Raw genomic sequence first — 57671 nt, 5'->3', positions numbered from 1 at the left:
TTCTGAGCCAGTTCGAAGCCGACTGGTTTTCGGGGCGAAATTCGAGGGCTGACCTCGGCTTGACGTTCAGGCCGTTTTCCGTGTTGTGGGCAGGCGTCGTCCGGGCGTGGAGAAGGCGGCTGTCCGCGAGATCCGCCGGCACGCGGGCGGGGTCCAGGTGCACCACGTCCGCACACTCAAAGAGCTCAGCACACCCGGGCCGCCTCGGTTCCAGTGGGCCACGGCCAGATCCACCCTGGGCAGCCGGCCCCACCACTCACGCATTAGCCACCGGAGAGCCGGATGATCGGGAAACCATCACGTCTGGTTCGGCGGGAGGCCGAGCGGGAAAGGACCGGCCCCGCAGCCGGCCCCTCGCCGCTTGGGCCGACCCAACCGCCTGGCCGGGCACCTGCCGCCGACCCTTCAAGGACTACGAGGACCTGGGAGCGACCTCGGAGAACGTCCTCTACTTCGCGATGGACCCGCCCCTGCTCCACAGGCTGGCCCAAACGCCCCCGTGCCTCTTTTCGGATTCCCTCTGGTACTCGGGGTACCAAGTGTGCGAGTGTATAAACGTACGTTCATCTACTGGTAATCCGGGGGCAAAAAAGTAAGGAGAGATCCCGCTATGTCCCCCCTGAAGTCCGGGCGCGCGCGATGGCCACGCCTCGCCGTACTCCTGCTCTCCTTGGCTGGCCTCTTCGCCGTTAACACCGCGCCGGCCGCGTACGCCTCGGAACCCAACCCGGTGGCCGAGGCCCAGGAGCTCGCCGCCCCCGATGTGCCGGGCGCCAACGACTGGGAATGTGAACCGACTGCGGAGCACCCCAACCCCGTGGTGCTGGTGCACGGCCTGTTGTTCGATGCCGCGCTTAGCTGGTTCTACATGTCACCCCGGCTCGCCGGTGCCGGCTACTGCGTTTTCGCGCTGAATTACGGAGAGGAAAACGGGGTGGCCGGTGTGTCGCCGATGGAGGAGTCCGCCGTGGAGCTCGCCAGTTTCGTCACCGGAGTCAAGGCCGCGACGGGCGCGGAGGAGGTCGATCTCGTCGGTCACAGCCAGGGCGGGCTGATGCCGCGCTGGTACCTGCGTTTCGAGGACGGCGCGGCGCACGTGGGCGAATTCGTCGGTCTCGCACCGCCCAACCACGGCAGCGACATCAACTTCATCGACCTGCTGCCACCTGACATGGCCGACGCACTTTGCGGGTCCTGCAGACAGTTCAGTCACGGCTCAGAGTTCTTGACCACGCTGAACGAGGGCCGCGATGTGGAACCGGGGGTCGACTACACGACCGTCAACACCCGTTACGACGAGGCGGTCGTGCCCTACACCCGGGGGTTCCTGGACGGCCCCGCCGAGCAGGTGACCAACGTGGTACTGCAGGACGCGTGCTGGTTCCACCTGGGCAAGCACGCCACCCCGCTCTATGACCGGGTCACCCTGCAGTGGGTGCTGAACGCCCTTGGCCGGTCTGGGCCCGCAGACCCGGACTTCCGCCCCTCCTGCTGACACACCCCAATCCGTTTACCTACAGATCAGCAGGCACCGCCCCTGTCTTCGAGAGACGCGTGGAGGAGGACACGCAGCCGTGGGCGGCGCCGGGCCCCACACAGGTCCCGGCGCCGCCCACCCCAGTGCGGAGAACCGGGGACGTCGCGGGCGGCGCCGAGACCCGCCTGAGCCTCGGGGACGGCGACCAGATCGACGTGCTGTCCGAGTCCCTCGCCCGCCGCGGCGCGAGGGCTCCGGCCGCGGGTCCCTCAGACCGACTCGGCCTCGATGAGGCTGAACGGCGAGGGCGTCGAGACGACGCGGCGCAGCCGGAGGCCCGCGTCGGCGAGCAGGGACGCGAACTGCTCCTCGGTCCGCTCCAGCCCGCCCAGCAGGGCGAGGATGCTCAGGTCCATGGTCTTGGACGGGTGCGGGGTGTCGCCGGGCGGGACCACCGTCTCGACGAGCACCACCCGGCCGTCCTCGGCCATGGCCTGACGGCAGCCGCGCAGGATCGCGGTCGCGCGGTCGTCCGGCCAGTCGTGCAGGATCCACTTCAGCAGGTACAGGTCCCCGCCCTCCGGAACCTTCTGGAAGAAGTCCCCGCCGACGACGGTGCAGCGCTCCTCCAGGCCAGAGTCCCGGATCTTCCCCCGGGCGGCGCCGACGACGTGCGGGGCGTCGAGGATGATGCCGTGGGCCTCGGGTGCGGTGCGCAGGACGGCGCTCATCAGCGTCCCGTTGCCCCCACCGACGTCGACGATCCGCCGTGCCGCGGCGAAGTCGTAGCAGCCGACCACGGCGGAGACCACCGGCCGGCTCATCTCCTCCATGGCGGCGTTGAACAAGGCCCCGTGCTCGGGCCGGTCCTCCAGGTAGTCGAAGAAGGGCGCGCCGAACACCTCCGGGAAGGACGCCTCCCCGGTACGCAGGCTGTGCGTCCAGGCGTTGAAGGCCGTGGCGATGACCCCGCCGAACGCCAGCGTGGAGCGGACGCTGAAGGGGTGGTCGGAGCGTAGCGGGCCGCCGGACGGGGTGAGCGCGAACGGGCCGCCCGGCTCGGTCTCGGTCAGCACGCCGCACGCGCCGAGCAGGCGCAGCAGCCGGTACAGCGCGTCGGGCCGAGTGGAGGTGGCCGCCGCGAGGTCGGCCGCGGTGCGCGGGCCGTCCGCGAGCAGGTCGCCGATTCCCAGCTCCGCGGCGGTCTGCAGGGCGCGCGAGTGGATGAGGCGATCGTGCATCTCCAGCAGGCGGGACGCGGCGTCCTCCGGCTTCTCGTCGGGAACGCGCTCTCCTTGTCCTCTGGGGGCCGGCGCCGCAGGCCGGTGCCCGTCGGGCGGCGTCACTTGATGCCCACGATCATGGACTCGGGCCCGGCCAGGTGCTGGACGTAGCAGTTCCGGAACCCGGCCTCGGCCATCCAGCCGCGGCAGTCCGCCCCGGTGTAGTCGAATCCGCCGGAACTCTCCACGAGCATGTGCAGGCTCATCATCAGCGCGAACGTGTTGTGCCGACGCCCGTCGTCGATCAGTGCCTCGTAGACGACGACCCGGCCGCCGTCCGGCAGCGCCTCGTAGGCCTTGCGCAGCAGCATGCGCTTGGTCTCCAGGTCCCAGTCGTGCAGGACATGGCCGAAGACGATCAGGTCCGCCTGCGGGAGCGGGTCGGCGAAGAAGTCGCCCGCCTGGAAGGACAGGCGATCGCCCAGGCCGGCCTCGGCGACCGTCTCCCCGAAGAGCGGTTCGACCACGGGTAGGTCGAATCCGATGCCGGTGAGGTGCTCATGGGCGCGCAGTACGCGGCTCAGCAGCGCGCCCTCCGAGCAGCCGACGTCGGCGACGGTCCGGTGCTCACTCCAGGGCAGCCGGTCGATGAGGGCGGCGATGCTCCCGGTGGAGCCGCCGGTCATGGCGCGCTGGAACCGGCGTGCCCGCTCCGGGTCGGAGTACAGCGCGGTGAACGGGTCCTCTCCGCCGTGGACGTTATTCTGCCGCTCCCCCGTGCGCAGCGCCTCGCCGAGCCGGCTCCACGGTTGCCACCACTGCTGGGAGGCGACCTCCAGCAGCCCGCCGATGAAGCCGTCCGGCTTAGCCTCGTCCAGGAAGGCGTCCGGGCCCGGCAGGTTGTGGTAGCGCCCGTCCTCGCGCTCCAGTAGACCCATGGAGACCAGGCCGTCGAGGAAGTCGCGCAGCCCGCGCCCGTGCAGACCGAGCCGGGTGCGCAGCTGGCCGGCGTCCAGCGGCCCGGCGGCGGCGAGCTCGGTGAACAGCCGCAGCTCGACCGCCGTGTGCAGCGTCTTGGCCTGCCAGAAGGCCAGACCGGTCTGGACGATCCGGCCGGGCGAGTCGGCGCCGTCGCCGTGCGCGGCGTCACCGGCATCGACGATGCGGCGCACGTCGTAGGTGTCGTGGTGGTCCTCGAAGTGCGTCGCCCTGCCATCGGCCAGCCGCCAGGTGTGCACGAACCGGACGGTGCCGGTGACCCCGCTGCGGGCGCCGCGCATGTGGTGGACGCCGATCACCACGACCCGGTCGCCGGATTCCAGGAACTCCCGCGGCTCCTGGCGCAGTTCGCTGAACACGGTCCGGGCGCGGGCCATGAACGCGCGCACCTCGTCGATGCCCTTCTTCGTCCCGCCGAGGCCGTAGTCCTCCATGCCGTCTGGGTGAGTCCACTCGATGCCGGGGTCGAACAAGGCGGTGGCGGCGTCGATGTCGCCGCGTCGGAACGCGGCGTAGGAGGCGCGGATGAGCTCGGTGTTGGTCGACACGCGTGCCTTCCTTTTCTCGTGGGGCGGACTGTGCGGGCCTGGTTCAGGCCGGCGCGGCGGGTGCGGTGGCGCCGGGGAAGTGGGCCTCCAGGGTGCGGCGCAGCCCGGTGCGCCAGTCGACCGTGCAGCCGCCGATGAACGTTTGGCGCCGGGTGTTGTCGAAGGCATGCGTCTCGCGTGGGGCCTCGCTGGGCTCGAACAGCGCCTCGGTCCCCGTGATCTCGGCCAGGTAGGTGAGGATGTCCTGGATGCCGACCACGTCGTCGCCGCCCCAGTTGACGACGGTCGCCGGATCGGCGGCCACGTCCCACAGCAGCGGGACTTGGCGGGCGATGTCGTCGGTGTGGATGGGGTTGCACCGGTTCTGGCCCTCACGGGGGACCTCGACGGGTTCTCCGGCCTGCATCCGCCGGAACAGCAGCATGGGGACGCCGCCGTGGCCGTGTGGGCCGTAGGCGATGTTCAGCCGGGCGATGGTGGAGGGCAGGCCGAGCGTGTCGGCGTACGCGCGCACCGTCCCCTCGACCGCGGTCTTGCCGACGGGGTAGGTGGGCAGCCACGGTGTCCACCCCCCGAGGGGATCGGTCTCGGTGTGCAGGTGGTCGCGGTTCTGCCGGGCGTAGACGGCGCCGCTGGAGATGTAGAGGAACGCCTCGGCTCGGCGGCAGTGCGTCATCAGCCGCCCGGTGGCCACGCAGTTGATGTCGAGGGTCGTCTCGAAGTCGGTTCCGTCGCCGCGGTACGCGGCCGCATGCAACACATGGGTGAAGTCGTCGGGCAGTCCGTCGAGCCCGTCGGCGGCCATGTCCCACCGCCGGGTGCGGACGCCCTTCGCCGCCAGGTCGCGCTCGATGCCGGGGTCGCTGAACCGTGCCAGGCACCAGACCTCGTCGTTCAGCGCGAGCGTCTCGGCGGCCTGCCGGGCCACCTGCCCGGTCGCCCCTGTGATCAGGACCTTCCTACGTGTGGACACGTGCCTCCTCGTGGGTTTGCCGAGCTGTCGCCCGGTCCGGCCTTCTCGGAATCGGGGGTCAGGGGCGGTCGCCGCTCAGCGCGCGGCCGAGTTCCGCACGCAGGACGGCCTGGAAGGCGGCCACGTGGTCGGGCCCCATGAGCGTGTAGTGCTCACCGGGGACGTCGATGTATCGGTTCTCCTCGCGGGAGAAGTCATCCCACGCCCGGAGCTGGTTGTTCAGCCAGTCCTCCTTCGTGCCGCGCAGGGGGATGGCGTAGAAGACGCTGAGCGAGCGCACGTCCCCGCTCGGCTCATAGGTCGTGCCCAGGCGGACGAGCGACTGGGCGAGGTCGACCCACGCCCCGAACTTCGCGACGTCGAGGTCGAGTTCGGCCAGGCGCTTCTTCGGCGCGATGTCGATGAGGTACTTGAGCTGCTCGTCGCGGGTCATGCCGTTGCGCAGCACGTCCGGCAGCTCGGCGGCCTGCTCCTTGGTGACCAGCGACAGGAAGAACGCCAGGTTGACCGCGCCCTCGACGAGGTCGAGCTCGTGCATGCGGTCCTGGACGTGCGGCGGCAGGTTGAAGATCCCGACGAAGTCGACCCTCTCGCCCCTAGCCTCCAGGGACTTGGCGATCTCGAAGGCGACGATGCCGCCGTAGGAGTACCCGGCGACGGCGTAGGGGCCGGCGGGCTGCTCGGCGCGGATGGCCTCGACGTAGGTGTCGACCATCTCACGGAACGTGGAGAAGTAGCCCTCCCCCTCGCCGAAACCGCGGGCGCGCAGGGCGTAGAACGGGCGCTCGTTGATGAAGTACTTCGCCAGGTTGACGAACACCAGCACCTCGCCGACGCCCGGGTGCACGCAGAACAGCGGGGTGCCGTCCCCGCTGAGCTGGAGCGGGACAAGCGGGTCGTAGGCGGCCACCTCCCGGTCGCCCCGGGCGCCGCCGAGCCGCGCGGCCAGCTCGCGAACCGTGGGGGCACGCAGGATCTGCACGACCGGGACGTCGGGCAGATCGAAGACCCGCCCGATGGAGTTCTTCAACCGCAGGATGTCCAGGGACGTCCCGCCCAGGTCGAAGAAGCTCGCCGTGGCGCTGATCTCCGCCGGGTCCGTGCCGAACATCTCGGCGTAGATCTCGGCGAGCGCGGTCTCGGCCGCGCCCTCCGGCGGGGTGTGGCCGCCGAGCTGGCGGGTGGTGAGCTCGGCGACGAGCGCCTGCGCCGCATCGAACTCGCCGGCCTCCAAGCGCTTGCGCAGCTGGGAGCGCTGGATCTTGCCGAGGCTGGTCTTGGGGATGTCGGAGGTGTCCAGCGGCAGGATGAGCGCGGGGCGGAAACCCCAGTGCAGCACGGTGCTGCTGCGCACGGTCACCAGCAGGCGGTACAGTTCCGCCTCCTCCTCGAAAGGAACCTCGGAGGCGAAGACGACGGCGAGCTGCTCGGTGTCGCTGCCGGGCGGCCGGATCGGGAACGCGGCGACGTAGGACTTCGCTACGCCCTCCAGCCGCTCGAGAACCGTCTCCAGGTCGTGGCTGAAGTAGTTGACGCCGTTGACGATGATGCTGTCCTTGCTGCGTCCGGCCAGCGTCAGCCGGCCCCCGTTCAGCATGCCGCGGTCGCCGGTGCGCAACCAGCCGTCCGGGGTGAACGCCGCGCGGGTGGCCTCCTCGTTGTTGAGATAGCCGCTGAACACCATGGGCCCGCGGACGTGGAGTTCGCCCTCCTCACCGTCGGGCAGTGGGCGCTCGTCGCCCTCGGAGGCGATGCGCAGCTCCATGCCGGGAACCGGGTGGCCGAGGGAGGCGAACTCGCGGCCGGCGTCGACGTCCGGGAAGTCCAGTGAAAAGACACTCCCGGCGCACGTCTCGGTCATCCCGAAGCCCGGTGCGACCGCGTCGCGGACCAGGCCGAAGGGCGCGAGCCGGTCGAGGAACTCCTCGACCGTCGCACAAACGGTGGCCTCGCCTCCGGAGATGATGCGGCGCAGCGGGGACAGGTCCAGGGACAGCTCCTCCTCCCGCGCTAAGGCCCGGTTCATCTGGGCGAACAGGAAGTTGGGCGTGAAGGTGAGGGTGACCCGGTGGGCGTCGGCGAGCCGCAGGAAACGCAGCGGTTCGCCGAGGACGGTCTCCGGGGCGACCTGCAGTTGGTGCGCGCCCGCGCCCATCGGGAGCAGGTGCATCTCGATGGCGGAGATGTGGTCGAAGGCGATCCAGTTCATCGTGGTGTCGCCCGCGTCCGGTCGCAGGCTCGCCGCCTTGGCGGGCATCGCCGCCAGCAGGTTGGCGTGCGAGAGCGCCACGGCCTTGGGGCGGCCGGTGGAGCCGGACGTGAGCATGAGCAGGGCGGTTTCACCCCGCCTGGCCCGGTGGAAGGCACTCTCCGGTGCGTCGGCGGATGTCTCCTCCAGACAACGCACGGCCAGACCGGCCACTTCGGGGGCGGAAGGCAGGTCCGCGCGCAGTCCCTTGGTGGTGAGCCACAGCGGACGCTCCAGCAGCGCGTCGACGTGCAGCAGCTGCTCGATCCAGCGGTCGCCGCCGGTGGCCTGGGGCCTCATCGGGCAGGGCACGAAGCCCCCGAGGAAGCAGGCCCACAGGGCGGGGACGTAGTCCTGGGGCTGTTCCAGGAGGAGGACCACGTGGTCCCCGGGTCGCAGACCCTCGGCGCGCAGCCCGCCGAGCAGGCGCGAGGCCGCCATGAGCAGGGCCGGGTAGGACTGGAACACCGAGTCATCGGGGGAGTCGGGGCCGGCGTAGGTGGTCCCGGCCTGGGGCCACAGCTCGGCGGCGCCGGTCAGCAGGTCAACCGCGGTGTCGAAGGAGTTCCAGGGGTGGGTCCCCTCGGACATGCCGGTTCGTTCTTGATACAGATTCAAAGTGAGAGCTCTCCCAGGATTTACACATCGCTCTTTGTCGGGGACTCCCGGGCCCATCGGCGCGAATGCCCTGCCAGCCTTATCAGGGGGATCATCCCCGGCTGGTAACGCACTGCCTCTCGTTCCAGAGAAAAACAAAGAAAGTCCCAGAAGCAAGGGAAACCCCATCGGCGGCGGTCCGCCGGACCCCGATTAAAACAATGTTGCCCATCTCATACGCGGCCCGGTGATCGCCACCGTCCCCCGTCTTCATAAAAATCCGGACCGTATTCTGAACCCAGGGCAGCACAGGGGAGGAGATCAACTCAACGTGGGGTGGATCACGCTTCGGTCCGCAAAATTCATCTTTAATTATCGAAGAGCGCGGGATATGTGTGCCGATATGGGTACGAGGGAGCCGCTCGGCCTTACGCCGCGCGCATGAGCACGACCAGCACGGCGGTCGAAAGAACCAGCAGGACCGTGGACGGCGCCATGGCCTTAACAGGATCCCGCCTGCGCATATGGAACCCGAGCGCCAGGAGCATGAGTACGAACAGGCCGGTTCCGGCGGCGATGGCCAGCCACACGGCGCCCGTGATCCCGAGCCATCCGCCGGCCAGTCCGGCGAGCAGTCCGATGCCGCCGAGCGTCTCGAACACGCCCGTCAGACGCATTACCCTGAGGTCGAGCTCCATGTCCTCCGTTTGCCGCACGGCGCTTTCCAACTTGAGTGCCTTCGGGACACCGATGGCCAGCACTGCCAAGGCCAGCAAAATGGGTAGAACGACCGCGGCGATGAGCACGCCTCACCCCGTATTCTCGTTGATGGAGCCGAAACTTGTGAGGACCATTGTGGAAGAGAACGAACGCCCACCGGAAGACGGAAAATCCGTGTTCGCAACGAACACTGGTGTTACCGTGCAGGTAAGGGCGAACCGGTGTGATATCCGCTACGTTCTGGACCGGATCGGGGACCGGTGGAGCGTGCTGGTGATCAGCCTGCTCGAATCGGGCCCCCTCCGCTACTCGGAACTGCGCCGCGAAATCGACGGCATTTCCCAGCGGATGCTGACTCTGACCCTGCGCAATCTGGAACGCGACGGCCTGGTCACCCGAGCGGTGACCGAGCACACGCCACCGCGCGTCGAATACGAATTGACCGATGTCGGCCGGACCCTGGCCGCGCGGCTGCGGCCGCTGATCGAATGGGCCGAGGTGAACCACCCCTACATCGCGACCAGCCGCGAACGCTTCGACCGGGCGTCCGAACCTGGCCGCTGACCCCGCCCCCGGACGTGCGGTGTCCCCGCCCTGGGGATCGGGGTGGGAGCGCAACGGAGTCCTCGGTGGAAGCTCGGAGAGGTGAGAGTCCCCGTGCTTCTACCGGGGCTCCGTTGCGTGTGTGCGGGGTTCCACCGGATCACCATAGGGCTGTTGCCTGGGGAAACAACCCACCTTCCCGAGAATGAAACAGCCGTGACCCGCTCCCGCGAACAAAAAATCGGAGGTCACGCCGATATCCCCTGGGAGTTGGTCATAGTGACGTTATCGACAGCAACCCTAAAACACTCTTAAAAGAAACTTTCGACTGTTTTAGGAAAGCCTTGTCGGGATGTTGGACGGCGCGTGGCCAGTTAAAACACTGGGTTCATGCGCGTGGGACCGCCGGGTGGCAAGGGTCACTCGGGAGTGAATTCCGGCCGTTTCTCCCGTTTACGCGCCGAAGGTGCAGGTCAGAGTGTCAGTGCGAAGGGGTTGGCGCTTCGGGAATCTGATTTGGCGATTCTCTGTCCAGTTGGATAAAACATATGGCGAACCCGGAATCCAGGGTTCCTGTCTTAGGAAGGTAATTTCTTGAAGAGTCGCTGGACTTCGAACATCGCGCGGGCCGGTGTTGTTCTCGCCGCGGTAGCCTCCATGAGCGGCGCGACAATTCAGGCTGCATCCGCGTCCGAGTCGAACATCGCCACCGCGGACACGCCACCGATTGTGGCGGGAGAGGGCGTGCTCCTGCCTGAGAGGGGCGACAAAGAGTTCCTGGAAATCGACCGGTGGGGGCGGACGACCCTCTGCGTCAAGGCCACGAGCGGCACGCCCAGCACCGAGTACCCCACGACAGACACGGTGCTCTACGGCCCCGGCCACGAGAATGTCGGTACCGCCTTGCCGGTGAAGGACGAGCTGAACTGCACGACGGAGTTCTTCCCTGGGGGAACGATCTGGGTGCAGAGTTCGAGCGAGGTGCCGGTGTACGTCTACACGAAGTAACGCCGAAGGTCCGTTCTTGAAAGCGTTCCGTAGTTGGTGGGCGTGAGTTGGTCGTCTACCCGACACCTCCTCAGCGTATGGGCAGATGCAGGCCGACCCCTGCAAGGGCGCGTGATCCGTCCACATGCCCTACGCGCCACGGTTCTGTCAATGTGTATGCCCATCAACTACGGAACTTTGAAGCACCCCGGGTTTCATGCACCCTGTTCCGTGAACACCGTATTCTCCCCAGAAAGCAGATTGGACTGCAATCGCGCACGATTCGTGACAGTATTGCGGTCGGAACAGCGCCCGTCCAAGCCGATGCAGTGGGATATTCATTCGGTCTCGGCATACACTTGCCGGGGTCGGCTCGCAGTGGCCACCGCGCCATTCTCGGTAACGGAACGCCGTTCGGTGCGGCTGGGACCGCTCTTCACGACGATCGCACCGCGGGTTCTCCCGGAGCGGGGCGGCGGCTGACGGCCCGCCGGGCAGTGCACCGCCCGGCGGGCGGGGAGCCATCTAAAACGTGCGGATTAGCCGCCGGCTAGCTCAGAGTGTCGGGGTCCGGGCCGATCCGGACACCGGTGTGCATATCGGCGATGGCCGCCATGTCCTCCTCGTCCAGCTTGAAGCCGAAGACGTGGATGTTCTCCCGGATGCGGGACGGGGTGACCGACTTGGGGATCACGATGGTGCCGAGCTGGACGCTCCAGCGCAGCGCCACCTGGGCCGGGGAGACACCGTGCTTGCCGGCAACCCTGGTCAGGGCCGGATCGTCCAGCAGCCCCTTGCCCCGGCCCAGCGGGCCCCACGCCTCGGTGGCGATGCCGTTGGCGGCGTGGAACTCGCGCAGCTCGGCCTGCTGCAGGCGCGGGTGCAGCTCGATCTGGTTGACGGCCGGAACGATGCCACTGGCCTCGAAGAGCCGCTGCAGGTGGGCGGGCTGGAAGTTGGACACCCCGATGGCCTTGGCGCGGCCCTCGGAGTGGATCCGCTCGAAGGCGCGCCAGGTGTCGACGTAGGAGCCGCGGGCCGGTGCCGGCCAGTGGATCAGGTACAGGTCGACGTAGTCCATGCCCAGCTCGGCCAGCGAGGTGTCGAAGGCGCGCAGGGTGGAGTCGTACCCCTGGTCGGTGTTCCACAGTTTGGTGGTGACGAACAGCTCCTCACGCGGCAGGCCGGACGCGGCGATCCCGCGGCCGGTGCCCGCCTCGTTCTGGTAGAGCGTGGCGGTGTCGATACTGCGGTATCCGGCCTCGATCGCGGTGGCCACGGTGGTCTCCGCCTCCGCGTCGGGCACCTGGAACACTCCGAAGCCGAGCTGCGGCATCGACACGCCGTTGTTCAGGGTGACAGCGGGGGTTCTGCTCACGGTCGGTCCTCACGTCGTCGAGCTGCATGGTGTTCTGCTATCCGGCTGAGAGCCTCGACGATCGTAGCCGCCGCACGGCGCCGGGTATTCCAGGCGGCGGACTCCGCCGGGCACCTTGCCGGGGGTGGCCCCGCACCGCCTTGACGCCCGGGGGAGAGGGCGGTTGAGTGGCGGTGACTGCCGGCACCGAGCGGACGGTGCCGCGGAAAAGCGTCGGGGGTAGCTGCTCGTGAAGTTCGTGGTACGGGAACGTGTCTTCGACATCGGAGACGACTACTGGGTGACGGACGAGAACGACGAGCGGGTGTTCCTCGTCGACGGCAAGGCGCTGCGGCTGCGCCAGACCTTCGAACTGAAGGACACCGAGGGCAACCAACTCGCGGTCATCCGCAAGAAGCTGTTCCGGCTGCGCGACACCATGACGGTCGAGCGCGACGGGGACACGGCGGCCACCGTCCGCAAGCGGATGTTCAACCCCATCAAGGACAAGCTCGTCGTCGAGTTGGCCGAGGGCGGGGAGTGGGAGGTCACCGGGGACTTCCTCGACAAGGAGTACACCATCGGGGACGACCACGGGCCGGTCGCCCACGTCTCGCGCAAGTGGTTCCGGCTACGGGACACCTACGCGGTGGACGTCAACACCTTCCGGCAGGACGCGGGCGGCGACCCCGCGCTGGTCATCAGCGTCGCCGTGTGCGTGGACGCCATGACCGCCGACGACGATGACGAAGACGAGTGAGGTCCAGGGGCGCTGGGCGACGCTGACCAGGCCGGGGCGTAAGTGCTCAGCCACGGGGTGAGCGCACAGCCATCCGTGAAGTAGTCGTCCAGCAGCGCGGCCGGAACCGGGCCGCATCGCCGGCACGGAGTCCGGCCGCCTCGGCGACGATCACCCCGTGGGCTCCTCCACCTCCGGAAGCTCGGGGCACTCGATCTCCGGGTTGAGGCCGAGAAGGTTCAACGGACCGATGGCGATCGTGATGACGGCGCTGCCGATCGAGGCGCAGTTCTCCTCTTCCTCCCCGCTGAAGTATCCCCGCTGGCCGGCGATCACCGCCCCGACGATCAACCAGATGACGAGGAGTACTGGTATTCCCGTTCTGCCCACTGCTGCCTCCTGGGGTAGCGCGATCCGGCGCCGACTGCTCGCGTCCGCGTGAGCGCCGCCAGTCGGTGCTGGTCGGCCGCCACGCCGTAAGCCGGCCACGTAGCCTATCCGACCCGGAGCACCCGGCGTCCCGGCCGGGGCCGGTCCCTGGCCCTGGTCGAGGGCATGATCCGAACTCCGTATCCACCTCCACAAAGCTCCTCGTACGCGCGGGCGTGTGGAGGTATGTGTTCGGATGCGAAGCCCCGCCGAGTGGTTCGCTCGACCGGCCGCCGAAATCGATCGGGCCGGTGACCGACTCGTCGCGTCCCCCAACGTCAGTGTGCGCAAAGCCGGTCAGACTGCGAGATGCGCGGAACACACTGGCCCGCACTGTCATCAAGGTGGGCATCAGGGTCAGCGCATGCGCCGGGCCGTGGCGCAAGTAGATGAGATTTCATTGCCCGGTGGTTGCTGGAGATCTCTCCGGGGGTGTTCATTGGTAACCCTTCGGCTCGTATCCGTGAGGCATTGTGGGCGGAGGTGCGGGAGTATGCGGGTAATGGTCGCGCTCTTCTCGCCTACACCACCAACAACGAGCAGGGGTATACCTTCGAGACCTTCAAACATCAATGGGTTCCGGTGGATCATGAAGGGCTGATGCTTATCCACCGTCCGCACCAGCAGCGGCCGGAGGTGGCGCCGGCGAAGCAGAAGGGGTGGAATAAGGCGGCCAAACGCCGCCGCTATGGGAGGAAGTAAGGTGCGTGAAGTCCTGGTCTGCGAGCTTTATGGGTTTACGTACGAATCTCGGGAAGTGGTAAATACGGGCCTGCTCCTGGGGTAGAAGTGCAGGTCACGGAGTCTGCTCCCCGCGCACGCGGGGATGGTCCCCCCACGACCCCATGGCATCATGACGCCATGAACTGCTCCCCGCGCACGCGGGGATGGTCCCGGGACGTGCGCCCGGGTCGGCTTCGGCTTGCTCTGCTCCCCGCGCACGCGGGGATGGTCCCAGCTGATGACCAGCGATAACGAGACATACGGGCTGCTCCCCGCGCACGCGGGGATGGTCCCGCGGTGGCCGGCGACTACGCCCACATCGTGATCTGCTCCCCGCGCACGCGGGGATGGTCCCCGGCCGGGCCGGTCCTGGTCGGGGGCGGGCATCTGCTCCCCGCGCACGCGGGGATGGTCCCCGGAGCAGCATGGCCAGCTTGGGGGTTTGTAGCTGCTCCCCGCGCACGCGGGGATGGTCCCCCTTTATGAGCTGTCGATCGGTGCGCTCGGCGCTGCTCCCCGCGCACGCGGGGATGGTCCCAGTGCCCGCTGTGCGCCCCGTGGGAGGGGAAACTGCTCCCCGCGCACGCGGGGATGGTCCCGAGATCGCAGCCGGCGCCATTCGCGCCCTGGCCTGCTCCCCGCGCACGCGGGGATGGTCCCCGCCGGAAGTTCGCCAGGTACGGCCGGAGCTCCTGCTCCCCGCGCACGCGGGGATGGTCCCAAGAAGGTCCGCGACCTGGACAACGTGCTCTCCTGCTCCCCGCGCACGCGGGGATGGTCCCACCGCAATTGATGGCGGCGGCGGATTCCGCTGCTGCTCCCCGCGCACGCGGGGATGGTCCCAGACTGCCGCCGGGCACGGTGACGCGTAGGCACTGCTCCCCGCGCACGCGGGGATGGTCCCCCGCCGTACTGGGACACCGAGGTCGATGAGTGCTGCTCCCCGCGCACGCGGGGATGGTCCCCCGAAACCGTGGGTTTACCAGCAGTTTTGGTTCTGCTCCCCGCGCATGCGGGGATGGTCCCATCGGCTGGAACTCCCGCCGCTGAAGCTCATTCTGCTCCCCGCGCACGCGGGGATGGTCCCGTGCTCGTGGTGATTCCCTGCCCCGCGAAAACCTGCTCCCCGCGCACGCGGGGATGGTCCCCGAGAAGCGCGAGCTGCTCCCCCACTGCACGACTGCTCCCCGCGCACGCGGGGATGGTCCCGCCGCACCACTCCGGCGGCGATAGCCCCATACCTGCTCCCCGCGCACGCGGGGATGGTCCCTGCCCCATGGCACGGCATCGTGTTCTCCACCGCTGCTCCCCGCGCACGCGGGGATGGTCCCCGGGCCGTGCTCGTGAAGGGGGCCGACGTTGTCTGCTCCCCGCGCACGCGGGGATGGTCCCACCACCTGGTATTCAATTCAGATGATGGTGGGCTGCTCCCCGCGCACGCCGGGATGGTTCCGTGGCTGGTGAGGCCCACCAAGCGGCTATGGGTGTCCCCATATGCGCGGGACACCCATAGCCGCATATAGCCGCATCCGGACAGGCAAATCGCAGCATTCGCCTGACTTCACCCTTGTACTCCGATTGACTTTCCGTCATGACTACCCCCAGCGCCCTCCACTGCGCTCTTGCGGGACTCACGGAGAGAGCCCGCTCCGCCTGGGCCAAGTCCAGTCGTGAAGACGAAGACGATGCCTGGCTGCCGCTGTGGTGCCACATGGCGGATAGCGCCGAGATCGCGGGACGGCTGTGGGACCACTGGCTGCCGCGTAAGGTCCGTCACCTCATCGCGGACGCCTTTCCCTGTGGCGCGGACGACGCCCGGGTACTCGCGGTGTGGCTGGCGGCCGTCCACGACATCGGGAAGGCGACCCCCGCGTTCGCGTGCCAAGTGGGCCGACTAACGGGCAGGATGCGCGACCACGGGCTGGAGATGCGGACCTACAGGGAACTGGGCGATGACCGCAAGCTCGCTCCGCACGGCCTGGCCGGTCAGGTTCTCCTGCAGCAGTGGCTGACCGAGCACCACGGGTGGCGGAAAACGGCCATCCACCAGATCACCACCATCGTCGGCGGCCACCACGGGGTTCCGCCCACCCATTCCGACATCAAGGCACTCACCGAGTCGCCGTACCTGCTGCGCACCCGCGGCAGCGAGGAGGCGTGGCACGGCGTCCAGGAGGAACTGCTCAACGCCTGTGCGGAGGCGACCGGGGCCGCTGCCCGCCTTGACGCCTGGCGCGAGGCGAAGTTGCCGCAGCCCGTGCAGGTCCTACTCTCCGCGTTAGTGATCATGGCGGACTGGATCGCCAGCAACCGGGACTTCTTCCCCTACGCCCCTGATGCCTCGCTCACCGATCCCGACCGGGTGGAGAACGCGTGGCGGCAGGTCGAGCTGCCCTCCCCTTGGGAAGCGGTGGAGCCCGTGGAGGACACGGCCGAACTCTTCGCCGCCCGTTTCGACCTTCCCGAGGAAGCCGAGATCCGGCCGGTGCAGGAAGCGGCCGTCCGTGCCGCTCGGGAGGTGACCGGCCCCGGGATGCTGCTGGTCGAGGCGCCAATGGGGGAGGGGAAAACCGAGGCGGCGCTCGCGGCTGTGGAGAGCCTCGCCGCCCGCGCCGGTGCGGGCGGCTGCTTCATCGCGCTGCCCACCATGGCCACCAGCAACGCGATGTTCCCCCGGCTGCTGAAGTGGTTGAGTCGCCTGCCGGACCATCGAGCCGGGACCGGTGCCCACTCGGTGGAGCTGCGGCACTCCAAGTCCGCGCTCAACAGGGACTATGCGCGGCTTCCCCGCCATGCCGGGCGCGCGGCGGCCGACATCGACCGGGACGGCGCGGCCGATCACCTGGACCACCGGTCGGACAGACGCGCGTCCTCCGCCGCACTGGTGGCACACCACTGGCTGCGCGGGCGCAAGAAGGGAATGCTGTCGTCGTTCGCCGTCGGCACTGTCGACCAACTGCTGTTCGCCGGGCTGAAGAGCCGCCACCTCGCGCTGCGCCACCTGGCCGTCGCCGGGAAGGCCGTGGTCATCGACGAGGCGCACGCCTACGACACCTACATGAACACCTACCTGGACCGGGTTCTCGCCTGGCTGGGGGCCTACGGGGTGCCGGTGGTGGTGCTGTCGGCGACCCTGCCCGCCGGGCGCCGCCGGGAACTCGCCGCGGCCTACGCCGGGGCCCGGCGATACGACACCGCCTTCGACGCCGTAGGGGAGGAACGGGGTTATCCGCTGATCACCGCCGTTGTCCCGGGTGAGGAACCGCGATTGTACCGGCCTGCTGCCTCGGGGCGCGCCACGGATGTTCGGCTGGAGCGGCTCGATGAGGATCTGGGATCCCTCGCCGACCGGTTGGCCGGTGAACTCCGTGACGGCGGCTGCGCCGTGGTCGTGCGCAACACCGTACGGCGGGTGCACGAGACCGCCCACTACCTCCGGGAGTACTTCGCCGGAACACAAACCGCCATCGAGGTCGCCCACGCCCGCTTCCTGGACCTGGACCGCGCCGAGAACGACGAGCGCCTGCTCGCCACCTTCGGCCCGCCGGAGAAAGTCGCCGAACTCCGGGGGAACCGCCCGACCGGAGCGCACATCGTGGTCGCCAGCCAGGTCGTGGAGCAGTCCCTGGACATCGACTTCGACCTCATGGTCACCGACCTCGCCCCTGTCGACCTGCTGCTGCAGCGCATGGGCCGGCTGCACCGCCACCGGCGCGGGGAGGGGCAGAGCGAGCGCCCGGAGCGGCTGCGGCAAGCCCGCTGCCTGATCACCGGCGCGGACTGGGAGCAGAGTCCGCCGAAACCGGTGGACGGGTCATGGCGGATCTACGGCCTCTGGCCGCTGCTGCGCGCCGCGGCCGTTCTGGAGCCCCACCTGGCAGCGGTCGAGGAGGAGGACCGTACGGTCCGGCTGCCCGACGACATCAGCCCCTTCGTCCAGCACGCCTACGGGGAAGACCCCGCCGGGCCGCCGGAGTGGCGGAAGGCCCTGGACGAGGCCCGCGACAAGTACGAGGTGCACCAGGCGAAGCAGGGAGTCGAAGCGGACGTGTTCCGGCTTTCCGCTCCGGGCCGAGTGGGGCGGAGCCTGGTGGGGTGGGTGGACGCCGGGGTCGGCGACGCCGACGACACCGCGAAAGGCCGCGCCCAGGTCCGCGACAGCGACGACAGCATTGAGGTGCTGGTCGTGCAGCGGCGGGCGGACGGAACCCTCGCCACCCTCCCGCACCTCAGCGAGGACAGGGGAGGACGATCCATCCCCGAAGACGCCGCGCCCCCAGCGGACCTGGCCCGCACGATCGCCGCGTGCTCCCTGCGGCTGCCCTTCCCGTTCACCCTCTCCAAATTGCTCGACCAGGCCATCGAGGAACTGGAACAGAACTGCTTCCCCGCATGGCAGGACAAGGAGTGCCACTGGCTGGCCGGAGAGCTGGTCCTCGTGCTGGACGAGAACTGTCGCACCCGGTTAGCAGACTGCGAACTCAGCTACTCACCCACCGAAGGACTTGAGGTCCACCATGCCCAATGAGCCCCCCGACATGTCGTTCGACCTGACCGATCAACCGTGGATCCCGGTCCTCCGGTCGGACGGCACCGAGGCGGAGCTGTCCCTGCGGGAGGTCTTCCGGCAGGCCCCCGAATTGCGCCGCATCGTCGGCGACATTCCCACCCAGGAGTTCGCGCTGCTGCGGCTGCTGCTGGCGATCCTGCACGACGCGGTCGACGGGCCGCAGGACCCCGAGCAGTGGCAGGAACTGTGGAGGGTGGGCTGCCGGTCGAGGAGATCGCCGACTACCTGGACCGGCACCGCGACCGGTTCGACCTGCTCCACCCCGAAACCCCGTTCTTCCAGGTCGCCGGCCTGCACACCGCCAAGGGCGAGATCTCCTCGCTGAACCGCATCGTCGCCGACGTGCCCAACGGCACGCCGTTCTTCACCATGCGGGCGCGCGGGGTCGACCGTCTCCGCTTCGCCGAAGCGGCCCGCTGGGTGGTGCACGCGCACGCCTATGACCCCTCCGGAATCAAGTCGGGCGCGGTGGGGGACAGTCGGGTCAAGGGCGGCAAGGGCTACCCGCAGGGGATCGGCTGGGCGGGCAACCTCGGCGGAGTGCTCGTGGAGGGGAACAGCCTGCGGGAAACCCTGCTGCTGAACCTCATCTCCCAGGAGGACATCCAGGCCGGCGAGGAGGACCGCCCGGCGTGGCGGTTCGAGCCGCCGAAGGCCGCGGCGCTCAAGGGGAAGGAATCCGTATTCCGTCCCTACGGTGTTCGCGACCTCTACACCTGGCAGACCCGCCGGCTGCGCCTGCACTACGACACCAATGGCGTGTACGGCGTACTGCTCGCCTACGGCGATCCGCTGGCGCCGCGCAACATGCACGAGCGCGAGCCGATGACGGCGTGGCGGCGTAGCCCCGCCCAGGAGAAGAAGCACGGCCTGTCGAAGGTGTACCTGCCGCGCGAACACATTCCCTCCCGCAGCGCCTGGCGGGGTCTGGAGTCGATCATCGTGGGCTATGCCCGGGAGGCCGGCCAGCGCCAGGACGCCGCCGGCGGTGTGCGGCCCGGCATCCTGGAATGGATCGCGCGGCTCACCACTGAGGGACCGCTGGAGAAGAATTTCCTGATCCGTACCCGGCTGGTCGGCGCGGTCTACGGAACCCAGCAGTCGGTGATCGACGAGGTGGTGGACGACCGGATCGCGATGCCGGTGGTGCTGCTGCACAACCGCGACACCGAACTGGGGAACACCGCCATCGAGGCGGTGAAAGACGCGGAGGGCGCCGTCACCGTCTTGGGCCAACTCGCCGCCGACCTGGCCCACGCCGTCGGGGCCGAAGCCGCCGGCCCGCGCGACTCCGCCCGCGACCGGGGATTCGGCGCGCTGGACGGGCCGTTCCGGAAGTGGCTGCGCGATATCGCCCCAGATACCGACCCGGAAGAGTACCGCGCGCACTGGCAGGACACCGCGGGGCGGATCATCCGCGGCATCGGAGCCGAACTGGTGGATCAGGCGGGTGAGGCCGCCTGGACCGGGCGGCTCGTCGCCACCGGCACCGGGGACCTGTGGCTCAACTCCGCGCACGCCGAACGCCGGTTCTACCGGAGCCTGCGCAAGTCCCTGTCCATGACCACCGAGCAGCCCGCGGAGGCGCCCGCATGACATCCGATACCGCAACCACCGAAGCCTCAGGCCGCACCGACCTGACTCCTCTCGGCGCGGCCGTCGCCAAGCGGATCGGCTCGCTCCAGGGCGGCTATCTCGCCGATCAGCCCGGCGCCGTCGCGACGCTCGCGCAACTGCGCGGCGGCGCGGGCAAGCTGCCCGGCGACCCCCCTGACCTGTGGGGTCTCACGGGCGACCTCACGGACTACATCTCTCCGGGATGCACCGAGAAGCAGGAGGAGCAGGCCGAGACCGCCGTCCACATCGCCCTGACCCTGTACGCGCTGCACCAGCAGTCCCGCCGCGAGGACCGCATGCACCGGGGCCCGATGTGGCAGGCCGGGCGGCGCCGCGACCGCGACCTCGGCTGGGCGATGCGCGAGCTCATGGCCGGTGCCGAGATCGACGAGTCGCTGCGCAAGCGCTTCGTCCAGGCCGGGAAGGCGACGAGCACGGCCATCCTCGCCTACCGGCTGCGCGGCATCGTGCAGCTGCTGCGCCGCGAAGCGGTGCCGCTCGACTACGGCCTGCTCGCCGACCAGCTCGTCACCGCGCAGCAGCCGGGCGGTATGAGCAAGATCCGTAGCTCGTGGGGACGTGGATTCGTCGCCTACCGCCCCCCAGCTACCGCCTCCGACGACGAGCCCGCCACCACCGACACCAAGTAAGGACACACCACCGTGACCCGAACCATCCTCGACCTGCACGTCCTGCAGACCGTCCCGCCGAGCAACCTGAACCGCGACGACACCGGCGCCCCGAAGACCGCCGTCTACGGCGGGGCGCGCCGCTCCCGGGTGTCCAGCCAGGCGTGGAAGCGCGCCACCCGGAAGGCCTTCGACGGCCTGCTCGACCCCCAGGACCTGGGCACCCGCACCAAGCGGGTCGCCGAGTTCGTGGCCGAGAGGATCCGTGGGCTGGACAAGTCCATTCCGCAGACCGAAGCGCTCGCCCTGGCCGCCGAGACCGTCAAGACCGCCACCGGCTCCAAGATCGAGCCGCCCAAACGCAAGAGCAGGAACGAGGACAGCGACGACCCCGCCGCGCCCGAGTCCGCCTACCTGATGTTCCTCAGCGCTCGCCAGCGCGACGCCCTCGCCGAGCTGGCGGTGGAGGGCCGCGCCGACATCAAGGAGTTCTTCAAGGTTGCGGAGAACAAGAAGCGGGCCAGGGCCGCCGCCGACACCCGGCACTCGGTGGACATCGCACTGTTCGGCCGGATGGTCGCCGACGGGGCCGACGTTAACGTGGACGCCGCGGCCCAGGTGGCCCACGCCATCAGCGTGCACGCGGTGGAGAACGAGGCCGACTACTACACCGCCGTGGACGACCGCCAAGAGGACGACGAGCCGGGCGCCGGCATGATCGGCACGGTCGAGTTCAACTCGGCGACGTTGTACCGCTACGCCGCCCTCGACGTGGACCAACTGCGCCGGAACCTCGGCGAGGGGATCCGCGAGGGCGAGGACACCACCGAACCGATACGCCGGGCCGTGCAGGCGTTCCTGCGGGGCTTCGTGGAGTCCATGCCCACCGGGAAGGCCAACACCTTCGCCAACCACACCCTGCCCGAGGCGGTGATCGTCAAGCTGCGCTCCGCGCGTCCGATCAGCTTCGTCGGAGCGTTCGAGAAGCCCGTCCCGGAGGAACTGGACAGCGGCTACCTGCGCACCGCCTGCGACCGGCTCGCCAAGTTCATTCCGGAGATCGAGGGAGCCTACGGCGCGGACGAAGGCACAGAGACATGGGTGCTGCGGATCGGGGACAGCACCCGGCCCCTTGAGGCGGTTGAGGGGGAGACGGTGTCGCTGAAGAAGCTGGTCGAAGGCGTCGGCGCCGCGGTGGCCGAACGCGTGGAGTCGCAGTGAGCGTGCTGGCGCTGCTGCTGGCGGGCCCGCTGCAGGCATGGGGCTCCTCGGCCCGCTTCGCACGGCGCACCACCGAGAACGCGCCCACCAAGAGCGGGGTGCTCGGCCTGCTCGCCGCCGCGCAGGGGCGCGATCGCACAGCCGACCTCTCCGACCTCGCCGAGCTGCGGTTCGGGGTGCGCGTGGATCAGGAGGGCGTGCGGATCCGCGACTACCAGACCGCGCACCACGCCGACACCGAGGACGCGATGCCGGTCTCGCACCGGTTCTACCTCGCCGACGCGGTGTTCGTCGCCGCGGTGGAGGGCGACGACGACCTGATCGGCGAACTGCACCGGGCGGTGCGGCGGCCGGTGTTCCTGCCGTATCTGGGCAGGCGGTCCTGCCCGCCGTCCAGACCGGTCGATATCGGGGTCTACGAGGGACCCTGAAGCGGGTCTTCGAGCGGGAAGTGGGGTGGCACGCGTCCGAGAGGCACCAGTACCGGCGCAGGAGGGAGCCGAAGGTGGAACTCGACGTCCTCGTCGACGCCGAACCCGGTGACGCCGACGCCGACAGCCTGCGCGATGTGCCGCTCAGCTTCGATCCCCTGCACCGCCGCTACAGGCTGCGCGGCGTTAAGCCGGGCCGGGTGGCGGTGCCGAACCCGAAGGCGAGGCGGTTCCCCGACCACGACCCGACGATGCCCCTGATGAGAGGCGACTGATGTACCTCACCCGCTTCCGCGTCAACACCGCCCGCGTGGGGGCGCGCAAGCTGCTGTCGTCACCACAGGCCATGCACGCAGCGGTGATGGCCGGCTTCCCGAAGGCGCTTCCCGGCGACACCGGCGGCCCGCGTGTGTTGTGGCGGGTAGACCGCAACGCGAAGGCCGAGATGTTCCTCTACGTCGTCAGCCCGGACCGCCCCGACTACACCCACCTGGTGGAGCAGGCCGGCTGGCCCACGGCCGGCAGCGGTTGGGAGGCCCACGAGTACGCGCCGTTCCTGGCCAAACTGGCCGCGGGCGAGGTGTGGGCCTTCCGCCTCACCGCGAACCCCGTGCACAACATCCGCATCAAGGCGGGCGAGCCGACCAAGGTGACCGCGCATGTCACCTGGCGCCACCAGATGGGATGGCTGCTGGAGCGCCAGAAGGGGGCCGGCTTCCAGGTGCTGCGCAAACCGGAGGAGCGGCGCAAGCTGGGCGATGACGACGAACACGAGCTGCTTGTGCACGGCCAGCGCCGGATCGAGTTCGGCAAAGGGGAACGGAACCGGAGCAGGGATTCGAGAAGGGTCAGGCTGAACACCGTGACCTTTGACGGCCGCCTGGAGGTCACCGACCCCGACGCCCTGCGCAGAACCCTCACCAGCGGGCTCGGCCGCGCCAAGGCGTACGGCTGCGGGCTGATGACCCTCGCCCCGGTGAAGGGACAGCCGCGGTGAGCATCAGCAAGCGGGGAGCCTCCTCGCCACGGGAACTGACCCGGGTGGGTGACCGGCTCTCCTTCGTCTACCTGGAACGCTGCACCGTCCACCAGGAGGCCAACGCGATCACCGCCGAAGACGCTGAAGGGATCAGGCACATCCCCTCCGCGACCATCGGCACCCTCCTGCTGGGGCCGGGAACCCGGGTCACCCACCAGGCCATGAGCGTGCTCGGGGAGAGCGGGGCGGGGGTGGTGTGGGTCGGGGAGCACGGGGTGCGCTACTACTCCGGGGGACGCGCCCTGACCCGGTCCTCGGCTCTGGTCGAGGCGCAGGCCACAGCGTGGGCGAACCGAAAGACGCGCCTGGAGGTCGCCCGTGCGATGTACAGGCTGCGCTTTCCGGACGAGGACCCGTCCGGGTGCACCCGGCGGGAGATCCTTGGCAAGGAGGGCGACCGGGTCAAGCGGTGCTACCGGAAAGAGTCGGCACGCACCGGGGTCCCCTGGCGCGGCCGGCAGTACGTTCCCGGTGACTTTACCGCCGGCGACCCGCCCAACCAGGGGATCACCGCGGCGGCCCAGTGCATGTACGGGGTGGCGCACGCGGTGGTCGCGGCACTCGGCTGCACCCCGGGCCTCGGGTTCGTGCACTCCGGGCACGATCTCTCGTTCGTCATGGATATCGCCGACCTGTACAAGACGAGCGTCGGCATCCCGGTGGCCTTCGACGTCGCCGCGGAGAGTCCGGAGGATGTGGGGTCGCGGACCCGACGGGCGATCCGGGATCGGATCAACGAAACGGGCCTGCTCGGGCAATGTGTCCGCGACATCAAGTGGCTGCTGCTCCCCGAGGGGGCCGACATCCTGGTCGATGACACCGCAGACCGGGTGAGCCTGCGGTCTGACCGCGGCCCTGACCTGGAATCAGGACGGAACTACGGTTCGGATGGCGAATCGGATGCCCCCTGGGAAGTGATCTGGTGACAGTTATCGTGCTCACCCTCTGCCCGCCAGGGCTGCGCGGATTCCTCACCCGGTGGCTGCTGGAGATCTCCTCCGGAGTGTTCATCGGTAATCCCTCGGCTCGTATCCGTGAGGCACTGTGGGCGGAGGTGCGGGAGTACGCGGGCAACGGCCGCGCTCTCCTCGTCTACACCACCAACAACGAGCAGGGGTACACCTTCGAGACCTTCGAACACAAATGGGTTCCGGTGGACCATGAAGGATTGACACTCATCCACCGTCCGTACCAGCAGCGGCCGGAGGCAGCGACAGCGAAGCAGAAAGGCTGGAGCAAGGCGGCCAAGCGCCGTCGCTATGGAAGGAAGTGAAGTAAGGTGCGCGAAGTCGTGGTTCGCGAGTTTTGTGGGGTTATGCGCGAATTTCGGGAAGTGGTAAATATGGGCCTGGTCCCGGGGTAGAAGTGCAGGTCACGGAGTCTGCTCCCCGCGCACGCGGGGATGGTCCCCGGACACGGTCAACCCCCCGCCCCCCGAAACCCTGCTCCCCGCGCACGCGGGGATGGTCCCTCGGGGTGTTGGTCGGCGAACCATGCGGCGATCTGCTCCCCGCGCACGCGGGGATGGTCCCCGGCCCGGGGCGACCATCGCTGAGGCGGTCGCCTGCTCCCCGCGCACGCGGGGATGGTCCCCTGTCCCGCGGCCAACGCGGCAGCGGGGGCGGCTGCTCCCCGCGCACGCGGGGATGGTCCCGAGGCGCGCATGCGGCAGCGCGAGATCGAGCGCTGCTCCCCGCGCACGCGGGGATGGTCCCCCGTCGGGTAGGCCGGGGTTGTCGTCGAGGGTCTGCTCCCCGCGCACGCGGGGATGGTCCCGTCAACTTCGCGATCCCCAGTGAGCCCGCCGACTGCTCCCCGCGCACGCGGGGATGGTCCCGCTGCTGTCTGAGCTCGGGGTTGACCCGCGCACTGCTCCCCGCGCACGCGGGGATGGTCCCGAAGAGAGAGGACACAGGGCCAGATGACGAATCTGCTCCCCGCGCACGCGGGGATGGTCCCGACCTTCAGCCGCTCGCGCGCGGACTTGCGCCCTGCTCCCCGCGCACGCGGGGATGGTCCCGACAGGCCGAGGTCCTGCGCTATGGCGGTGACCTGCTCCCCGCGCACGCGGGGATGGTCCCCCGTCGGGTAGGCCGGGGTTGTCGTCGAGGGTCTGCTCCCCGCGCACGCGGGGATGGTCCCCGGACACGGTCAACCCCCCGCCCCCCGAAACCCTGCTCCCCGCGCACGCGGGGATGGTCCCTCGGGGTGTTGGTCGGCGAACCATGCGGCGATCTGCTCCCCGCGCACGCGGGGATGGTCCCCAGTGGACCGGGAGGCACGCCAGCCTCCTGCGCTGCTCCCCGCGCACGCGGGGATGGTCCCCAGCCGAGGGGGTGACCCGGTGCCGCTCCCCACTGCTCCCCGCGCACGCGGGGATGGTCCCGTGATGCTGCAGGACCAGGGCGCCGGGAAGGGCTGCTCCCCGCGCACGCGGGGATGGTCCCGAGGGGGGAGGGGAAACCCTCACAGACCTAATCTGCTCCCCGCGCACGCGGGGATGGTCCCGGGCCCCCGGCAGCCGTGACAACTGGGTAGAGCTGCTCCCCGCGCACGCGGGGATGGTCCCATGGCCGCCGTCTACTCCGACCACCCGGATTACTGCTCCCCGCGCACGCGGGGATGGTCCCCACCTGGCGGCGCACCTGCGTGATGCCGACCGCTGCTCCCCGCGCACGCGGGGATGGTCCCGAACCACCTTCGCTACGGCGCCTCAACGCTGGCTGCTCCCCGCGCACGCGGGGATGGTCCCGCCTGCTCCAGCCGCCCGTCTTCCTGCGCGAACTGCTCCCCGCGCACGCGGGGATGGTCCCGGGAGGGACTGCCTAAGGGGGGCCCGTCCGCCCTGCTCCCCGCGCACGCGGGGATGGTCCCCCCTGACCGTCTCGGTCGATGCCGAGATGCTGCTGCTCCCCGCGCACGCCGGGATGGGATTTGGCCGATGATGGGACGCATCCGTTGCGGGGTTTGGGTCCGCGGGGAAGGGCGGGTGTGCCGGATCTGTCCACGTTCGCTCCTCGCGGCGGGGCCCTACGACCGGGGGCCGGGTACGGGAAAAACGCGGTGGAGCCCAAGGGCCCGCACCGCGCTTGTCAAGCTTGTCGGCCCCCGGTCTCCCGCCGCGATGCGCTCTGCGTGACCAGATCCGTCCACCCTCACCACCGCTCATGGCGCGCAAAGAGGATGCGGTCGTCGGCGTGGTCCGGTTTGTGGGGTCCTCACCGCCGATCTTGACGATTTCGTTCCTTCATGCGCGCTAAAGGAACAAAATCGTCAAGATCGGCGGGAAATAGTTCTTTTGGGACGGTGGCTATGAAAAGATCTCCCCTCCGTGTGGAGAGGAGGCCGCAGCCTGGGCGGGTGCTTACGTGCGGTCGGCTTTCACGTTCCGCAGGAAGGCGGTCCACGCCTCGATGGGGAAGCTCAGGTGTCCGGAGGCGCGATGCTGCGTGTCGCGGATCAGCACCGTTGGGGGAGCCTCGGCGACCTCCACGCAGTTCCCGCCATGCTGGCCGCTATAGCTGGATTTACGCCACTTGAGTTCCACCGAACTCCTCCTGTGTCTCTCTGAGTAGCTTCACTGATTCGTCCGGAGACAGTGCTACTCCTTGCAGGCTGCCGAAGAGCACCGTCATACGGCTTACCTGGTCGGGTTTTTGTACCATTGTGCCACCAACCACGTCTTCGACGTACACAAGGTCGGGCTTGTCCGGAAAAGACAGGACGGTGAAAGGTCCGGTGAGCCCGGGGTGTTGCCGGGTGGTGAAGGGGACGATCTGTAGTTGGATGCGTCGTTGGTCGATCTTGTCGAGTAGGGCGCTGAGCTGGGCGTGCATGACCTCTGGAGAACCCAGAGGGCGCGTGACCACTGTTTCGTCCACGACGGTCACCGTGATCGGGGCGTCTGGCTTGGAAAGCAGTCTCTGTCGATTCATTCGGGCCGCGACCAGTCGTTCGACCTCTTCGTCGCGCATTAGGGGATTACCGGCGCGCACTGTAGCCCAGGCATAGTCCTTGGTCTGCAACAAGCCTGGCACGAGAGTCGGATGGTATTCCCGGACCATCGTGGCGAGAGGTTCGACCTCGACCAGTTCACTGAGCCAGGCCGGGTAAGAGGCGTTGTAGAGCCGTCGCCAAAGCTCGATCAGCGCACCATCGCCGCCGAGCACGTTATCGGCCAGTTCAGCGAAATCCTTGCCGGGGTAGCGCTCTGCTCGCTCGATAGCTCCCACCTGCTGAGGCGATACATGGGTTGCTGAAGCCAGCCTGCGCTGCGATATATCGGTCAGGTTGCGCAAGCGCGTTACTTCGGCCCCGAATTCATGCAGGACCGGGTTGTCTTCTGGAGCTACTTTCCGCTTCCGTCCCATGTACACAGAAAACAACAAACAAACAATTACTCGCCACTACTTCTTCGAAGGTGATCGCTAATACTCCACCTGACCTGTGTTCATGGAATTTTCTTGTCTGTGGTGACAGCTTGGTGGGCCAGCGGCTAGGTGCTGTTTCCGTTGGAGAGGCACCGACCCGAAATGAAAGCGGCCCTGACCAGTGCTGGGACACCGGGCAGGGCCTTGAGCCCCCGACCTGAGAAAGCAGGTGAGGACCCCGTGGTGCAGCGTATCGCCACCCGGCCCGGATGCCCGCCCACCCGGCCCCGCTACTACCGCCCCAGGCATGCGGCGCCCTGCGTGGTGCGCCCTTATGTGCTGGTCGAAGAGCGCCGCCGGCGCATCCAGCGGCAACAGCTCATCATCTGGGAAACAGCGCGCCAGCGCCGGGCCGTCGCCGCCCGGCTGTCCGGCACCGAACGGCTTGCGTCGGCGGTGGCCCGGTGAGCCCCGCGCAGGCGACCTCAGCGCCCGACATCGGCCAGGCCGCGGACTTCGACGAGCTGGTGGCCTGGGCCGCCGAGGTGGGCGTACCCGTGGAGCGCAAAGGCGCCGACGCCGAAGGCCGCCAGGTCTGGGTGGCCCACGCCGCCCACCGGTCGCTGGTCTATGCGGCCGCCCCGCCGCAGACCGGCACCGCCCAGACCGAGCACGCCCGGATGTACGCCCAGGGCCAGGACCTCGCCCGCTACAGCCTGATGCGCTATGCCTTCCTGCGCCGGGCCTACCCGGCGGGCGGCACAGTACGGCGGCGCGACCCGGAACAGGCAGGCGCCTATGAGGCCGAGGGCCCGCACGTGGTGGTGGGCTACGCCCAGGACAAGGCCTCGCTGGTATGGAAGCTGGTCCTGCGCTCACCCCGTGGCGGTTTGTGGCTGCAGCCCCCGGCCGACTGGGAACCGCCCACCCCCCAGGCCGCCTGAACCGGCCCGCTCCTCTTTCCCCCGTGGTCGATGACGCCGAGCCAAGGAAGTCAAGGAGCCGCCATGCGCAGCGCACACGGCCCACGGCCACCCCCGGCCGCGGGCAGCGCAGCAAAGGAGGTCACATGCCCGGCGTCATCGCCGCCGCAATGCCGCACCCGCGGCCCCACTGCCCCAACTGCGGAACCCCGGTGGGGCCCGGCCACAGGTGCGGCCCGCGGCGCTGAGAGGAGGGCGGCCCGTCCCCGCCGATGCCGGAGGCGGGCCACCCCGCCACCAGCAAACCACGCCCGGTCCCCGCACGGCCACGAACGCCGCAGCGGTCCATAAAACGCCGAGCCCCACCGGGACGGTGGGGCTCGGGATCATGGAATGGGGTCCGGGGCGGTCAGCGCACCACGACAGGGGTTCCCTGTTCGAGTGCTTCGTTCTCCCACAGCCAGTCCATCGCGGGGATGCTCACGCGGGTGCACCCGTGCGAGGCGGGGTAGGGTGGCACGGAGTCGTAGCCGTGCACGGCGATACCGCGGTTGAAGTACTTGGGACGGTACAGCGAGCCCAGCGGGGCGTGATCCCAGCCGTCCACCTCGCGGAACACCGTGAACTCACCCTTGGGGGTGGTGGCCACGCGCTCCTCGCCCTCGGACTCGTAGGTCTCGCCCGATCCGGTGGACGTGGTGAAGATCTGTTCCAGCTCGCCGTCCGAAACGACGATGAGCAACTGGTGCTCCAGATCGATCTCGACCGCGTTGTTGTACTTGCCCTGGATCTCGGGGCGCGCGCCCTCATCAAGGGCCTTGCGGGTGTCGGGGCCGACCAGGCCGTCGCGGTCGATCCCGGCCGCCTTCTGCAGCGCGACGACGGCGTGGGTGGTCAGACCGTCGAACTCGCCGTCGGCGCCGCCGTGCCAGTAGTCCAGTTCTGCCAAACGTTCCTGTAGTGCCCGCACCTCGGGCCCGGAGTCGCCCTGCCGCAGGAGCTCGTCGCTAGCGGAGAACTCGCTGCCGGAGGGGGCGCCGGCGGGGGCCGCGGCGGCCTGCGCGGAGAGGCCGAACCCGCCGACCGTGACCGCTATCGCCGTCACCGCGGCCGTGCGTGCAACACCTCGACCGAAACTTCGCCATTGGGGGGTTAGCATGCCGGTAATCTACCCGCTACCGGAGGAGTCAAGGGACCCGGATTCCGGGTCCCTGTGCGGAGGCCGGGCCCGGGCGAGTCGGTCCCCTCCTCACCGGCGCAGAGGCCCGGCAGGACGGCCTTCCGGGTATCCCCGCCCGTGCGGGCGCCGCTCCGAGAGGGCGGCCGTGGGGCGCGCCTTGTATCCAGGCTCCGGCCCGCCCGGTAGGCCCGCCGCGGGCGCCCGCTTCCGGAACACCGACTGTGCCGTTTCTGTACCGGAAAAGGCGGGAAAACATCCGTGTGCCGAAAGAATCCGGATGTGTACAACGCTGTGCGCTTGGGCAGCGGCGGGGTGAACCCGGATAGGCTCACGCAACGTGGGGTTGGTGTGGTCGCCGGCAGGCGCGCGGCGGATCCGGGGGTACGCCGGATCCCGGAGGTATACCGGTATTAGGGTGATGCGGGCGCAGCCCTGCGGAAGGCCACTTACCAGCAAGTCCACGAGTCCACCCCTCGTCGTCCGGTAGGTAATGCCTTCCCCTTTCGTACCTCAGATGCTGTCGCCCCCCGAGAAGGGAACTTGGTTGATGTCGCCGTCCCGTCAAACACCACGCCGAGAGCAGGAGTACCGCGAGCCTGGAAAGCTCAGCCCCGCGCTCGCCTCGATCTACTCCGACGTCCTGCGGCGCAATCCGGGCGAGACGGAGTTCCACCAGGCGGTGTTCGAGGTACTGGAGACGCTCGCGCCGGTGCTCGAAGCGCGCCCGGAGTACCTCGACACCAAACTCGTCGAGCGCGTCTGCGAGCCGGAGCGCCAGATCATGTTCCGGGTCCCGTGGCAGGACGACTCCGGTGAGATCCACGTGAACCGCGGATTCCGGATCGAGTTCAACAGTGCACTGGGTCCGTACAAGGGCGGACTGCGGTTCCACCCGTCGGTGAACCTCGGCATCGTCAAGTTCCTGGGCTTCGAGCAGGTCTTCAAGAACGCCCTCACCGGCCTGAGCATCGGCGCGGGCAAGGGCGGGAGCGACTTCGACCCCAAGGGGCGCTCGGACTCGGAGGTCATGCGGTTCTGCCAGTCCTTCATGGCCGAGCTCCACCGCCATCTCGGTGAGCACACCGACGTCCCCGCCGGCGACATCGGCGTGGGCGGCAGGGAGATCGGCTACCTGTTCGGCCAGTACCGCCGCCTCACCAACCGGTGGGAGGCCGGGGTCCTCACCGGCAAGGGCCTCGAATGGGGCGGGTCCCAGGTCCGGACCGAGGCCACCGGCTACGGCAACGTCCTGTTCACCCTGGAGATGCTGCGGGCGCGCAAGGAGGACCTGCAGGGCCAGCAGGTCGTGGTCTCCGGGTCCGGCAACGTCGCCATCTACACGATCGAGAAGGCGCAGGCCCTCGGTGCGCACGTCCTCACCTGCTCCGACTCACAGGGGTACATCGTGGACGAGAAGGGGATCAACCTCGACCTGCTCAAGGAGATCAAGGAGGGCGAGCGCGGCCGGGTGGCCGACTACGCCGAACGCCGCGGAGCCTCGGCCAGGTACGTGACCGACGGCCGGGTATGGGACGTCCCCTGCGACGTCGCGCTGCCCTCGGCCACCCAGAACGAGCTGGACGAGGACGCCGCGTGGACCCTGGTCCGCAACGGGGTCAGGGCCGTTTCGGAGGGCGCGAACATGCCCACCACCCCCGCCGCGGTGCGGGTGCTGCGCGAGGCCGGCGTGGCCTTCGGCCCGGGGAAGGCCGCCAACGCGGGCGGAGTGGCCACCAGCGGGCTGGAGATGCGGCAGAACGCCGAGCGCGACTCCTGGAGCTTCGACCACACCGAGGAGCGGCTCACTCAGATCATGCGCGATATCCACACGTCCTGCCACGAGACCGCCGAACGCTACGGCTTTCCGGGCGACTACGTGGCGGGTGCCAACATCGCCGGATTGGAGCGGGTGGCCGACGCGATGCTCGCCCAAGGGCTCGTCTGAGACCGGCCGCCGCTCCTGAGGCCCACGGGGCGAATCAGCGAGTCCCGCTGGTGTCAGGGGCGGTCTAGGCTCCGGGGCGCGGAGCCGCCGCGCACAGCACCGCCCGGTCGCCACAAGGTGGCCGGCGGGCCGCTGCTTCGTTTCCGTCTCGCACCGCTCGACCGGGTCGAGTTCATCGGTGCAGCCCTCAAGGCCGTGACCCTGCACGGGCTGCGGTTCGGCCCGACGAGCGTGGTTGGTCGTGCCGGGTCATCGTGGAGGTGTGAGCCTTGGGGGGGCGTACCCGGAAGGGGAGCGCCGTGCCCCCGGGAGGCCTCCCGGGGGCACGGCGCTCGCGGAGGCACCGCGCGTAGCGTCAGTCGAGGCCGGCGAAGGGGGCGACCTCGTCGGGACCGGGGCGGTCGAGTTCGAACTCCTCGATCGGCCCGTCGCCGTTGTCGGTCACCCGGACCTCCTGCAGGATCTCGGGCTCCTCTCCGGTCTGGAACCGGGAGATGTAGGCCCCGATGAAGCCGGCGTGGTCGTCGTCCGCGGTACTGAACGGAACGAGCCCGGGACCGCTGAACTCGTTCTCGCCGAGCGCGTCGATGAGGGTCTGCCGGGTCAGGTCCTGCCCGGCGGCCTCCAGGACCTGGGCGAACTTCGCCGCCTGGGCCATGCCGTAGATGGTGGTGTTGGAGAAGACCACGTCCTCGATGTACTCGCCGTGGATCTCGGTGAACAGCTCGATCCAGGGGTCCTCCTCCTGCTCGACCTGGGGGAGGTAACCGGTCGTGATCAGGTCGTCGAGGAGGGCGTCGGCGGGGACCCCCTCGGCATCGGTGTCCTTGGTGAACTCCTCCAGCAGCCCGGAGAGGGTGATCGTGTCGCCGCCGATGCTGCTGACGACGAACTGCGGGTCGAAGTCGATCCGCTGGGCCTCCAGGATCATCATCGCGACGTAGGAGGGGACGCAGGAGCAGACGACGAGCTCGGCGCCGGCGTCGTCGAGCGCCTCGACCTGCGCACCGATGTCGTCCTGGCCGGACTCGTAGGCCTCGACCGTCACGACCTGGTCCTTCAGGTACTGGTCGAGGCCGGCCTGGGAGTCGGAGCCGACGTCGTCGGCCTGGTGCAGGTAGCCGACATCGGCGTCGGGGAAGTTCTCCTTGATGTACTCGCCCTGGATCTTGGCCTCGCGGGTGTAGTCGACCTGGTAGCCGTACGTCAGCGGGTACTCATCGGGCTGGTTCCACATCAGCGCGCCGGAGGAGACGAACAGGTCGGGAACTCCCTCGCGGTTCAGGAAGTCGACGACCTTGGAGTGGGTCGGTGTCCCCAGGCCGCCGACCATCGCGAAGATCTCCTCGCGGTGGACGAGGTCCTGGGTGACCTCCACTGTGTTGGTGGGGTCGTAGGCGTCGTCCTCGACGTGGTAGACGATCTCGCGGCCGTGGATGCCGCCGTTGTCGTTGATGTAGTCGAAGACGGCTCCGGCGCCGGCCGAGATCTGGCTGTACCCGGGCGCGGCGGGACCGGTGAGTGGTTGGTGCGTTCCGATGAGGACGCTGTCGTCGGTGACACCGGGGGCGACGTCGAGGTCGGCGTCGGCGGCGTCGTCGACCTCACCGGCGCCGGCGCAGGAGCTCAACAGCAGTGTGGCCGCGAGCGCCGCGGCGAGGACCGGGCTGCGTGTGTTCATCGTCGGGTTCTCGCTTTCGGTTGTGAGGGGCGGGTGCGGTCGCCGCACTGCGTGGGGGTCACGAGCGCGGCCGGAGCCGGGAGCCCAGGTGGCGCAGCGCGCCGTGGATACCACCCGGCCAGATGAGGACGATGGCGATGAGGAGCACGCCGTAGAGCACGATCGGTAGGTTGTTGGCGACGTCGGTGTCCAGGGCCAGGGCGTGGGCGAGTTCGTCCCCCCACACCTCGATGTAGACCAGGGCCAGCGCTCCCCACAGCGCGCCCCAGAGGCTGCCGAGGCCGCCGAGGACCAGCACCGCGAGTAGGGTCAGCGACAGCGCGACCCCGAACGTGCTGGGTGTGGCGGTGCCGAGGAGGTAGGCCTGCAGGGCGCCTGCGAGCCCTCCGCAGCCCGCGCTGATCACGAACGCGAGCACTTTGATGCGGCCTACCCGCAGCCCGGCCAGCGCCGCGGCCGTCTCGTCGTCGCGGATGGCGCGCATCCGCCGGCCGAGCCGGCCGTTGCCGATGTTGGCCAGCACGACCAGGGCGAGCAGGACGGCCAGCCAGACCCCCCACGCCTGCCAGCGGGTGGCGGGGACGAGTTCGGCGAGTCCCGGCGGAGCCCCGCGGGTGGTGAAGGAGAGCCCGTTGCTGCCGCCGAGGAACTCGGGGAAGCGCAGGGCGAGCGCCGGAAGTCCCACGGCCAGGGCGAGGGTGGCCCCCGCCAGGTAGGGGCCGTGCAGCCGTGCGGTGGCGGCGCCGACGAGCACACCGGCGACGCAGCTCACCGCGATGGAGAGGAGGAGGTTGAACCAGAGCGGAAATGCGGGCTGGTGGATGACGAGGAGCGCCATGGTGTAGGCGCCGATGAACATGAACGCCCCATGGCCCAGCGAGATCTGGCCGCTCATTCCGACGAGCAGCCCGAGCCCGGCCACCGCGAGCATGGAGAAGCCGACACTGGCGATGCGCAGGTCTGCCAGGGAGTCGGTGGCCGAGGTCAGCAGGACGATCCCGAGGAAGGCGGCCAGTGCCGCCGCCCCGTGCCGTGCCAGCATCGGCAGGGCGTTCCAGCGGGCGACGACGGCGCCGAGGCCGCGCGGTCCGCCGGGGCGGGCCGCGGCCCCTCCGTCCTGGGCGGGGGAGCGGGATGAGCGCTGCGAGAGCCGGGTCATGCTAGACCTTCCGTGCCGTTGGCCGGGTGAACAGGCCGTCGGGGCGGACACTGAGTACCAGGACGAGGATCGCGAGGGCCGCGAGGGTCATCAGCTCCGGGCCCGCGTAGCCGGAGACGTACGACAGGGAGAGCCCCAGGAGGAATCCGCCGAGGATCGCGCCGAATGGGTTGTCGAGCCCGCCCACGACGGCGGCGGCGAGCCCGTAGACGAACACCGAGTCCAAGACGTTGGGGTAGATGAACGGGGGAGCCGCGAGCATCCCGGCGAGCGCTCCGATGACCGAGGCGAGGCCCCACCCCAGGGTGAGCATCAGGCCGACCCGCACACCCAGCATCCGCGCCATCTCGGGGTGCGCGGCGGCGGCGCGCATCCGCAGCCCCAGGGGGGTCCACCGGTAGAGGGCGAGCAGCAGCAGGGCCGCGGCGCCGACCGCGGTGACCGCGAAGACGTCGGAGAGGGAGAACCGGCCGCGGTAGTCCATCGGGTAGGGGAAGGAGTGCGGTTCGTTGCTCCAGATCATCCGGCGACGCCTTGGAGGAGGAGCAGCAGGCCGAGGGTGATGATGATCGCGCTGAGCCGAGAGGTGTCGTGGACCGGGCGGATCAGCAGCCGCTCGGTGAGCGCCCCCATGAGAAGGCCAGTCAGCAGCGCGGCGCCGAAGCCGAGCCAGTAGCTTCCGGTGGCCTGGGTGACAGTGAAGGCGACGTAGGCGGCGATGAGCGCCAGCGCCGGCTGGGCGAAGTTCACCACTCGGGTGGCCTGGTAGATGATGATCAGCGAGAGGGCCAGCGCCGCGTACACGGCGCCGTTGGATATCCCGTGCAGCGTAAGGTTCAGGAAGTAGTCCACGTTCGCGTGCCTCTTTCTAGAAGCCGAGGTAGGCGTGGCGCACCTGGTCGTCGCTGAGCAGACGATCGGCGGCGTCGGAGAGGGCGACCGCCCCCTGGGAGAGGACGAAACCGTGGTCGGCGATGGACAGGGCGCTCGTCGCGTTCTGCTCCACCAGCAGGACGGTCAGGCCGGTCTCGGCGCGCAGCTCCTGGATCAGCCCCATCAGCTGGCGCGTGATGCGCGGGGCCAAGCCCAGGGAGGGTTCGTCCAGCAGAAGGACGCGGGGGCGGGCCATGAGCGCGCGGCCGATGGCCAGCATTTGGCGCTCACCGCCCGAGAGGCTGCTGGCGGCCTGGGTGCGCCGTTGGCGCAGTGCCGGGAAGAGGTCGTAGATCTCGTTCAGCGCCGCCGCGCGGTCGGCGCGGTCGGCGCGCCAGAGCCCGCCGAGCCGCAGGTTCTCCTCCACCGTGAGTTCGACGATGGCGCCGCCGCCCTCGGGCACGTGGGCGACGCCCATGCGGATGACGTTCTCCGCGGCGGTGCGGGTGAGTTCGGTGGTGTCGATCCGGATCCGTCCGGACTCGGGGCGTTTGAGCCGCTTATGGTGCGCAGCAGCGTTGTCTTGCCGGCGCCGTTGGCTCCCAGGACGGCGCAGATGCTGCCTTCTGGGACGCGCAGGGAGACCCCGTCCAGTGCCCGGGCGGCGCCGTAGCCGACCACCAGGTCCTCGACTCGCAGTAGTGCCTGCTCAGTCATCGCTCTCCTCCCCGACCGAATCGCCCAGGTAGGCCCGGGTGACGGCGGGATCGTCGCGGACCGCATCAGGGGGCCCGGAGGAGATGACCTCACCGAAGTCGAGTACCACGATGTGGTCGCAGACCTCCATGACGAGGTCCATGTGGTGTTCGACGAGCATGACCGACGCGCGCGTGCGCAGGCCGCGTATGCGGTCGGCCAACTCGGTGACCTCCTGGGCGGCGAGGCCGCTGGCGGGTTCGTCCAGCATGACCAGATCGGGCTCGCTGATGAGCGCACGGGCCAGCGCCACGCGTTTCTGCAGGCCGAAGGACAGCGTCTCCGGAAGGGCGGAGGCGACGTCGGCGACACCGAGTTCGTCCAGCATCGCCATGGCGCGCTGCCGCAGTTCCCGTTCGTCGCGTTCGCACGGACCCAGGCCGGTGAGCATCGAGAGCATCCCGGATCTGGAGAGCGGGTCGGCGCCGACGGTGACGTTTTCCAGAACGGTCATCCCCGGGAACAGGTTGAGTCCCTGCAGGGTCCGGCTGATACCGAGCCCGGCGAGGTGGTGGGGGCGGTGGCCGTTGAGCCGCCGGCCTTTGACCGTGATGGAGCCGTGTTCCGGGGTGATCAGGCCGGAGAGCACGTTGAACAGGGTGGTCTTTCCCGCGCCGTTGGGGCCGATGAGGCCGACGACGCGCGGGGCGGTACGGCGAGGTGAACGTCGTTGAGGGCGACGAGCCCGCCGAAGCGGACGGTGATGCCCTCCGCTGCGAGGAGGGGGTCAGAAGTGGTGGTCGTCAACCAGGCTCCTTCCTCGGCCGCGATGTGGTCGGTCGCGGGAAGGGAACGGGGGATGGGCAGGGTGAGACATGCTTCACATACCAACCAGATGGTATGGGGCTTTGACGTCGGTGACCAGGGGGTCAAGAGAATTAGTAGGGACTGACGGGGCGGAGGGGCGCTGTTTCCGCGTGTCAGGACCCTGAACGGCGCGGTCGGCCGGCACCGGAGACCTCCTCGAACCGGCCTCTCCGCGCGCCGGAAGGCAGCGGCTCCCGGCAACGGTGCGGGACTCCCCGCCACCGGGAATGCGCTCTTTCCTGCGGGGAAGCGGCGGCCCGGCCCCGCGGTGCGGACCGTCCGGGGCGTGCGGACCGCCCCGGACTCACGGGCGGGGGAGGCGGGTCAGGCGCGCTCCCGGCCGAGTTCCTCGCTGATGGCGTCGGCCGTGGCCCGCAGGTCGGGGACGAGGGCGAGAAGCCCTTCGCGGTCCAGCACCATGTGCGGGACGGAGATCGACACCGCCGCGGCGACCCGCCCGGCCGCGTCGAAGATCGGGGCGGCGACGCAGTGGATGAAGTCCTCGTGTTCGACGTCGTCGAGCGCCCACCCTTGGGCCGCTGTGCGCGCGAGGTCGGCGTCGAGGTCCTCCCGGGTGGTGCGGGTGTTGGGCGTGCAGCGGAGGTACGGCGGCTCGCCGAGCAGGCGGTCGCGCTCGCGGGAGGGCAGGTGCGCGAGCATCGCCTTTCCGACCGCGGTCGCGTGCACGGGGGCGGTGGCGCCGACATGCGAGTACATGCGGATGACGTGGCGCGACTCCACCTTGTCGAGATAGACGACGCCGCGGTCCTCGATGGCCGCCAGGTGGATCGTGTGGCCGCACTTGTCGCCGAGCGCGCGGAGGTGGCCGGCGGCCGCGGTCCGGACGTCGATCCCCTCCAGGGCGGCATGGGCGAGGGTGGTCATGCGCGGCCCCAGCCGGTACCTTCCGTCCTCCATGCGCCGCACGAACCGCTCCTCTTCGAGCGTGCGCAGCAGCCGCAGCGACGTCGTGCGGTGCACATCAAGGCGCCGGCCCAGCTCACTGATGGTGGCCGGACCGCCGGACAGCTCGACGATGATGTGAAGGGCGCGCTCGACGCTGCCTGACACGGGACCCTCCTTTCGTTCGGCGCGCGTTGTCCGCGCGGCGGCGGTCAGCCTTGCGCCCCGCGCCCGGCACTGCCCGGGCCCGCGGCTCCGGACTCGCCGACGGGCGGGATGTCGCCGCGTACCCGCAGCGCAGCGCCGGCCAACCGTGATCCTTCCACAAGGCACTGGTCGATGGGCGCGTCGTCGAGCAACCGGTCCAGCACTCCGGCGGCGAACGCGTCGCCCGCCCCCACGGCCTCGACCACCCGGGTCTGCGGGGCCGGCTGGTGCCAGGAGCGGTCGCCGCGGAAGGCGGTGGCGCCGTGCGCTCCCTGCTTGACGACGACGAGGTCGGGGCCGGCCAGCAGCCTGCGCACGTCGTCGACGGTGTGGACGCCCCACAGCGCCTGGGCCTCGTCGAGCCCGCAGAAAACGACGTCGGACCGCCGCGCCAGTTCGCGCAGGAGTTCGGTGCTGCTTTCACCGTGCAGAGCGGGCCGGTAGTTGACGTCGAAGCTGCGCAGCGCACCCGGGCGGCCGGAGAGGAGCTCCTCGACCAGGCCGCGGCTGGAGTCGGACAGTCCGGCGGTGATGCCGGTGGTGTGGACCAGCCGCGGCCGCCGCTTCCACACCTCCTCGGCGTCGGTCCGCTCCAGCGCGGAGGCCGCCGACCCCTGGCGGTAGTAGCGCACGCGGGTGCCCTCGGGGCGGAGCTCCTTGAGATACAGCCCCGTGGGCCGGTGCGGGTCCACCCGGACCGTGCAGTCGACGCCCTCGGCGGCCAGCCTCTCGCGCAGGTGCCGGCCGAAGCCGTCGTCGCCGACCGCGCTGTGCCAGGCCACTCGGCGCCCGGCCCGCGCCATGTGCACGGCGACGTTGGACTCGGCGCCCCCGATGTCCCGGCGGAACACCGCCGCCTGGTCAGGGGGCGCCGGGGGGTCGGGGATCAGCAGCGCCATCGTCTCGCCGACGCACACCGCCTCGGTGGCCGGACCGTTCGCCGCGTGCACCTGTGGCCTCCCGGAGCGACCCTCGGCACATGGGTCTTGACCTGTCATGTTCTGCGATGCTACTAACTTTGCTTACACACACGCAACGCTGCTGCGTAATACGCAGCATTATCGGTCGGCGCCGGCGGCGCCGGTCCTCGATGGGAGGCTGGTCGGCATGTGGGACCTGCTGGTGCGCGGCGGCCGGGTGATCGACCCCGCTACCGGGCACGACGGCACGGCCGACATAGCCGTGCGCGCGGGAAGGATCGCCGAGGTGCGGCCCGGACTGCCGGCGGAGGCGGCCGCCGAGGTCGCCGACGCCCGCGGCCGCCTGGTGACCCCCGGTCTGGTGGACCTGCACACCCACGTGTGGACGGGCGCCACCTACTGGGGCCTGGACCCCGATCCGGTGGCCTGGCGGACCGGGGTGACCACGTGGGTGGACGCCGGCTCCGCCGGCGCCTACGGCATGGACGGGCTGCGCAGGTTCATCGCCGACCGCTCGCGGGTGCGCGTCCGCGCGCTGATCAACGTGTCCGGTCTCGGCCTGGTCGCGGAGACCGGGGAGCACCGCGTGCTCGACCACCTCGACGTCGACACCGCCGCCGCGGTGGCGGCCCGCCACGGCGACCTGGTGTGCGGGGTGAAGGCGCGTATCGACTCCCGCACGGTCGGACCGAACGGGATCGAGCCGCTGCGCCGGGCGGTCGCCCTCGCCCGGCGGATCGAACGACCGCTGATGGTGCACGTCGGCTACGGGCCCCCGACGATCGCCGACATCGCCCCCCTCCTCGCCGAAGGGGACATCCTCACCCACTGCGCCTCCGGATGCCCTGCCGACCTGGTGGAGGACGGCAAGCTCAGCAGCGCCGCCCGCAAGGCCCACGACAACGGAGTGGTCTTCGACATCGGCCACGGCTCCGGCGCGTTCGCCTTCGACGTGCTTGAGGCCGAGCTGGCCTCGGGCGTCCGGCCGGTCGTCTCCACCGACCTGCACGCCCGGTCGGTGCACGGCCCCGCGTTCGACCTGCCGACGGTGCTGGTCAAGATGCTCGCCGCCGGTTGGGGGCTCTACGAGGCGATCGAGGCCGCCACGACCCGTCCCGCCCGTGTCCTCGGCCTCGACGCGGGCGGCCTGGCTCCCGGCAGCCCCGCCGACATCGCGGTGTTCGCCGTCGAGGAGGGCCGCTTCCCGGTCGTCGACGTGCACGGCGGAGTCCGCGAGGCCCCACTGAAGCTGGCCAACACCGCCACCTACGTCGCCGGCCGGCCGCTGCCGCCGTGCGCGGCGGAACCGCCGCCCCCATGGGTGCCGCTCAGCCCCGCGCAGGGCGGCGCCGAGGCGGACCGGCAGGAGCGGACACGCGCCGCGGCGGCCCCGCGCCTGACCCGCCCCGAGGATTTCGACGAACCCTTCCCGCGACCCGGAGCGTCCGCATGACCGACACCACCGCACTCCCGTCCCGACTCGCCGGGAGGGGCCTGCCCGCCGACCGGCTCACCGCCCTCGACTCCGAGCCGGTCGAGGCGCGCTCACTGCCCATCAGCCCCATCACCGCGGCCGGGGCGCGGACCGCCGGCTGGGGGCTGTCCGACCTGTGGCTGCCGGCGGTAGTGCTGCGCGAGGACGCCGTCCTGCACAACCTCGACCGGTTCGCCCGCTGGTGCGCCGGGCACGGGGTGCAGCTCGCACCCCACGGCAAGACCACGATGTCGCCCCACCTGTGGGCGGCCCAACTGCAGCGCGAAGCCTGGGGGCTCACCGCGGCCACCGCGGCCCAGGCCAGGGTGATGCACCGGTTCGGCGTGCCCCGCGTCCTCATCGCCAACGAGGTCGTCGAGCCCCGGCAGCTCGCCTGGCTGGCCGACGCCCTCGCCGAGCCCGGCTTCGATCCGGTGTGCCTGGTCGACTCCACGGCCGGGGTCGAGCTGATGGAGCGGCACCTGGACTCGCCTTCCCGCCCGCTCCCGGTACTGGTGGAGCTCGGCGTCCCGGGCCGGCGCACGGGTGTCCGCGACACCGGCGACGCGCTCGCCCTCGCCGCGCGGGTGGCACGCAGCGGCCGGTTGCGGCTGGCCGGGATCGAAGGCTACGAGGGGGTGCTGCCGCAGCGGCGCGACGGCGATGCGGAGGAGGCGGCCCGCGACTGGCTCGGCCGGCTCACCTCCCTCGCTGTCCGGGCCGACGCCGAGGGCCTGTTCGCCGGCTCCGACGAGGTGCTGGTGACCGCGGGCGGCAGCGGCTACCCCGACCTGGCCGCCGAGGCTTTGGCCGCCATGCCCGAGCTGTCGCGCCCGACGCGGCGCATCATCCGGTCGGGGTGCTACCTGACCCACGATGACCTGTCCTACGAGCGCAGCTCGCCGCTGCGCTCCGAGGCCGACCCGGACCCGCTGCGGCCCGCGCTCTCGTGCTTCGCCCGGGTGGTGTCGTGCCCCGAGCCGGGGCGGGCGCTGCTCGGCGTGGGCAAGCGCGACGTCTCCTTCGACATCGACCTGCCCGTCGCCCGGAGCCTCCGGCGGGCGGGCGGCGGCGCCGGCGAGCCGCTCGACGGGCGGGTGCGCGTCGTCGAGCTCAACGACCACCACGCCTTCTGCGACACCGAACCCGGGGTGCTCGAGACCGGCGACATCGTCGAGCTCGGCCTGTCCCACCCGTGCACCGTCTTCGACAAATGGACGCTGATCCCGGTGCTCGACAGCGACGACAACGTCGTCGACGTCGTGCGCACCCTCTTCTGAACCCGCCCGACCGCTCCGGGCCGGGCACGCCACCACCGACCAGTACCAGGAAGGGAGCCTGCTGTGCCCAAACGCGTCATCCACGCCCCCGACGCCGCGCCCCCCGGCGGCCCGTACTCGCACGCCGTCGTCGCGGGAGACCACATCCACTGCGCGGGCGCGATCCCCGCCCGCCCGGACGGTTCCCGCGTCGAAGGGCCGTTCGTCGAGCAGGCGCGCGCCGCCTTCGACAACCTCGCCGCGGTCGCCGGGGCCGCCGGAGCCACACTGGCCGACGCGGTCAGAGTGGGGGTCTACCTGCGCGACCTCGACGACTTCGCGGCGATGAACGAACTGTTCGCGCAGTACTTCGGTGCCGAGCCGCCCGCCAGGACCACCCTGCGGGCCGACCTGCCCGGATTCGCCATCGAGGTCGACGCCGTTCTGTACCGGCCGAGCGCCTGACCCCCGTTCCCCCTTTCCCGTCCCCGCCGTAGCCAACGACGTCGGCGGTTCATCCCGCGGTGCTTGCACGCACCGAGGCAATGGAGGTTACCGATGCTCGCCGGAACGAACCCGATTTTCCTCACGGCCTTCCTGGCGTCCCTGGCCGTGATGCTCGGCCTCGGCGTGTGGATCGCGCGCCGCACCGCCAGCGGTGAGGACTTCCTGCTCGCCGGGCGCCGCCTGGGCACGCCCCTGCTGGTGGGGACCACACTGGCCACACTGGTGGGCACCGGCTCCAGCCTTGGGGCCGTCGGCTTCGCCTACGAGAACGGGTGGGCCGGAGCGCTCTACGGCATCGGCGGGGCGATCGGTGTGTTCGCGCTCCTCTGGCTCTTCGCCGACGTGCGCGAGCACGGATTCATGAGCTTCCCGGAGGAGATGAGCTCCTACTACGGGGCCAGCCGCGTGGTGAAGGGCGTGGTCGCCGTGGCCATGCTGATCGCGTCGATGGGCTGGCTGGGCGCCCACATCCTCGGTGGGTCGCTGTACCTGTCCTACATCACCGGCATGGACATGACCACGGCCAAGATCGTCGTCGCGCTCGGCTTCGGGGCCTACACCGTGCTCGGCGGCTACCTGGCCGTCGTGATCACCGACGCCGTGCAGGGCACGATCCTGTTCGTCGGGTTCACCGCACTGGCGGTGCTCGCCGTGGTCAAGGTCGGCGGGCTCGGCGAGGTCAGCAGCGCCGCGCCCGACGAGGCGACCTCGGTCCTGGGGGTGGAGGCGCTCGGAGCGCTGCCCGCGGTGTCGCTGGCCCTCGTCATCGCCGTCGGGGTGCTGGCCACCCCCTCCTACCGGCAACGGATCTACTCCGCTGCGGACACCCGGACCGTGCGGCGCAGTTTCGCCCTGGTCGGGGTGCTGTTCGCCGCCTTCGCCGTCATGCCCGCCATCGCCGGTCTGGCGGCAAGCGGCATGCGGCCCGGCCTGGAGAGTCCCGACCTGGCGTTCCCGTACCTGGCCACCGAGGTCTTCCCGGTGTGGATCGGCGCCCTCCTTCTGGTCGCCGGCCTCTCGGCGACCATGTCGTCGGGGGACTCCGACGCGATCACCGCGGTCACCATCCTGCTGCGCGATGTCACCCACCTGGTGACGGGGCGGCTTCCGCGGGCCGAGCACATCGTGCGCTACTCGCGCTTCGCGCTGATCGCCGTACTCGGGGTGGCCCTCGCCTTCGCGCTGATGGCGACGACCATCATCGAGTACATCACGCTCATGATCTCCACGGTGCTCACAGGTCTGCTGGTGGCGGCCGTACTCGGCAAGTTCTGGCCGCGTGCCACCTGGCAGGGGGGCCTGGCGGCCATGGTCGGCGGCTCCGCGACGGCGCTGACCGTCAACGGTGTCGAGTCCTGGACCGAGTTCTGGGGCAACCCGGTGATTCCGTCGCTGGCGGTGGCGCTCGCCGCCGGGGTCGCCGTCACCTTGCTCACCCCGCCCCAGCGGATCACCCGCGAGGAGGCCCTCCAGCGGCTGGCCGCCGAACGCGCCGAGGTCGACGTGGGCACCCGGGTGCGGGCCGGCGACACCGAAACCGGTCACGTGGCGGACGCCGACCGCGAGTGAGACGGGCTCCCGGCGGCCGGCCGGCAGAACGCCGGCCGGCCGCGGGCCTCAGCCCCCGTACTCCGCGCGGATCCGGTCGGCGAAGTGGGCGAACTCCGCGCCGTGCAGGAACGCCGACCTCATGGTGGCCGGATCGGCGACGCCCTGGCCGGCGATGTCGAAGGCGGTGCCGTGGTCCACCGAGGTGCGCAGGATGGGCAGTCCGACCGTCACCGAGACGGTCCCGTTGAAGTCGAACGTCTTCGCGGCGATGTGGCCCTGGTCGTGGTACTGCGAGAGGACACCGTCGTAGTGGCCCTCCAGCAGCCGGTGGAACACCGAGTCCGCCGGCACGGGGCCGGTGACCTCGGCGCCGCCGGCCCGCGCCCGCTGCACGGCCGGGGTGAGATGGCGGATCTCCTCGTCGCCGAACGCGCCGTTCTCGCCCCCGTGCGGGTTGATCGCGGCCACGGCCAGCCGGGGCTCGTCGTGGCCGAAGACGCGCAGCGCCGTGAGCGCCTCCCCGATCTGGGCGATCTGCTGCTCCTCCGTGGTCTGGTCGAGCGCCTGGCGCAGCGACACGTGCCGCGTGGCGAAGAAGATCTTCTTCCCGCGCACCACGAACATCGTGTTCTGCCGGGTCACTCCGGTCAGCGCGCCGAGCATCTCGGTGTGCCCGAGGTGCTCGCTGCCCGCGGCCCAGATGGCCTCCTTGTTGATGGGACCGGTGACGACGCCGGAGACGAGCGTGTCCATGGCGGCCCGGGTGGCCACCTCGATCGCGCGCACCGCCGCGCGGCCGGCCCTGCGGTCGACCTCGCCCCACGGCAGTTCGGTGTCGCCCAGGACACCGATGTCGTAGCAGTCGATGACCCCCGCACGGGGCGCGGGGAGGTCCCAGGAGCTCAGGGCGCGCACCTCGACATCGAGTCCGCACACCGCCGCGGCTCGGCGCAGCACCGCCGGATCGGCGACGGCGACCCCGCGCGCGGGCGCCGATCCGCCCGCGTCCGCGAGCGTGCGCACGGTGATCTCCGGGCCGATCCCCACCGGATCGCCGACGGTGAGGGCCAGGGTCGGACGTTGGGTCACGGTTGTTCTCCTCCTGTGGTCTCGCGGAGCTCGCCACGATGCGGCTCTGCTCTCACGCGGGCGCGGCGGCCCGCGTTCGGTTCAAATCCCGGCGTGCACCCGCCGGCGGCGCGACCGGGCGGTGTGCCGCAGATGGCGCAGGCATTCCACAGCGGTGTCGTCGTCGCCGACCAGCCCGCCTTTGGTGACGATCGGTGCGCCGTCGAGCGGCCCGCCCACCAGTGTCCCGTGCACGGCCAGCGGGACGACCTCGCCGCCCACGTCGAGCGCGTGCGTGCCCAGCGCATCCAGTACCGCCCCGGTGATGTCGCCGCCGCTGGTGTAGAGGCCGCTGGGCGGGCGTTCGCCGGCCGCGCCGACACTGTCGGCGACCACCCGCGCCAGCAGCCGGGGCAGCGCACGGCGCGCTCCCTCCGCCATCTCGACGATGGCACCGCTGCTCGCCACCGTGCGCACCATGACGACCTCGGGGAACGCGCGCTCCGTGAGCAGGGTGCGCAGGTCGGCGGCGAGGGCCGCACGGTAGCCGCCGTCCCCGAGGGTGAGCTCGGCGGCGTCGACGTCGACACAGGTCGCCGCGGTGGTACCGCGGACACGCTCAAGCTGGCGGCGGGTCAGTTCGGTGGCGCTGCCGACCACGGCGAGCAGCGGCCCCGCTGCCTCCCGGCACCGGATGTTCAGCGCGGCGGCGAGCAGGGCGCCGCAGGGGCCGGGGTCGACCGCCACCCACACGGTTCTGTCCTTCTCGTGGACGTGCGCGGCCGCCGTGGCGATGGCCGAGAGATGGTCCTCGACCAGGGCGTCGCACAGCACGACGGGGTGGTCGCCCTCGGCCAGCCGGTCGGCCAGTCCCGGCGCGGTGACCTGGCTGATCGGCACGCGCCCGACCGGGAGCCGGGTCTGCTGGGCGAGAATGTCGGCGACCACGCTGGTGCGGATCGGGGCGGCGGGGTCGAGCGCCAGCTCGGTCCGCTCCAGCGGGTGGCCGTCCAGCAGTTGGACACCGTCCACGGTCGCCCGGCCGGAGGCGGGGTGGGCCGGTGCGAGCAGCACCCGCACCGCGACCTCGGCGGGCACCCGGTCCCGGACGGCGCGCCAGGCCGCCTCCACCTCGGCCCCGATGTTGCCCCGCAACGTGGTGTCGGTGCGCTTCACGACGAGCCGCACCGGCCAGACCGCCGCGATGGCGTCGCGGACCAGTTCGGCGGCGCGGGCCGCCGGGAGGTGCCGGCTGCCGGTGTTGGCCACCACGACGTCGTAGCCGGCGCCCGCCGAGCCCACACGCGCCGGGTCCAGGGTCACCACGCTCAGCCCGGCCCGGGCGAACCGCGCACCGGTGGCGTTGGCGCCGGTGAGGTCGTCGGCGACAACGAGGACCTGTGCCATAACCGCCTCTTATCCCAGGATGAGCGCCGCTATGCCCAGCAGCGGAAGGCTCGCGGCCCACAGCAGCGTGGTCATCCCCGTCCACATCTTCATGGCGGCTCCGCCGGAGAGTCCGGTGAAGCGGGTCACGACCCAGAAGTAGGAGTCGCTGACGTAGGAGAAGACGAACGATCCGGCGCACGCCGACAACGCGGCCAGAGTGGGGTCGAGGCCGCTCGCCTCGACGAAGGGCTGGCTGAGGGTGGCCGCGGTGATGATGGCCACGGTGCCGGACCCCTGGGCGACGCGCACGAAGGTCGCGATCAGGAACGGCATGAGGAACAGCGGGAACGGCCAGCCGGCCACCGCGTCGGCGAGGGCGTCACCGACCCCGGACTGCCGCAGCACCTCGCCGAAGGCGCCGCCCGCCCCGGTGATGAAGACGATCATTCCGGCGGACGCGGCGGCCGCGGTCAGCCAGCTCAGGACGGTCGTGCGGTCGGTGCCGCGGCGCGGCAGCAGGTAGACGGCGACGACCAGGCCGATCAGCAGGGCGATCGCCGGTTCGCCGACGAACCCGAACACGCCGGCCAGCCGGGTGTCCGGCGCGAGCGCCTCGGTGAAGGTGTTACCGACGATGAGCAGCAACGGCAGCAGCAGCGGGATGCCGGCGCTGAACGCGCTGACACCGGGGTCGCCCGGCTCCTCGCTGATGTCGCGGCCGTCCTTGGTCAGCGGGGAGGACACGCCGGCGCCGCCTTTCCCGGTCGCCCCGGTACCGGCCTCCTCGGCACGCAGGCCGGGCACGAGCGCGGGGTCGATCCGGGACTCCAGCCGCGGCCCCATGATGCGCGCATACGCGATCACGACCGGGACCAGCGGGATGACGAACAGGATCCCCGCCAGGATGACGGTGCCCAGGTCGGCGCCGAGCAGGCCGGCCGCGGCCAGCGGGCCCGGTGTGGGAGCCACCATGTGGTGGGTGAGGGCCAGCCCGCCCGCGAGCGCGAGGGACATCGTGACGAGCGGCCTGCCGTACCTCTGGGCGATCGAGCGCGCCAGCGGGTGCAGGATCACGTAGCCGGAGTCGCAGAACACCGGGACGGAGACCACCGAACCGGTGGCGGTCATCGCGACGTCCTCGCGGCCCTTGCCGGCGAGGCGCACGAACAGTTTGGCCAGAGCGTCGGCACCGCCGCTCTCTTCGAGGACTTTGCCGATCATCACCCCGAGGGCGATGACGATGCCGATGCCCGCGAGGGTGTCGCCGAAGCCGGTGGTCAGGTGTTCGATCAGATCCGTTATTGGGACGCCGGCGATGACGCCGGTGACGAGGGCACCGGTCAGCAGCGCCACGAAGGCGTCCAACCGGGACCACAGGACCAGCGCAACGACGGAGGCGACACCGAGGACGAGGGCGGCGAGCAGGTGCGGTTCCATGCCCGATCTCCAGTGCTAGTGCGGGGGCGGGGGTGAGGTGCCCAAGGGCACGACGAGGGGGGTGCAGTGCGGGTCGTCGGAGAGCGATTGCAGGCCATCCTCGGTGATCGCGTCGTCGGTGATCACCGTGTAGGGGCCGGGGGCCACCGCCCAGTGCGGGTAGGGCGCGGCGCCGATCTTGCTGGAGTCCGCGACCACAACGGCGTGCCGGGTGTTGCGGAAGTGCGCTTCCTTGACCGCGGCGAGATCGGCACTCGAACAGTTGACGCCCTTGCCGGGCCGCAACCCGTCGGCGCCGATGAACGCGATGTCAGCGGTGAGGCGGTCCAGAACGGCACGGGTGTGGTCGCCGACCATCGAGCCCCGCCGGTGCCGCAGCCGCCCGCCGGCGACGATGAGCTCGACGCCGGTGGCGTCGTGCAGCGCCCACAGCGGTCCGGTCCCGTTGGTGACCACGGTCAACCCGGTCCGCTCCGCGAGGAGTTCGGCGACGAAGGTGGTGGTGCTGCCGGCGTCCAGCAGCACGCACGCGCCCTCCTCGACCATCCGCGCGGCACGGTCGGCGATGCGGCGCTTGGCAGGAGCGTGCTGTCGGCTCTTCTGGGTCCATGAGAGCTCACCGGCGAGCCCCGCCGGTACCGCACCCCCGTGGGTGCGGACGATTTTCCCGGCCGACTCCAGGTCACCGAGGCCCCGGCGGACCGTGGACGGGCTCACGCCCAGCGCCTCCGCGAGGTCCTCGACGCGCTGGACCCCGTCCAGGACGGCGTCCAGCAGCCGCTGATGGCTACGCATCTTGTTGCTCATTTCGCGCATGTTAAGCGTTAAGTATGCGCGTTTTGTGCAGTTGGGGCAAGGGGTGTTCGTTCGGTTTTCGCCCCTCTCCAAGAGCAATGGCGCCATGTGCGGTGGGCGGAGTGTTTGCGTGTTTCGCGCACTGCTGTCGGCGCCCATTGGCGGCCGCCGCCGCTCCTGAGCGGGCCGGCCGCACGTTTGACAAGAGAGCGGTCGGTCAGAGAGGCCCGATGACAAGGGCAACCGAGGGGGACTCCATGACAGAGGAAACCGTGCGGGAAGCGGCGGAGCTGTCCGGGAAGACGGCCACCGGGTACGACCGGGTCGCGATCATCACCGGGGCGGACAGCGGCATCGGCAACGCGACGGCCGTGGCCCTCGCCGCGGAGGGGTTCGACATCGGTATCACCTTCAACACCGACGAAGAGGGTGCGAGGCAGACCGCGGAGGAGGTGAAGCAGCTCGGACGCGGCACGGCGGTGCGCCGCCTCGACCTGAAGGACCCGCTCGCCGCCGCCCGCGAGGTCGGCGAGATGGCCGACGAGCTCGGCGGGCTCGGCGTCCTGGTGAACAACGCGGGGGTCGGCACGAGCCGGCACCTCATGGACACGGAGTACCGGGAATGGCGGGACACCCTGGCCATCGATCTCGACGGGCCGTTCACGTGCTCGCAACTGGCCGCCCGGCGCATGGCCGACACGGGCCGCGGAGGCAGGATCATCAATGTGACGAGCGTGCACGAGGCCTATCCGCGAATCGGTGCCGGCCCGTACTGCGCGGCAAAGGGCGGGCTGCGCATGCTCACCCGGATGCTGGCGCTGGAGCTGAGCGCGTACGGCATCACGGTGAACGCGGTGGCCCCCGGAGAGATCGCCACCCCGATGACCGGGCAGCACAACGAGATGCCGACTCCGGGCAGCCGCCCCGGGTACCCGCTGGCGCGTCCGGGCCACGCCTACGAGGTCGCGGCGGCGATCGCGTTCCTCGCCCGGCCGGAATCCTCCTACGTCACCGGCGAGTCGCTGTACGTCGACGGCGGTCTCACCATGATGGGCCCGCAGGCGGCCGGGGCGGTGCGGTCGTCGGACTGGCGGGCCGGCTGACGCACCGGCCTCCGAGGCGCACCTCCGCTCCGGACCGCTTCGGGCGCCTTCCGGAACGGGCGGCGGAGGGGCCGGCACTCACCGCCTCTGGAGGAAGCCGGCGAGCCGCTCCCACGGCCAGGTGTTGATGACGTCGTCGGCGCCGAGCCCGCCGCGCTGGGCGGTGCCGACGCCGTAGCGCATGAAGTCCAGGTGTGGCGCGGCATGCGCGTCGCTGTCGACGGCGAAGACGACGCCGAACTGCCGGGCCAGCCGGATGTGGTCGGCCATCAGGTCGAGCCGGTCGGGAGCACCATCGATCTCCAGGGCGGTGCCCGTCCGCGCGCACGCCCGGAACACCTCTTCGAGGTCGACATCGACCGGAGGCCTCCGGCCGATGATCCGCGTGGTGGGGTGGCCCAGGATCTTGACATGGGGGTTCTCGCACGCCCGCACGAACCGGCGGGTCATCTCCGCGCGCGGCTGGGTGAAGTGCGAGTGCACGGACGCCACGCAGACGTCGAATCCGGCGAGGAACTCCGCGGGCCAGTCGACCTCGCCGCCGGGGCCGATGTTCAGTTCGGTGCCGTGCAGTACACGCATGTCGTTGTAGGCGCCGTCCAGTTCGCGGATCCGCTCGCGCTGGTCCAGCATCTTCTCGTCGGACATGCGGTGCATGTACAGGTCGGGCGCGTGATCGGTGACCGCGTAGTAGGCGTAGCCGCGGTTCGCGGCCGCCGCGACCATCTCGTCGAGCGGCGCCAACCCGTCGGTGAGGTCGGTGTGGGTGTGCAGGTCGCCGCGGATTTCGTCGCCGGTCACGAGGATGGGAAGCGCGCCGCGCTGCGCCGCCTCGATCTCGCCGGCGTCCTCGCGCAACTGCGGCGGAATCCAGGGCAGGCCGAACCGGTGGTAGACGTCGTCCTCGGTCTCGGAGACGAGCTTCTCACCGGTCCCGGCGTCGAAGAGGCCGTACTCCGACAGTTTGAGCCCGCGGTGGACGGCGATCTCGCGGAGGCGGATGTTGTGGGCCTTGGACCCGGTGAAGTACTGCAGGGCGGCTCCCCAGGTCTCGGGCGGCACCACCCGCAGGTCGATCCGCGCCCCGCTGGGCGTGCGCACCGAGGTCTTGGTCTCGCCGCTCGCGATCACCTGGTCCACCAGTGGAAGTCGCCGGAAGGCCTCCATGATCGGGGCGCTCTGCCGCGAGGCCGCCAGGACGTCGATGTCTCCGATGGTGTCCTTCATCCGGCGCAGCGAACCGGCGTAGGAGCACCGGCGGCAGCCCTCGATCGCGGACAGTTCCGCGACCACGCGTTCGGCGGTCTCCAGCGCCTCGCCGAGCGATACGCGCTCCCTCGCCTCGCGCAGCAGACTGATGCCGCCGAGCAGGTTCTCCTCGGTCTTGGGGCCGAAACCGCGCAGACCGCGCAGTCGGCCTGCCCGGATCGCCTCCTCCAGGGCGTCCACGGAGGCGACGTCGAGTTCCTCGTACAGGACCATGGCGGTCTTGGGGCCGAGCCCGGGGACCCGCGTGAGTTCCCGCACGCCCGCGGGGATCTTCGCGCGCAGCCGCTCGACCTGCGGGATGCTGCCGCCGGCCAGGTACTCTTCGATCTTCGCCGCGATGGCCGTGCCGACGTTCGGTATGGCCCGAATCCCGTCGGGATCGAGCCGGGCGAGGTCCGTGGAGTGGCCGGCCACCGCTCGGGCGGCCTTCTCGTAACCCCGGACCCTGTAGGCGTCGCCGCCGGTGATGGCGAGAAGGTCGGCGTACTCCTGCAGCAGGGCCGCGACTTCGTCGTTGACCCGCATCCCCGTTGTCCCCTCCGCGGCGAGGCCTACCCGGGCGGCAGTGCCCTCCGGCTGCGCCGGTCCGCGTCCGCCATCACGCGGAAACGTGGTCGCGCAGCCCCGTCTGCCCCTCGGCGACCGCGCAGTGAGCGCAGCAGAAGACGTGCTCACCGGCCTCGACCCCGTGGCCGATCACCCGGCAACCGCAGTGCTCACAGGACGGCGCCAGCCGGTGTATCGCGCATTCGAAGCTGTCGAAGGTGTGGCTCTGCCCGGCCATACGCACTTCGAAGGCCCGTTCGTACTCGTTTCCGCAGACCTCGCAGGCAGCCATTGGATCCCCCCGATCCGGACGCCCTTCATCCCTGAATGCACTTTGGCTGCCCCGGTGGTCGGGCGGTCAAACATGGCCTTCGTGGCCGCCGTCCAGTGGGGCACCGAGACGCTCCCGCCACCGCACGGCCGTCAGCCCCGCTCGGACCCACCGCTGTGTACGGCCGCGGCCCTGGCCAGCAGAGCCGCCACCTCGGCGTCGGAGGTCTGGGAGAAGTCCCGGTAGAACTGGCCGATGGCCGAGAAGGAGCGCGGCGTCTCCGGACAGACGACCTCGTCGATGTCCTCGGCCTTCCGCAGCCGCGCGATGGAGTCGGCAGACCCCACGGGCGCCGCGAGGACCACGCGGGCCGCGCCCCGCGCCCGCGCCACCTGGCAGGCGGCGTGGGCGGTCGACCCCGTCGCGATACCATCGTCCACCACGATCACGACCCGCCCTTCCACGGGCACCTGCGGACGGTCCCCGCGCAGCCGGCGTATGCGGCTCTCCAGCTCCGCTCGTTCGCTCGCCTCCACCCTGGCGATCTGCTCCGCGCTGACCTCGGCGAGGCTGACCACGCGGTCGTTGATCACCCGCACGCTTCCCTCGCCAATGGCGCCCAGCGCCAATTCCGGCTGGTGGGGGACACCGAGCTTGCGGACGACGATCACATCCAGCGGCGCGCTGATCGCCGCGGCGACCTGGAAACCCACGGGCACTCCACCGCGCGGCAGAGCCAGAACGACGGCGTCTTCGCCTTTCAGATGCTCCAGTTCCGCGGCGAGGCGCCGTCCCGCGTCCTCCCGGTCAGTGAACAACGACATCACGGACTCCTTCCCCGGTCTTCCGCGTTCCCCTCTGATCCTGGGTAGTCGCCACGTCAACACGCGAGAAAGGGCCTGTGTCGGCGGTGGCCGCTCTCCTCCTATGCCAACGAGATCTCCACACCCGCGCAGGTGAAACCTCCCGTACCGCCTGAAAGGGCGGTGCCACGGGCGGAGGCGGTGCTGTCCCGCCCGGCCGGCGGCCGGTGTGCTGGCGATCTTCCGCTTCCAGGAGCCGGACGAGGTCGACTTCGATGTCGACCTGCGGAAGTTGCGGGGCCGGCAGCGACTCGACGTGTTCTGCGGTCTTCTGCGGGCGACCGGGCGGCGGCTGGGCGAACCGGTGCTGATGGAGCCGGAAGGGGACCGCGGCCGTCCGGTGCTCGGGTTCGATGTTGCAGCCGATCAGGTCGTTCTCCTGGCCGAGCCGCCGGTCATGTGACCGCTGCGGCGGTCCGGCGGAGCTCAGGGGCGGCGGGTTTCCGGCCATCCCTGTTGATAACGGACCTATGGGATTCCCGGGAGTATTCCGGGAGTCTGTATATAGCCGCCCCGCCTCTTACGTCTCTGCGGTTAACGAACCGCGCTTCATAGGCAAACCGGGCGCATCTCCTTGCCGTCGTGTATCGCCGTTATTCCAGGTTGATTGGCTTGATCTGCGAATATCGTGAAGAGTTAGCGTGGAACGCGTTTTTTGCTAAGCTGACCTCCGAATCAGCGGTTCATTCGTGGAAAGAGCGGAAAACTGCCGTTGTAGTGCAGAAATCCCTATGACCTCGGTGTTCCGGTGGGGCGCTTGTGCGTTCTGGGGGCGATTTCCTATTGTCCGTCGATCGAAGGAAGCGATGCCTTGTCGTTGAGTGAGAACGCCGAGAACTTCACCTGGCTGGTCTCCAACTTCGTCTCCGAAGTGAGCGGGGTTGAGCACGCCATTGTGGTCTCGTCCGACAGCCTGCTGCTGACCGCCTCCCAGGACTTTCCGCGGGAGTACGCGGAGCAGCTCTCTGCGGTCGTCAGCGGGTTGAGCAGCCTGACGGAGGGCGGCGCTCGGATGTTCGCCAAGGGAGAGTGCGAACAGCTCATCGTCCGCATGAAACGCGGCCACCTGCTCATGACGGCGATCAGCGACGGTTCCTGCCTCGCGGTGCTCAGCTCCTCCGAAGCGGACATGAAGATCGTCGGCCACCAGATGGCGCGGCTTGTGGATGACGCCGCCCACGTTCTCACGCCGCAGGTGCGCTCCCAGCTCCGCGAAACGGTGGGGAGCTGAGGGCGCGTGGTGCAGGAAGCTCCCCGGCCTGACGGGCGAAGGGGGTCGTACAGCTAGTGGGCTACCAAAGGCGCAAGAGGAGCCGCGTCCGTCCCTACACCTTCACGGGCGGGCGGACGAGATCGCGCCATCCGCTCATGGTGCACACCATCATTTCGACCGTGGACGACGGCCAGGATCCGCCCGGGAACCTGTTGCCCGAGTCCCGGAACATCTACCTGCTGTGTCGGGAATCGCGTTCCGTCGCCGAAATCTCCGCGAAGCTGGAACTCCCTTTGGGGGTCACCCAGGTGCTGCTCAGTGATCTCGCGGAACAGGAACTCGCCTACATCCACCCGACCATCACCGGTGACGGCCCATCGGACACCCAGCTCCTCGAGAGGGTGCTTCGTGGCCTCCAGCGGCTCTTCTAGGGATGACCGACCAGGTGATCGGAGCCCTGGCTTCGAGGTCCGCCAAGGCCCTGTGCAGGTGCCGGGCTGAAGGCGCTGCTCCGCTATGCTCTGGACGGCGACAGGGCTGCTGAGCCCGCCAGCCGGCTTGCCAATCCTGTCCAGCGCTTCTCTCCTCGGGGCGGATACCCGCCCCCGCTGTCGCCCCCCGAGAAGGAAACTTCAGATGCGCAAGGTTCTCGTTGTCGGTGCAGGGCACTCAGGCCTTCATCTGGCCCACGGCCTGCTGGATCACGGGTACGACGTTACGGTCATCACCAGTCAGACCTCCACTGAGATCCGCACCGGCAGACCCGCGATCACGCAGTTCACGCCGCCGACCGCGCTGGAGTACGAGCGCGAGCACCGCCTGGACTTCTGGAGCCCGCAGGCCCCGAAGATCGACATGTTCAAGCTGCACCTCTACCCTCCCGACGCGCCATCGGTGGCTATCAAGGGGAAGAGTGGGAGAGGCGAGTCCTACACGATATCGGTCGATCGCCGTGTCAAGATCGCCGACTGGCTCGAATACTTCGAGGACCGTGGCGGCAAGGTCGTCATCCACGGTGTGACAGTCACCGATCTCGATTACTTCTCCCGGATGTTCGACCTTGTCGTGGTCGCGGTGGGAGGTGGCGAGCTGGGGGAGCTGTTCGACGCCGACACCTCCCGCTTCAGCGGTGCTCGTCCCCGGGTGATCGCGCAGGCGAACATCTATGGCGTTGAGCCCGATCCCGGTGAGAGCGAGGACATCGGGTGGGCCGGGGGTGCGGCTGGTGCGGGCAACTTCATCTTCATCCCGACCCTCACCGCCGAAGGGCCCTGTCACTCCCTGTTCCTCGTCGGCAAGCAGGGCGGTCCGATGGACGCCTGGGCGGACCGGCCGGCTATGGGGGAGCAGTTACGCCGGATGAAGGAGCTTCTGCGCAGGTACGCCCCGCACTACTACGAGCGGTGCAAGGACGCACAGCTGGTCGACGGCAAGAGCACGTTGATCGAGGACCTCACCCCGCAGGTGCGCGCCCCGGTGGGCACCCTGCCATCGGGAGGGCTCGTCCTGGGAATCGCCGATGTCGTGATCACCATGGACCCCTTCAGCGGGCAGGGCTGGAACAATTCCATCCGGTGCGCGGAGAGTTACCTGGAGAACATCGTCGGACACGGGGACCGAACCTTCGACCGGGAGACCCTGACGTTGATATTCGAGAAGTTCTGGGAGTACGGGCTTCCGGTGCAGCAGTGGGCCGAAATGCTCTCCACGTTGTGGGAACCGGGGCTTCCCGAGCACTTCCAGGAGATGGTGGACGGGGCCCTGAAGTACCAAGAGATCGCCGACCGTTGGATCCAGGGGTGGGACTATCCGCCTGACTACCAGAACTGGCTTTTCGACCCTGATCTGGCGCGTAGGTACCTGGCGGAGGTCGAGGCGTCGCACGCCTCGTGAGAGCGGTCCGGGACGCCTAACGTTCCGGGGCACGGCCCGGGAGTCCGTCGACGGACTCCCGGGCCGAATACTGTTCTGGGCGGCATCAAAAGTAGGGGCCCCCGACCCTAACCGATATGTCTGTGTCCGAAACAAACCACCCGTTGTCACATATCTGAGCAGGGGTTATGATCCTAGCGAAGTTCGTACTGATAAGTAACGCATGTGAACCAGTGTGACTCTCGTCTTAAAAATCCGCTTTGTCGCTTTTGAGTGTTCGTCGTCAATGCCCAGCTCCGCCTTTGGCCAGACCTCCAGGCATGTGATCCCGCCGCGACAGCCACGTGTTGAATCCCCCGTTCCACCGCGCCGCCAGGCCCTGGTTAGGAGATCGTCATCACGGCAGGAGCCCGCATTCGCGTGTGTCCGCCGATCCGCCCTGTCGAGCCGTCTTCGACGTGTCCGAGACTGACGGGAATTGAACGGACGCGGAGGTTGCAGAAGAATTTTCAATTCTGGCCGCCGTTCCGAATCGGAGCGAGTGTCCGGCCTTGCTGAAAGTCGTTCTGGGAAGCTGTTTCGAACGGCTTCGGATCCGGATTTTGCATTCTCTATACCTCGGTGGATGAGTAGTGATGAGAGTGGTAAAACGTGTTGCCGGTTTATCTGAAATTCGCCGTTTCCGAATCCGGGGAGTCGGCTGCGTCGACCAGAGACATCGCGGTCATCGGTATGTCATGCCGCCTACCGGGTGCTTCCGGTCCGGCGCATTTCTGGAACCTGTTGAGAGAGGGCGGGGAGGCGATAACGGACCCGCCGGCCGGCAGGTGGGAGGATGTCGGCTCAACGGATGACTCGTCCGGCCCCCGGCGGGGCGGTTTCCTCGATCACATCGACCACTTCGACGCCGCATTCTTCGGTATCTCCCCGCGAGAGGCCGCGGCGATGGACCCGCAGCAGCGATTAATGCTGGAACTGGGGTGGGAGGCCCTGGAGGACGCTCGCATTCCGCCGGATGAGCTGCACGGCAGCCAGGCGGGCGTGTTCATCGGCGCCATCGCCGACGACTATGCAGCAATGCAGAGCCGCTACGGAGTGGAGGCCGTGACCCACCACAGCATGACCGGCCTGCACCGCAGCATGCTCGCCAACCGAGTGTCCTACACCCTGGGGCTGCACGGGCCCAGCCTCACTGTGGACACCGGCCAGTCCTCCTCGCTGGTGAGCGTGCATATGGCATGTGAGAGCCTGCGCCGTGGCGAATCGAGGCTGGCCATTGCGGGCGGGGTGAACCTGAACATTGCGGGCGAGGCCACGGCACGCGTTGCCAAGATCGGTGGACTCTCGCCGGACGGGCGCTGCCACACATTCGACGCGCGCGCCAACGGTTACGTCCGAGGCGAAGGCGGCGGGGCGGTGATTCTCAAGCCGCTGCACCAGGCCCAGACCGACGGCGATCGGGTCTACTGCGTCATCCGGGGCGGCGCGCTGAACAACGACGGTGCTACCGAGGGCCTGACGGTGCCTGGGCAACGCGGACAGGAACAGGTGCTGCGGGAGGCGTGTCTACGCGCCGGAGTTGAACCGCGCGCCCTCGACTTCGTCGAATTGCACGGGACCGGGACACCGGCCGGTGACCCGGTGGAAGCTGCGGCTCTGGGAGCGGTGCTGGGCGCCGCGAGACCGTCCGGATCCCCGCTCCCGGTGGGGTCGGCGAAGACCAACGTGGGTCACCTGGAAGGGGCCGCGGGGATCGTGGGTCTCCTCAAGGCGGTGTTGAGCATCGCGAACCGGGAGCTTCCCCCCAGCCTGAACTTCGAGACGCCCAACCCCCGCATCCCATTGGACGAACTGGGCTTATGTGTTCAGAGCGAGCTGCGGGCGTGGCCGGAGCGAGAACGTCCGTTGACCGCCGGAGTCTCGTCGTTCGGTATGGGCGGAACCAACTGCCATGTGGTGCTGGCCGGACCGCCGGCGGTGGGCAACGGCTGCGCTCCCAAGGAGAGCGCCGACAACCCGGAGCCCGCGCGGACCCTTCCCTGGCTCGTCTCCGCCAAGAACGAGCAGGCGCTGCGCGCGCAGGCCGGACGGCTCCACGCGTTCATCTCAGCCGGCACCGCACTCGAACCCGCCGATGTGGGGTTCTCACTGGCCACCACGCGCTCGATGTTCGAGCGAAGAGCGGGCGTGGTCGCCGCCGACCGTGACGGTTTCCTCGCCGGCCTGGCAGCTCTGGCGAAAGGAGAACCCGCACCGGGAG

At 69.7% G+C, this 57671-nt stretch carries 44 protein-coding genes, 6 pseudogenes and 2 CRISPR repeat arrays (1 of these 52 only partly in view); of the genes and pseudogenes, 26 read left to right on the top strand and 24 right to left on the bottom strand.

The genetic code is table 11. From position 1 onward, the window contains the following. Positions 1-610 precede the first annotated feature (610 nt). The gene (locus VS93_RS02870; RefSeq protein ID WP_052745485.1) at positions 611-1495 is read left to right on the top strand and encodes an esterase/lipase family protein; all 885 of its coding nucleotides are present in this window, start codon (positions 611-613) and stop codon (positions 1493-1495) included. Positions 1496-1746: 251 nt separating this feature from the next. Here the strand turns inward: VS93_RS02870 and VS93_RS02865 are convergent, their stop codons facing one another. From VS93_RS02865 to VS93_RS02845, 5 genes are all read right to left on the bottom strand, one after another. Next, a complete protein-coding gene (locus VS93_RS02865; protein ID WP_236700306.1) occupies positions 1747-2823 on the bottom strand; it encodes an acetylserotonin O-methyltransferase in 1077 nt (358 codons plus the stop codon). Next, positions 2820-4247: a methyltransferase gene (locus VS93_RS02860; protein WP_082126571.1), complete on the bottom strand. Its 1428-nt coding sequence runs from the start codon at positions 4245-4247 to the stop codon at positions 2820-2822. The genes VS93_RS02865 and VS93_RS02860 overlap by 4 nt, the downstream gene beginning before the upstream one ends. Positions 4248-4290: 43 nt before the next feature. Beyond that, positions 4291-5220: an NAD-dependent epimerase/dehydratase family protein gene (locus VS93_RS02855; RefSeq protein ID WP_046468447.1), complete on the bottom strand. Its 930-nt coding sequence runs from the start codon at positions 5218-5220 to the stop codon at positions 4291-4293. Between the two features lie 58 nt (positions 5221-5278). Then, the gene (locus VS93_RS02850) at positions 5279-8059 is read right to left on the bottom strand and encodes a non-ribosomal peptide synthetase (protein WP_046468446.1); all 2781 of its coding nucleotides are present in this window, start codon (positions 8057-8059) and stop codon (positions 5279-5281) included. 434 nt (positions 8060-8493) lie between these two features. Continuing rightward, positions 8494-8871: a DoxX family protein gene (locus VS93_RS02845; protein ID WP_046468445.1), complete on the bottom strand. Its 378-nt coding sequence runs from the start codon at positions 8869-8871 to the stop codon at positions 8494-8496. A gap of 49 nt (positions 8872-8920) precedes the next feature. On the opposite strand from VS93_RS02845, the gene VS93_RS02840 reads away from it, so the two are divergent. Continuing rightward, positions 8921-9349, top strand: coding sequence for a winged helix-turn-helix transcriptional regulator (locus tag VS93_RS02840; protein ID WP_236700305.1), 429 nt, complete (start codon positions 8921-8923; stop codon positions 9347-9349). A 573-nt stretch (positions 9350-9922) separates the two neighbouring features. Further along, complete coding sequence (locus VS93_RS02835; RefSeq protein ID WP_156184652.1) at positions 9923-10336, top strand: hypothetical protein; 414 nt, start codon at positions 9923-9925, stop codon at positions 10334-10336. A gap of 529 nt (positions 10337-10865) precedes the next feature. Here the strand turns inward: VS93_RS02835 and VS93_RS02830 are convergent. Beyond that, the gene (locus tag VS93_RS02830) at positions 10866-11651 is read right to left on the bottom strand and encodes an aldo/keto reductase (RefSeq protein WP_082126576.1); all 786 of its coding nucleotides are present in this window, start codon (positions 11649-11651) and stop codon (positions 10866-10868) included. Between the two features lie 271 nt (positions 11652-11922). Here VS93_RS02830 and VS93_RS02825 point away from each other — a divergent pair, with 271 nt between their 5' ends. Next, positions 11923-12432: an LURP-one-related/scramblase family protein gene (locus tag VS93_RS02825; RefSeq protein WP_046468442.1), complete on the top strand. Its 510-nt coding sequence runs from the start codon at positions 11923-11925 to the stop codon at positions 12430-12432. 150 nt (positions 12433-12582) lie between these two features. Here the strand turns inward: VS93_RS02825 and VS93_RS02820 are convergent, their stop codons facing one another. Continuing rightward, complete coding sequence (locus tag VS93_RS02820) at positions 12583-12801, bottom strand: hypothetical protein (RefSeq protein ID WP_046468441.1); 219 nt, start codon at positions 12799-12801, stop codon at positions 12583-12585. Between the two features lie 438 nt (positions 12802-13239). On the opposite strand from VS93_RS02820, the gene cas2e (VS93_RS27560) reads away from it, so the two are divergent. From cas2e (VS93_RS27560) to cas2e (VS93_RS02780), 9 genes and pseudogenes are all read left to right on the top strand, one after another. After that, complete coding sequence (cas2e, locus tag VS93_RS27560) at positions 13240-13542, top strand: type I-E CRISPR-associated endoribonuclease Cas2e (RefSeq protein ID WP_082126569.1); 303 nt, start codon at positions 13240-13242, stop codon at positions 13540-13542. Positions 13543-13645: 103 nt separating this feature from the next. Further along, positions 13646-15016: a CRISPR direct-repeat array (repeat unit 29 nt; unit sequence CTGCTCCCCGCGCACGCGGGGATGGTCCC). Positions 15017-15154: 138 nt separating this feature from the next. Further along, positions 15155-18091, top strand: coding sequence for a CRISPR-associated helicase/endonuclease Cas3 (locus tag VS93_RS02815; RefSeq protein WP_046468440.1), 2937 nt, complete (start codon positions 15155-15157; stop codon positions 18089-18091). Beyond that, positions 18081-19729: pseudogene (gene casA, locus VS93_RS02810) on the top strand (type I-E CRISPR-associated protein Cse1/CasA). The gene VS93_RS02815 and the pseudogene casA overlap by 11 nt, the downstream one beginning before the upstream one ends. Then, complete coding sequence (gene casB, locus VS93_RS02805) at positions 19726-20400, top strand: type I-E CRISPR-associated protein Cse2/CasB (protein ID WP_046468439.1); 675 nt, start codon at positions 19726-19728, stop codon at positions 20398-20400. The pseudogene casA and the gene casB overlap by 4 nt, the downstream one beginning before the upstream one ends. A 12-nt stretch (positions 20401-20412) precedes the next feature. Then, a complete protein-coding gene (cas7e, locus tag VS93_RS02800; protein WP_046468438.1) occupies positions 20413-21600 on the top strand; it encodes a type I-E CRISPR-associated protein Cas7/Cse4/CasC in 1188 nt (395 codons plus the stop codon). Further along, positions 21597-22306 (top strand): annotated as a pseudogene (gene cas5e / locus VS93_RS02795) (type I-E CRISPR-associated protein Cas5/CasD). The gene cas7e and the pseudogene cas5e overlap by 4 nt, the downstream one beginning before the upstream one ends. Further along, positions 22306-23028, top strand: a complete 723-nt coding sequence (cas6e, locus tag VS93_RS02790; protein WP_046468437.1) for a type I-E CRISPR-associated protein Cas6/Cse3/CasE — start codon at positions 22306-22308, stop codon at positions 23026-23028. Before cas5e ends, cas6e begins: the two are co-directional and overlap by 1 nt. Further along, positions 23025-23996, top strand: a complete 972-nt coding sequence (gene cas1e / locus VS93_RS02785; protein WP_046468436.1) for a type I-E CRISPR-associated endonuclease Cas1e — start codon at positions 23025-23027, stop codon at positions 23994-23996. The genes cas6e and cas1e overlap by 4 nt, the downstream gene beginning before the upstream one ends. Then, positions 23993-24343 (top strand): type I-E CRISPR-associated endoribonuclease Cas2e, encoded by a 351-nt coding sequence (gene cas2e, locus VS93_RS02780; protein ID WP_046468435.1) that lies wholly within the window; start codon positions 23993-23995, stop codon positions 24341-24343. The genes cas1e and cas2e (VS93_RS02780) overlap by 4 nt, the downstream gene beginning before the upstream one ends. Before the next feature lie 108 nt (positions 24344-24451). Further along, a CRISPR array of direct repeats spans positions 24452-26005; the repeat unit is 29 nt; unit sequence CTGCTCCCCGCGCACGCGGGGATGGTCCC. 429 nt (positions 26006-26434) lie between these two features. Here cas2e (VS93_RS02780) and VS93_RS02775 read toward each other — a convergent pair. Both VS93_RS02775 and VS93_RS02770 read right to left on the bottom strand, forming a co-directional pair. Further along, the gene (locus VS93_RS02775) at positions 26435-26617 is read right to left on the bottom strand and encodes a DUF397 domain-containing protein (RefSeq protein WP_046468434.1); all 183 of its coding nucleotides are present in this window, start codon (positions 26615-26617) and stop codon (positions 26435-26437) included. Beyond that, the gene (locus VS93_RS02770) at positions 26598-27440 is read right to left on the bottom strand and encodes a Scr1 family TA system antitoxin-like transcriptional regulator (protein ID WP_046468467.1); all 843 of its coding nucleotides are present in this window, start codon (positions 27438-27440) and stop codon (positions 26598-26600) included. The genes VS93_RS02775 and VS93_RS02770 overlap by 20 nt, the downstream gene beginning before the upstream one ends. A gap of 243 nt (positions 27441-27683) precedes the next feature. Here VS93_RS02770 and VS93_RS28840 point away from each other — a divergent pair, with 243 nt between their 5' ends. Then, positions 27684-27908 carry a hypothetical protein gene (locus VS93_RS28840; protein ID WP_156184651.1) on the top strand — a complete coding sequence of 75 codons (225 nt, stop codon included), beginning with the start codon at positions 27684-27686 and terminating at the stop codon, positions 27906-27908. After that, complete coding sequence (locus VS93_RS02765) at positions 27905-28384, top strand: hypothetical protein (protein ID WP_046468433.1); 480 nt, start codon at positions 27905-27907, stop codon at positions 28382-28384. Before VS93_RS28840 ends, VS93_RS02765 begins: the two co-directional genes overlap by 4 nt. A gap of 388 nt (positions 28385-28772) precedes the next feature. On the opposite strand, the gene VS93_RS02760 is transcribed toward VS93_RS02765, so the two are convergent. Next, positions 28773-29522 (bottom strand): L,D-transpeptidase family protein, encoded by a 750-nt coding sequence (locus VS93_RS02760; protein ID WP_046468432.1) that lies wholly within the window; start codon positions 29520-29522, stop codon positions 28773-28775. Between the two features lie 568 nt (positions 29523-30090). On the opposite strand from VS93_RS02760, the gene gdhA reads away from it, so the two are divergent. Further along, the gene (gene gdhA / locus VS93_RS02755) at positions 30091-31488 is read left to right on the top strand and encodes an NADP-specific glutamate dehydrogenase (RefSeq protein WP_052745483.1); all 1398 of its coding nucleotides are present in this window, start codon (positions 30091-30093) and stop codon (positions 31486-31488) included. Positions 31489-31843: 355 nt separating this feature from the next. Here the strand turns inward: gdhA and VS93_RS02750 are convergent, their stop codons facing one another. From VS93_RS02750 to VS93_RS02720, 7 genes and pseudogenes are all read right to left on the bottom strand, one after another. Beyond that, positions 31844-33169, bottom strand: coding sequence for an ABC transporter substrate-binding protein (locus VS93_RS02750; protein WP_046468431.1), 1326 nt, complete (start codon positions 33167-33169; stop codon positions 31844-31846). A gap of 58 nt (positions 33170-33227) precedes the next feature. Next, a complete protein-coding gene (locus tag VS93_RS02745; protein ID WP_046468430.1) occupies positions 33228-34328 on the bottom strand; it encodes a branched-chain amino acid ABC transporter permease in 1101 nt (366 codons plus the stop codon). A gap of 1 nt (position 34329) precedes the next feature. Beyond that, positions 34330-35180 (bottom strand): annotated as a pseudogene (locus VS93_RS02740) (branched-chain amino acid ABC transporter permease). 16 nt (positions 35181-35196) lie between these two features. Then, positions 35197-35918: pseudogene (locus tag VS93_RS02735) on the bottom strand (ABC transporter ATP-binding protein). Then, positions 35911-36704: pseudogene (locus VS93_RS02730) on the bottom strand (ABC transporter ATP-binding protein). The pseudogenes VS93_RS02735 and VS93_RS02730 overlap by 8 nt, the downstream one beginning before the upstream one ends. Before the next feature lie 384 nt (positions 36705-37088). After that, positions 37089-37835 carry an IclR family transcriptional regulator gene (locus VS93_RS02725; protein WP_046468429.1) on the bottom strand — a complete coding sequence of 249 codons (747 nt, stop codon included), beginning with the start codon at positions 37833-37835 and terminating at the stop codon, positions 37089-37091. 44 nt (positions 37836-37879) lie between these two features. Then, the gene (locus VS93_RS02720; protein ID WP_269082792.1) at positions 37880-38824 is read right to left on the bottom strand and encodes a sugar kinase; all 945 of its coding nucleotides are present in this window, start codon (positions 38822-38824) and stop codon (positions 37880-37882) included. A 157-nt stretch (positions 38825-38981) separates the two neighbouring features. Between VS93_RS02720 and VS93_RS02715 the strand changes: the two genes are divergently transcribed. The 4 genes from VS93_RS02715 (at position 38982) to VS93_RS02700 (ending at position 43603) form a co-directional block, all read left to right on the top strand. Continuing rightward, positions 38982-40247 carry an amidohydrolase/deacetylase family metallohydrolase gene (locus VS93_RS02715; RefSeq protein ID WP_046468428.1) on the top strand — a complete coding sequence of 422 codons (1266 nt, stop codon included), beginning with the start codon at positions 38982-38984 and terminating at the stop codon, positions 40245-40247. After that, the gene (locus tag VS93_RS02710; protein WP_046468427.1) at positions 40244-41548 is read left to right on the top strand and encodes an alanine racemase; all 1305 of its coding nucleotides are present in this window, start codon (positions 40244-40246) and stop codon (positions 41546-41548) included. The genes VS93_RS02715 and VS93_RS02710 overlap by 4 nt, the downstream gene beginning before the upstream one ends. Positions 41549-41611: 63 nt before the next feature. Then, positions 41612-41992 carry a RidA family protein gene (locus tag VS93_RS02705; RefSeq protein WP_046468426.1) on the top strand — a complete coding sequence of 127 codons (381 nt, stop codon included), beginning with the start codon at positions 41612-41614 and terminating at the stop codon, positions 41990-41992. Positions 41993-42085: 93 nt separating this feature from the next. Then, entirely contained in the window at positions 42086-43603 is a 1518-nt protein-coding gene (locus VS93_RS02700) for a sodium:solute symporter family protein (protein ID WP_046468425.1), read from the top strand. Between the two features lie 48 nt (positions 43604-43651). On the opposite strand, the gene pdxA is transcribed toward VS93_RS02700, so the two are convergent. The 4 genes from pdxA to VS93_RS02680 all read right to left on the bottom strand — a co-directional run bounded on the left by pdxA (position 43652) and on the right by VS93_RS02680 (position 48274). Continuing rightward, a complete protein-coding gene (gene pdxA, locus VS93_RS02695) occupies positions 43652-44674 on the bottom strand; it encodes a 4-hydroxythreonine-4-phosphate dehydrogenase PdxA (RefSeq protein ID WP_046468424.1) in 1023 nt (340 codons plus the stop codon). Between the two features lie 81 nt (positions 44675-44755). Further along, complete coding sequence (locus VS93_RS02690; RefSeq protein WP_046468423.1) at positions 44756-46060, bottom strand: four-carbon acid sugar kinase family protein; 1305 nt, start codon at positions 46058-46060, stop codon at positions 44756-44758. A gap of 9 nt (positions 46061-46069) precedes the next feature. Then, positions 46070-47479 (bottom strand): GntP family permease, encoded by a 1410-nt coding sequence (locus tag VS93_RS02685; RefSeq protein ID WP_046468422.1) that lies wholly within the window; start codon positions 47477-47479, stop codon positions 46070-46072. A 15-nt stretch (positions 47480-47494) separates the two neighbouring features. Next, positions 47495-48274, bottom strand: coding sequence for a DeoR/GlpR family DNA-binding transcription regulator (locus VS93_RS02680; protein ID WP_046468464.1), 780 nt, complete (start codon positions 48272-48274; stop codon positions 47495-47497). 257 nt (positions 48275-48531) lie between these two features. Between VS93_RS02680 and VS93_RS02675 the strand changes: the two genes are divergently transcribed. After that, positions 48532-49377: an SDR family oxidoreductase gene (locus VS93_RS02675; RefSeq protein WP_052745482.1), complete on the top strand. Its 846-nt coding sequence runs from the start codon at positions 48532-48534 to the stop codon at positions 49375-49377. 78 nt (positions 49378-49455) lie between these two features. Here VS93_RS02675 and polX read toward each other — a convergent pair whose 3' ends face one another. The 3 genes from polX to VS93_RS02660 form a co-directional block, all read right to left on the bottom strand. Beyond that, on the bottom strand, positions 49456-51171 hold the full coding sequence (gene polX, locus VS93_RS02670) for a DNA polymerase/3'-5' exonuclease PolX (protein ID WP_046468421.1): 1716 nt from the start codon (positions 51169-51171) through the stop codon (positions 49456-49458). A 73-nt stretch (positions 51172-51244) separates the two neighbouring features. Then, entirely contained in the window at positions 51245-51484 is a 240-nt protein-coding gene (locus tag VS93_RS02665) for a hypothetical protein (RefSeq protein WP_046468420.1), read from the bottom strand. Between the two features lie 131 nt (positions 51485-51615). After that, on the bottom strand, positions 51616-52287 hold the full coding sequence (locus tag VS93_RS02660) for a phosphoribosyltransferase (protein ID WP_046468419.1): 672 nt from the start codon (positions 52285-52287) through the stop codon (positions 51616-51618). Positions 52288-52495: 208 nt separating this feature from the next. Between VS93_RS02660 and VS93_RS02655 the strand changes: the two genes are divergently transcribed. The 5 genes and pseudogenes from VS93_RS02655 to VS93_RS30930 all read left to right on the top strand — a co-directional run. Continuing rightward, positions 52496-52729 carry a hypothetical protein gene (locus tag VS93_RS02655; protein ID WP_201776541.1) on the top strand — a complete coding sequence of 78 codons (234 nt, stop codon included), beginning with the start codon at positions 52496-52498 and terminating at the stop codon, positions 52727-52729. A gap of 414 nt (positions 52730-53143) precedes the next feature. Next, positions 53144-53557, top strand: a complete 414-nt coding sequence (locus VS93_RS02650; RefSeq protein WP_046468418.1) for a roadblock/LC7 domain-containing protein — start codon at positions 53144-53146, stop codon at positions 53555-53557. 56 nt (positions 53558-53613) lie between these two features. Further along, positions 53614-53970, top strand: coding sequence for a DUF742 domain-containing protein (locus VS93_RS02645; protein WP_082126567.1), 357 nt, complete (start codon positions 53614-53616; stop codon positions 53968-53970). A 205-nt stretch (positions 53971-54175) separates the two neighbouring features. Next, positions 54176-55432: a styrene monooxygenase/indole monooxygenase family protein gene (locus VS93_RS02640; protein ID WP_046468416.1), complete on the top strand. Its 1257-nt coding sequence runs from the start codon at positions 54176-54178 to the stop codon at positions 55430-55432. Positions 55433-56128: 696 nt separating this feature from the next. Further along, a pseudogene (locus VS93_RS30930) lies at positions 56129-57671 on the top strand (beta-ketoacyl synthase N-terminal-like domain-containing protein); its annotated part runs 3053 nt beyond the window's last position; the annotation flags it as partial.

Origin of the sequence: Allosalinactinospora lopnorensis (assembly GCF_000981225.1) — a bacterium.
Classification (GTDB): Bacteria; Actinomycetota; Actinomycetes; order Streptosporangiales; family Streptosporangiaceae; genus Allosalinactinospora; species Allosalinactinospora lopnorensis.
Note: the sequence above shows the minus strand (reverse complement) of the source record. Positions and strands in the feature narration are given on the sequence as shown.

Bases quoted from the DNA above. Each gene is read 5' to 3' on its own strand.
- VS93_RS02870 (WP_052745485.1), top strand. From the start codon at position 611: ATGTCCCCCCTGAAGTCCGGGCGCGCGCGATGGCCACGCCTCGCCGTA.
- VS93_RS02850 (WP_046468446.1), bottom strand. From the start codon at position 8,059: ATGTCCGAGGGGACCCACCCCTGGAACTCCTTCGACACCGCGGTTGAC.
- VS93_RS02830 (WP_082126576.1), bottom strand. From the start codon at position 11,651: ATGCCGCAGCTCGGCTTCGGAGTGTTCCAGGTGCCCGACGCGGAGGCG.
- VS93_RS02815 (WP_046468440.1), top strand. From the start codon at position 15,155: ATGACTACCCCCAGCGCCCTCCACTGCGCTCTTGCGGGACTCACGGAG.
- casB (WP_046468439.1), top strand. From the start codon at position 19,726: ATGACATCCGATACCGCAACCACCGAAGCCTCAGGCCGCACCGACCTG.
- cas6e (WP_046468437.1), top strand. From the start codon at position 22,306: ATGTACCTCACCCGCTTCCGCGTCAACACCGCCCGCGTGGGGGCGCGC.
- VS93_RS02770 (WP_046468467.1), bottom strand. From the start codon at position 27,440: ATGGGACGGAAGCGGAAAGTAGCTCCAGAAGACAACCCGGTCCTGCAT.
- VS93_RS02760 (WP_046468432.1), bottom strand. From the start codon at position 29,522: ATGCTAACCCCCCAATGGCGAAGTTTCGGTCGAGGTGTTGCACGCACG.
- gdhA (WP_052745483.1), top strand. From the start codon at position 30,091: ATGTCGCCGTCCCGTCAAACACCACGCCGAGAGCAGGAGTACCGCGAG.
- VS93_RS02750 (WP_046468431.1), bottom strand. From the start codon at position 33,169: ATGAACACACGCAGCCCGGTCCTCGCCGCGGCGCTCGCGGCCACACTG.
- VS93_RS02745 (WP_046468430.1), bottom strand. From the start codon at position 34,328: ATGACCCGGCTCTCGCAGCGCTCATCCCGCTCCCCCGCCCAGGACGGA.
- VS93_RS02715 (WP_046468428.1), top strand. From the start codon at position 38,982: ATGTGGGACCTGCTGGTGCGCGGCGGCCGGGTGATCGACCCCGCTACC.
- VS93_RS02710 (WP_046468427.1), top strand. From the start codon at position 40,244: ATGACCGACACCACCGCACTCCCGTCCCGACTCGCCGGGAGGGGCCTG.
- VS93_RS02700 (WP_046468425.1), top strand. From the start codon at position 42,086: ATGCTCGCCGGAACGAACCCGATTTTCCTCACGGCCTTCCTGGCGTCC.
- VS93_RS02690 (WP_046468423.1), bottom strand. From the start codon at position 46,060: ATGGCACAGGTCCTCGTTGTCGCCGACGACCTCACCGGCGCCAACGCC.
- VS93_RS02685 (WP_046468422.1), bottom strand. From the start codon at position 47,479: ATGGAACCGCACCTGCTCGCCGCCCTCGTCCTCGGTGTCGCCTCCGTC.
- VS93_RS02680 (WP_046468464.1), bottom strand. From the start codon at position 48,274: ATGCGTAGCCATCAGCGGCTGCTGGACGCCGTCCTGGACGGGGTCCAG.
- VS93_RS02675 (WP_052745482.1), top strand. From the start codon at position 48,532: ATGACAGAGGAAACCGTGCGGGAAGCGGCGGAGCTGTCCGGGAAGACG.
- polX (WP_046468421.1), bottom strand. From the start codon at position 51,171: ATGCGGGTCAACGACGAAGTCGCGGCCCTGCTGCAGGAGTACGCCGAC.
- VS93_RS02665 (WP_046468420.1), bottom strand. From the start codon at position 51,484: ATGGCTGCCTGCGAGGTCTGCGGAAACGAGTACGAACGGGCCTTCGAA.
- VS93_RS02660 (WP_046468419.1), bottom strand. From the start codon at position 52,287: ATGTCGTTGTTCACTGACCGGGAGGACGCGGGACGGCGCCTCGCCGCG.
- VS93_RS02640 (WP_046468416.1), top strand. From the start codon at position 54,176: ATGCGCAAGGTTCTCGTTGTCGGTGCAGGGCACTCAGGCCTTCATCTG.